The sequence below is a fragment of the Caballeronia glebae genome, assembly GCF_001545035.1.
Classification (GTDB): Bacteria; Pseudomonadota; Gammaproteobacteria; order Burkholderiales; family Burkholderiaceae; genus Caballeronia; species Caballeronia glebae.
Genome location: NZ_FCOJ02000033.1, coordinates 1 through 57,671, shown reverse-complemented (window position 1 = coordinate 57,671; position 57,671 = coordinate 1). Strand labels below are relative to the sequence as shown.

Sequence of the window (57,671 nt, the reverse complement as noted above, 5' to 3'; positions counted from 1 at the left end):
TAACACTCATCTATTCGAACATCACGACGATAGATTTAATCCACCGTCGATGCCGTGCTTTTCCATTATTTATGCAATCCATCGACGCTATTCACGCGCGGGTTGCAGTGTGAATCGATAAGACGATTCTCACCCGGATACATCGCGTGCTTGTCGCCCGACAGGAGATGAGATGTCCCAGCCGAAACATCCAGCCGATGGAGAAGCGCGCCGAGTCTTTCTCAAGAACGTTGCGATCGCCGGCATGGCGACCGGACTGTCGGGCGTAGTAGGCGATGCGCTTGCGCAGACCGAGGGCGCGTCGCCGTCGAATCCCACGGGCGCGGCGTCGAAACCGGCGACACGCGCGACGCTCGACATCAATCAGCAGTACGCAAGTTTCCTTTCCTTCGCCGATACGCAGGACTTCGAAGACGCGCGCCGGGGACTCATCGCCACGTTGCCCGAGCCGGTGGTCATCCAGGGGCAGGGCGGCATTCCGGCATGGAATCTTCAGCAGTTCGCGTTCGTGAACGGCGGCCCGGAGAACAATTCGCCGCCCACGGTCAACCCGAGCTTGTGGCGCAACGCCAAGCTCAACATGAATCACGGGCTTTTTCTCGTCGTCGATGGCATCTGGCAGGTGCGCGGCTACGATCTTTCGGTGATGAGCATCATTCGCGGGGATCGGGGCTACATCGTCGTGGACCCGTTCATCACGACGGAAGTCGCGTCGACCGTGTGGAAGCAACTCGTCATTCCGCATCTGGGCGACAAGCCGATCACGCACGTCATCTACACGCACAGTCACGTCGATCACTACGGCGGCGTGCGCGGGCTCGTCAGCGATCAGGACCTGCAATCCGGCAAAGTGAAGATCGTCGCGCCGGTCGGATTCACCGAGGCGGCCGTGGGGGAGAACGTCATCGCCGGAAACGCGATGGGCCGCCGCGCGAGTTACATGTACGGTTCGTTGCTGCCGCGCAGTCCGACCGGCATCGTCGATGGCGGACTGGGCAAAACCACCTCGGTCGGCACGATCACGCTCGCCTTTCCGTCGATATTCGCCGAGAAGACCGGCCAAAAGATGACGCTCGACGGCGTGGACATCGAAGTACTGATGGCGCCGGAGTCCGAAGCGCCGTCCGAATTCATGTTTTATCTGCCGAAGTTCAAGGCGTTCTGCGCGGCCGAGGACGCGACCCATACGCTGCACAATCTCTACACGTTGCGTGGCGCCAAAGTTCGCGACGGCCTGCTCTGGTCGAAGTATCTGCAATCTTCCATCGACATGTTTGGCGCCCACGCACAAGTGCTCTTCGCTTCGCATTACTGGCCGACTTGGGGAAATGAGCGCATCGTTCCGTTCCTGCGTGCGCAGCGGGACATGTACCGGTATCTGCACGATCAGACCTTACGGCTCGCGAACATGGGGCAGACGCCGCTCGAAATCGGCGAGGCGATTCGTCTGCCCGACAGTCTCGCCAAGCACTGGTATTGCCGCAGCTATTACGGGACGGTCTATCACGATGCGGTCGCGCAATACAACCTGCGTCTGGGATTTTTCGACGGCGTGCCCGCGAATCTGCACAGGCTTCCGCCAACCGAGAGCGGCAAGCGATACATCGAATCCATGGGGGGCGCGGCGGCCGTCATCAAGAAAGCGCACGCTTCGTACGACAAGGGCGAGTATCGATGGGTCGCCGAGGTCATGAATCACGTGGTCTTCGGAGAGCCGCAGAACGTCGCGGCGAAGCAGTTGCTCGCGGACGCCTATGAGCAACTCGGTTATCAGGCCGAGTCCGCGCCCTGGCGCAATTTCTATCTGACCGGCGCGATGGAATTGCGCAAAGGCATACAGAAAGTGCCCGCGCCGCAGCCGCAGAGCCCGGATACAATCCGCGCGATGCCGCTCGACATGTTCCTCGATTTTCTCGGCATTCGCCTCAATGGCGAGCGCGCGGCCGGCAAAACGGTCTCGTTCAATCTCTCGCTCACCGACACGAAGGAGCAGGTCGTGCTCGGCGTGGAGAACAGCGCGATCCATTACTCGAAGGGCGGGACGTCGAGCGCGGCGGATGCATCGATCACGATGACGCGCGAGAACCTCAACAACATCATGCTCGGCACGACGAACATGCAAAAGCTCGTGATGTCGGGCGACGCCAAGGTGGACGGGAACAGCCAGCAGCTTGGCGAGTTTCTCACCTGGCTCGACACGTTCGAGTTCTATTTCAACATCGTCACGCCTTGAGGGGCCGACATGTGCGCCATCTGCAACTTCAAGATCGAATTCGGCGTTGGCCATCCGGCGGCGCTGACGGTCGCGGTCGCCGCGCGCAAGGCTATCGAGGCGGGGCTGATCGATCCCGTCGATGCGCAGCAGGGGGCGCTCGCCACGGCGCGCGCACGCGCGTCGTCGATCGATGCGCTGAATCTGCTGCAGGCGCGCATCGAAGAGACGCATACGCCAGGGCAGCTTCTGGCGCTGCCGGACTTCTACGTTTTCCTCGTCGAAAGCGACACGTGGGGATTCTTTCGCGCGACCGTCGATGGCTTCGATTCCGATATCGTCCCCGAGATGCCCGACGTGACGGCCACGGACGCCGCGCGACGCAGCAACATCGTCGTCATGCCCGAAGCGGGCTTGCGCGCATGGCTCGCGGGGCGGATCGACGCGCACGCGGCACTGGGCGATTCGCTCTTCTACGTCGACGCACCGGCACGCGCCGGTTCGACGCTAACGCGCATGCTCGCGGAAGCCGAAACGCCCGTGCTCGACGCGCGCTGAGCCGCGAACCGGCACGCGGCTCGCATCCGCATTTCACTCCGGTCAGGACGGCATCGTGAACTCGCTGATAGCCAAGATCAAGCACGAATGCATCAAGGCGCTGCCGCCGACGATCTTCTTTTTCATCATCCTTCACATCGTCGCGATCGTGCGCTCGCTGATGATCAAAGGCACGGGCATCTCGCTGCCGACCTCGACTTCGGTGCTTATCGCGTCGCTCATCCTCGGCAAGTCCGTTCTGGTCGCGGACATGCTTCCCTTCATCAACCGCTTTCCGGACAAGCCGCTCGTGTGGAACGTCGCATGGAAGACGCTCATGTACGCGATCGTCGCGCTCATCGTCCACGGTTTGGAGCGGCTTTACGAATACCGGAAAGAGGCGCCGAATCTGCTCGCGGCCAGTCAGCAGATCTGGGCCGACGTCAACTGGCCGCGCTTTCTGGCCGTGCAGATTCTGCTCGTGACGTTGATCTTCATGTATTGCGTCATCGCGGAACTGTCGCGGGTAATCGGTCGCAAGAAACTTCGCGCGATGTTCTTCGGACCCATGCCCGGACGGCTCGACTGAAGGCTTCCGACAGACTATCTTTTGAGTGGTAGGAGATCTTCCGCTCAGGAGAGATCGTGGACGTCGCCGTCTGGCTGCGCAGCCTCGGAATGGAACGGTACGAACTGGTGTTTCGCGAGAACGCCATCGACGCGGATGTGCTGCGCAATCTCACCGCCGACGATCTGAAGGAACTCGGCGTAGTTTCAGTCGGCCATCGGCGCAAACTGCTCGATGCGCTGGGCGAACTCCGGGCGAAGGCGGGACCACGGCAAGCCGCCGCGATCCCGGGCGAGACGCAAGCGGAACGGCGGCAGGTCGCCGTGATTTTCGCCGACCTGTGCGGCTTCACGCAGATGAGCCGAGAGATCGATCCGGAGGAAGTGCTCGCGGTGCTCGACCGATACTTCGAGCAAGTCGATCGCATCGTGGAGCAGCACGGAGGCCACGTCGACAAGCATGTCGGCGATTCCGTGATGGCGGTTTTCGGCGCGCCCGTCGCGCATGGAAACGATGTCGAACGCGCGGTGCGCGCCGCGCTCGCGATCGTCGATGCAATGCCCGACCTGTCACGCGCGCTCGCGCGCCCGGTCTGCGTGCATATCGGGATTGCGGGCGGCGAGGTCGTCGCGAGCGGCACAGGCAGCGCGACGCACAGGGAATACACCGTCACGGGCGAGACCGTCAACCTCGCCGCGCGTCTCACCGACGCGGCCGGCCCGGGGCAAATCCTGATATCGGAAGCGGTGCGGCGTCATCTGGCCGACCGCCTCGACTGCGCCGAACGCGGCGCGCTTGCCGTCAAGGGTTTCGCCGATCCGGTGCCGGCGTGGTGCATGACGGGCCTTCGCCGCTCGCCGTCTGGCCGACCCATCGTCGGCCGTCGTGAAGAACTTCGGGCGTTCCGCGCCGTGCTCCAGTCGTGCCGCGCGACGGGGCGCGGACGCACGGTTCTGCTGCGGGGCGAGGCGGGGATCGGCAAGACGCGCCTTCTCGGGGAACTCGAACGCGAGGCGCGCGATTCGGGATTTGTCTGCCACGGCGGGCTCGTCCTCGATTTCGGCGCGACGACCGGACGAGGCGCGATTCAATCCATCGTGCGCGGGCTGCTCGACCTCGACGACGCGAGCAATGACGGCGCCATCGAGCGAGCGATCGCCGCCGGTTCGATCGACGCCAGCGACGCGCTCTTTCTCGAAGATCTGCTCGACACGCCGATGCCGCTCGCGGACCGCACGGTCTACGAGGCGATGGACAACGCGATGCGCATCCGCGGCCGGCGCGAGGCTGTGGCCCGGCTCGTCCGTCGCGCGAGCCGCCAGCAAGCGCGGCTGCTTTCCGTCGAAGATCTTCACTGGTCGGACGCCCCGACGCTATCGGATCTCGCGGCGCTATCCGCGACGGCGGCGAATTGCGCGGTCGTGCTGGTGCTGACCGCGCGTCCCCTGACCGAAACGTTCGACGAGTCGTGGCACGCCGCTCGGGGCGCGCCGTGTACGCTCGTCGATCTGGCTCCGCTGAGCGTCGGCGAGGCCCGCGTCATGGCCGAATCGTTTCCCGGCGCAACGGCGGATCTGGCGGAGCGCTGCATCACGCGGGCGGCGGGCAACCCGCTGTTTCTCGAACAGTTGCTCAACCATGCGGAGCACGGCGCGGGAACCGGAGTGCCGGGGTCGGTGCGAAGTCTCGTGCAGGCGCGGCTCGACCGGCTCGATTCCGCCGACAAGACCGCTTTGCAGGCGGCCTCCGTGCTCGGCCAGCTCTTCGAGAAAGATGCAGTCGATTTTCTCGTCGATGAAGCCGGCGCGGACGCCGCGCTGGAATCTCCGGCCATGGATCGCCTGTTGCGACGCCAGGGGAGCGGATTCATCTTCCACCACGCGCTCATTCGCGACGCCATCTATGACGGGCTGCTGAAAAGCCGTCGCCGCGAGTTGCATCGTCGCGCTGCGTGCTGGTACGGCGAGCGTGATCCGGTTCTGCGAGCCGAGCATCTGGATCGCGCGGCGGACCGCGAAGCGGCGCTCGCTTATTGCGACGCGGCGCGCGCGCAGGCGTCGGCATATCGATACGAAGCGGCGCTTCGACTCGTCGAACGAGGACTTGAGATCGCGGATGCGGATGACGACCGCGTCGCGCTCGAATGTCTGCGCGGCCATATCCTGCACGATGTCGGCGACATGACGTCGGCGCTCGCGGCATTCGAAACGGCTCTCGGCTTCGCCACGACCGACACGGCGCGTTGCCACGCGTGGATCGGGCGCGCCACCGTGAAGCGCGTCATCGACGATCTCGATGGCGCCTGGGCGGACCTGAACCGCGCCGCATCGGCCGCCACCGCGCAAGGCTTGTTGCACGAGCAAGCGCGCACACACTTCCTGCGCGGCAATCTGTGTTTTCCGCGCGGCGATATCGAAGGCTGCGTGCGCGAACACGAACGCAGCCTCGCACTCGCGCAGCAAGCGGGCGACGCGGAACTCGAAGCGGCCGCGCTCGGCGGAATCGGCGACGCGCAATACATGCGCGGGCGGATGATCAGCGCGCACGACGCCTTCAGCCGCTGCATCGAACTCTGCCGGCGTCACGGCTTCGGACGGATCGAAGTCGCCAACCTGCCGATGCACGCCATCACGGCATGGTTCACCGGCGAGGCGAACGCGGGACTCACCGCGGCGCTCGCGAGCGTCGCGGCGGCGCGCAAGGTCGGCCATCTCCGGGCGCAAGCTGTCGCGCACCACGCCGCGTGGCATTGCCTGCACGATCTCGCCGAGTGGGATCGTGCCTGGGAGCAAGTCGGCCCGGCGCTGCAGTGTGCGCGCGAACTGAAATCGAGGCGATTCGAAGGCGAGGCGCTCGCGTTGCGCGCGGAATTGCATCGTGTGGCGGGCCGTCGGTCCGACGCGCTCGACGATATCGAAGAGGCGCTTTCGATCAGCCGGGAGACCGGCATGACGTATCTGGGCGCGGCGTATCTCGGCGTTCTTGCACGCTCGACGGACGACATCGCGGTCTTCGAGCGCGCGCTGGCGGAAGGGGAAGCTTTGCTCGGCGCTGGCGCGGTGAGCCACAATCACTTTCTCTTTCGACGCGACGCGATAGACGCGTGCCTCGACCGGCGCCTCTGGGACGCGGCCGCGCATCACGCCGCGGCCCTCGAAGATTACGCGCGCCGCGAGCCGTCGCCGTTTTCGGCATTCGTCGTGGCGCGGGCGCGCGCGCTCGTTTCGTATGGGAAAGGCAATCGGGAGCCGGCGTTGTTGCAAGCGCTTCTGCGACTTGAGCAAGAGGGCAGGAAGGCCGGTTTCCTGTACGCGCTCGAAGCCATCGATGACGCGCTTTCGAACCAGGCGAATCTTCCCCGATGAGGAAGGCGATCATGTCGAACGAGTGGACGCGTCGAGTCAAAGTATTCATTCAACGCTTCTGGCAGCCGACGAGCGCGTGCATGACGTGCATGCCCGGAAGCTGGGGCAATATAGCGAGCGTTGCGCACTGGACGATAGCGTTCAAGACCGGTCTTCTGACTGGATTGCTCGCTGTGCTTCTGACCTTCACGCCCGCCGCGAAGCTCTACGGAAACCGACACGGCAATGCTGCGCTCGTCGGCGTGCTGACCGCGATTGGCGATGTCTATGCGCATCCGGGACACTATCGTCCGCCTTACGTCGAGCACGTACTGACGGGCGTTGTCTCGGGGCTTTTGGCGCTGCTTGCTTCGTATCTTTTCGAAGACCGCGCGCGTCGCATCCGGGCGGTATGGAGGCGGGTCTTCGGGTAGTTATTCGTCGCCGATCTTTCTCACGCGACCAGGCGTAGCGGCCCGATAACATTGGCTACGAACCACTTACTGCGATACGAAGAGCGCCTTGAGCCGGTCACGATGATTCTTTCCGAAGCGGATGGTAGGTCGCGTCGGTGACTTCGATAAGACCGTTCACGGGTACTTCGGACTCGCGTGGTAGAGCAAGCATATTGAAGGATGCGACGTTGCCGTAAATGTTCTCCTGGATGCCGAAAAAATTATCCGGATTGAACAACGGCGGAATGTGCCACCAGAGCCGATAGTCCTGGCTCCATAGCCACTCGATCAAGGCCTGCGACTTATCGAGCCGGTCATTCTCCAGATACAGCACAGGGCGTGATGCGGCCAGAAGATCGACGGCCCCTTGTAGCGTCTCTAGTTCGAAGCCTTCTACGTCGATTTTTATAAGGCCAACCGGATGGTCCGCCAGTACGTCGTCCAGGCGAACGCAAGGTATCGCGATGTCCTGGTTAGCCGGGGTTGCATGCATGGATACGCCACCGAAGTTGCCCGGCGCGTGGTAGTCAGGGGAAGCAAAGTACACGGTCTCTGTGTTAGCCCCGCACGCCCATGGCCATGCACGTACATTGGAAATGCCGTTGAGCGCAAGATTGGCGCACAGGTTCTGAAAAATGAATGGTTGCGGCTCGAAAGCGAACATCTCGCGTTGTTGTTCCGCTGCTTGTCTGGCAAGTGCAACGGTATGCGTGCCGACATTGGCGCCTACTTCGACAACGGCGCCCGGGCGAAAAAACAACTGCCGCAGAAACTGCCCTTCGATTTCGCCATACTCGCCATATTCGAGTATTGCTTTGCCGAGATAGAAATCGCTGGGGTTAGCGAGCATCCACCCGTGCCTGGCGCGAACCAATGTATAGGGTTCGGCGACCTGCATAACCTGCTTTTTAGGTGTGCTATCAGTTGAAGAGTTCATGGCTGCATTCCTGCCTGATCTTGAATTAGAAATGATCGCGCGCTATGGATTCGATGAAGCGTCCGGGCTCATTGTCGCAACTTCTGCAATGATCCCGATCTCGCCAAATGGGGACATCGCTTTGGTCTGTCGGCCGGTTCGAAAAAGAGCGCTCGTTTTAATGGACACCCATTTTCACAAACTCTGCCCCGCCAGATATGGCGAAACATGGGTCCGTTCGATTAATTCTGCTCGTTGACGGTAGTGTACTAAACCCGGCGGCGGGGAAGGATGATCCGACGCCGACGCAGACTGAGCGTCGCCGGCGCGCATTACGCGCTGATCGGTCTGAAGCGCCTGATGGAAATCGTGCGCGACGGATGACGAAATTACGCGCGTCTCACGGACCGTCGTGTCAACCTCGAACCAGTATCTGGAAGCGATGCCGATCTCGACGGCGCATCTTACGGCGGGTCCTCGCCCGCCGCGCCGCGCGTCATGACGCCAGCTTGCGGACCAAGCGGCGCATGCCGTCGAAGATCGCTTCGGCGAGGTCCATCGGGAAGTCGCCTGGCAGCAGCGCGGCCACTTCGTCGATGACCTGTGGCGTGCGCGCGCCGATTTCATCGATCGCCGTCTCGACTTCGGCTGCGGCGAGACCGACGCGCCGCCCCTGCGCGATCCAGTGCCGGCGCTGGATTTCACCGATCAGATAGTGCACGTTCTTGCCGCGCACGGCCATCGCGAGCCTCACGCGTTGCGCGGCGAACTGGTTGCGTCCCCTGCCGATGACCGGATGCGCCGAAAGCACGTCATAAAGCGGCGTCGATTCATACTGGTTGCCGGGCAAATGCGCGATGCTGAAGTTCTTCGCGTGGCCATCGGTGGCGGCGAGCACCCAGAAGATCATCTGCGTCTGGAAGAAGCGGCGGCGGTCCTGCGCGGCGTGCGTCGATCCGGCGAGCACTTCCATGATTCGTTCGATGCCCGGACCGCCGTCCGACTCGTACTTGAGCAGCGCTGGCGTGCCGGTGGCCTGGCACATGTCCTCTTGCGGCAAGCGCAGGATCCACGACTTGTCGCTCGACAGTCGGCGATCGAAGCGCTCGACGACGAGCACCTTCTGATCGTCGAAACGTTCCATCTCGCATCGCGCGACGGGCAGGCCATATGCCGCGACGATCCGCGAGCAGAGCCATTCGTTCTCGACCGACGTGCGCATGTCGGCGCGCATGTTGCCGACGAGCCCGAGCGGGAGCTTGAAGATGTGCGTGGTCGGCGTGCTGCCTTCGGGCAGAAGCCAGCGCCTGCCATGACGCAGAAGCGCGGTCTTTTCCTGCGCGCCGGCGATGGACAGGCGCAGGTCGTCGATGGGTTCGTGCTGGCCGAGCTGCGGCGCGGACGTCGTCTCGCGCAAGAGACGCGCGATCTGCGATCGGGTGAGCGCGCGGCCCTTGATGCTATCGAGATCGAAGGGCTCTTCGCCGGGCGGCAGCATCTGAAGGGCGCCGACGCAATCGCGGCCCAACTGGGCGAGTAACTGGAACGGCGTGGTGCCGCCGGTGCGAAAACGTGTGGCGATGCGGCGGCGGATCGGCTCGCTGTCGGGCAGGAGATTGTCGAAGAAATCCGTGACGACTTGCCCGCGCCACGGCTGATTGCCCGGCGTGAAGGGCAGCGACAGCGATAGCGGACGGCCTTGGCGGTCGGCGATCCAGTCGTCGCGATAGACGAGGCGTTCGCCGGCCGCGCCGGTTTCCCAGTGGCCGACGGGCAGACCGTTCATCCACAGATCGAGTCGTCCGGATTGCGTGCGGCGCGCCATGATTACCAGTTCTCCCGTTTCTTCGCGGGTTTTTTCGCGGCGGCGGTCGTGGCGCGCTTGCGTGCGGGACGCGGCGCGGCTGGCGTGCCGGACTGACGCGATGCGCGGCGGGACCGCGCGGGGGTGGCTTTCGCGGCGATGGGCGGCGGGTCGCTCGGCGCGGCTTTGCCTGTTTTTGCGGAAGGAGCGGTTGCGGTTCGGGTGAGCGCGAGTTCCACGTCGAGCACGCGCAGGACCTTGAACAGACGCTCGACGCTCACGGCCGCGGGATTGGCTTCGAGTTGCGCGTAAGTTTGCTGTGTGACGCCGAGACGCGCCGCGACCAGCGCTTGCGTGAGCCCAGCCGCCTTGCGAAAGCCGAGCAGGATCGGCCTGAGCTGGCTCAGTGTTTTCAGCGAATAGTCCATCGCGCGCTCCTACAGGCTTTGATCTGTAAGTCGATTTTACAGCTTATTGGCTGTTTTGCACAAAAACAGTCGATAGACTGTAAATGGATGTCGGCGATTCGATGTAGCACTGCGCCGCTTACGGGATGTGGCCCGCCAAGTCGTTCAGCGCACGCGAGCGTTTAGATTGATGAATTGTCAGGTTAGCGTTGGTGAATGACTGAGATAAGTCTGCATTCGCTTAAATGCTATGCGATGCTTTTAGAAAAAGTTATATAGGTTGATTACTTTCAGTACGGCATAGGAAAGCGAAGCCGATGAATATTATTCGATGCGATTGCCAGAAAACGCGCATGCAATCGAACGCAAACGCGTTTCGTTGAACTGCAGTTCAATCGAATCCACGCGCGTTGACGGGCTGCGCGTCGGTCCGATACTTGCTCCCGCTACGGAGTGCCATCTGAATGCTTTCTCGAATCGCATACATGAAACGAGGTGTTCCGTCGATCGTCCGCCGGGCGTAATTTGCCCGCCGGCATGAGTCGTTCGGCGCGGGCCCGTGTATTGTTAAGAATGCATGTTGGAGACGAGATTCGCGAAATTTGCCTGAAGAGCCGCGCTCGAACGATCGCGCTTTTCGCCCGGCATAGCGAGGCAATGCGTCTGCCGATTCGGCCTTTGCTTCAACAGATGTGCTTTCCGAGGAAGGACATCATGTACTCCATGAGCGGTTTTTTTGTCGAAATCATTCCAGAACACGTGCCTGACGATGGCTGGACTGCAATCGCGCAGTTCTCGCGTCAATGCGACTACCGAAAGCACGACGACGTGCCAAAAGCGAGCTTCCCGACGAACGTGGCGTATGGAACACGAAGCGCCGCCGAGCGCGCCGCTACGCAATGGGCGCGCGAATTCATTACATCTTCGAGTGAAGTTCTGGAATCGTCTCTGCAGTTGGAAGAGGCCGCGCGAAAGGCGCATTGAAGGGGCGTTGTACGTTATTGCGGTCGTTTCTGTTCAAGCGAGGCAGGCCGTTCGGTCAGGCTCGTGGCCGTGTCCTTCGCGAGCGCGCCCGCATCGATGAACTGACGTCGGTATTCGGCCGGCGTCGCCTGCTTTGCAGCCTTGAACTGCCGGTTGAAATTGGCGACGTTCGCAAAGCCCGAGCGAGCAGCGATAACTGAAATGGGCAGGGAAGTGTCGCCCAGCATCCGGCACGCATGCCCGATGCGAACGCGAGCGATATATCGTCCGACGCTCTCGCCAATGTGCTGCACGAAATAACGCGTGAGCGTGCGTTCCGACAGGTTCGCCGCTGCACAGAGTTCCGAAATCCGCAGCGGTTCGGCAAAGCGCGCATCGATCATCGAGAGCACGCGGTTGATGCGCTCGGGCTCGTGACCCGATGGCCCCGCGTTCGTCTGATTGAAAGCGCTCGGCGACGCGAGCGGATGGCCGGGCGCGTCGGCGAGCGTGCACAGAATGTCGAGCGCCGCGCTCAGGCGTTCGCGCGGTGCGTTCGAGAGCAAGTGTTCGAGACGGCCGCGCATCCATTCTCCGGAAGGCGGCTCGAACGCCAGCCCGCATGCCGCTCTGCGCAAGAGCTTGCGAAGCGGCTCATATTCGCGGCAGCAATCCGCCATTCGCCTCGCCCAGTCGCCGTCGAACCAGATGACGATCGCGACTTGCGGCAAAGACGGCTCGATCGACCGGTTCGACGACCACGTATGCGGCAAATCCGGCGGCACGAGGACGAGATCCTCCGCCTGATAGTCGTTGACCGAGTCGCCGATGTAGCGCTTGCCGTGGCTGTTCATCGTCAGCGTCAGCTCGTACTCCGGATGGTGATGCCACTCGAACGGAATACGCGCGAGCCGCCGATGGTAAACCCGCACCGAAGAGTCCGCGCCGAACTCGACATGCTCGTAGGTTGGTTTCATGGCCGAAAGCGCAAATGAATTGCCTGAATAGTATCACCGTCGCTTGCGAACGCGTCATATGCTGTGCGCACACAATTTGACGTGGAGACGATCATGGCGCTGAAAATCGATGACTTGCCCGGCGCGATCCAAGAGGCAAAAAAGGCGCTACGCGCCGCGCTGCCGAATTACCGGGAAGTGTTCGCGGAGGTCGAACGATCGATCGGCGAAGAAGCGAAACGAATCGCCGCGCAGCGCGATCGGGGGGAGGACGTGATCCCGGAGATTCAGTTTGCCGACATCGCCGAACAACGCGTGAGCGCCCAGCAGATCGCGCTCGTCAAATCGCGCGGCGCGTGTGTGATCCGCCAAGTCTTTCCCCGTGCGCTGGTGCAGGGATGGGATGAAGATATCGCGCATTACGTCGAGCGAAATCATCTCGACAAGCGCCTCGAAAACCGCGCCGAGGACAAATACTTCGGCCAGTTGGCATCGAGCAAGCCGCAGATCTACGGCGTGTACTGGTCGAAACCTCAAGTGCTGGCGCGTCAGTCGGAATCGCTGACGGCGGCGCGCGTCTTCCTTAACCGGCTTTGGCGGAACGAGAGCGAAGGGCGCGTTCACTTCGACCCGGACCACGTGCCTGTTTATGCCGACCGTCTGCGTCGGCGGCCGCCCGGCTCGGCGTCGCTCGGTTTGTCGGCGCATTGCGACGGCGGTTCGGTCGAGCGCTGGATCGAAAGCAATTTCCGCAAGGTGTATCGACACGTGTTCGCCGGGAACTGGCGTGATTACGATGCGTTCGACGCCGCCTTCCGCCCCGACGTGGAAGAGATCGCGTCGCCCGCCGTGTGCTCGATGTTCCGCACGTTCCAGGGCTGGACCGCGTTGACGCCGCAAGGCCCCGGTGACGGCACCTTGCAACTCGTGCCCATCGCCAACGCGATGGTGTACATCCTGCTGCGCGCCCTTCAGGACGATGTCGCCGACGACGACCTGTGCGGCGCGATGCCGGGCCGCGCCCTTTCGATCAGGCCGGAGTTTCACGCGCCGTTGTTCGAGGCGCTATCGTCCATTCCGAAGATGGAGGCGGGCGACACCGTGTTCTGGCACAGCGACGTCATCCACGCGGTCGAAGACGAACACAAAGGTGCGGGTTACAGCAACGTGATGTACATCGCCTCCGCGCCCGCGTGCGCGAAAAACGATGCTTATCTGAAGCGTCAATTGCCGAGTTTCCTGAAGGGCGAAAGCCCGCCCGATTTCCCAGGCGATCACTTCGAAGTCGATTTCGAAGGCCGTGCGACGCTCGACGATCTCACGCCAATGGGCCGCGCGCAACTCGGCCTCGATCTGTAGTAGATAGGGACGCGCGCGAACGCGCCGCCTCATCCATAAATAAAAATCGGAGACAGCAATGAAACTAACAACGACGTGGGCCGCGGCAGCCGTCGCGATGTTCATCGCCGGTACGCACGTGGTATCGGCCGCCGAACAGATTTCGGTCCTGCACTGGTGGACGTCCGGCGGCGAATCGAAAGCCATTCGGGTGCTCAAGGACGATATGAGCAAACAGGGCTATGAGTGGAAGGACTTCGCTGTTGCAGGCGGCTCGGGCACGGCGGCCATGACGGCGCTCAAGACGCAGGTGATCTCCGGCAACGCGCCTTCCGCCGCGCAAATCAAGGGGCCATTGATTCAGGACTGGGCCGATCAGGGCGTGCTGGTCACGGTCGATCAGGCCGCGACCGACTGGAAAAGCCACACGCCCGCCCAGATCGACAATGCCATGAAGTCGGGCGGACACTATGTCGCCGCGCCTTTCTCGGTGCATCGGATCAACTGGTTGTGGATCAACAAAGCGGACCTCGACAAAGTGGGCGGCACGCCGCCGACGACATGGCCGGAGTTCTTCGCGCTCGCCGACAAGTTTCGCGCGGCAGGCATCACGCCCGTCGCGCATGGCGGCCAGCCGTGGCAGGACATGACCGTCTGGGAGACGGTTGTGCTGTCGCAGGGCACGGACTTCTACCGCAAAGCGCTCGTCGATCTCGATCAGAAGACGCTGACTTCGCCGCAGATGGTGCAGGTCTTCGAGACCATGCAAAAGATTCGGAGCTACTTCGACAAGGCTTATCACGGCCGCGACTGGAATCTCGCCACCGCGATGGTGATCTCCGGCTCGGGCGGCATGCAGTTCATGGGCGACTGGGCAAAAGGCGAGTTCGCGAATGCGAACAAGAAGGCGGACGTCGACTTCATCTGCGCGCCCGCGCCCGGCACGTCGAACGCCTACACGTACACCGCGGATGCATTCGTGTTCTTCCAGCAGAACGGCAAAAAGGACGCGACGCCCGGGCAGATCGCGATGGCGAAGACGATCATGTCCCGCGAATTTCAGGAGCAGTTCAGTCTCAACAAGGGCTCGATTCCCGTGAGACTGGACGTGTCGATGGACAAGTTCGATAGTTGTGCGAAGAAATCACGTGCGGACGAACAGGCGACGATAAAATCGGGCGGGTTCTTTCCTTCATTGGCTTTCGGTGAGCTTCAATCTCCAGTCACGGCCGGCGCGATCAGCGACGTCGTGACGAATTTCATGAACTCGAACGAGGACGCGAAAGAGGGCGTGCGCAAGCTCGCTGCCGCCGCGAAGGTCAAGTAAGCGGTCTGCATAACTCATTCAAAACAGGAGACGAACATGGACCCAGTAGCCAAGCGGAAATGGCCGCGTTCCGGGCTCGAAACGACTGTGATGGGCTTCGGCGCCGCGCCGATCGGCAACATCTTCAGGCCGATTAGCGAAGAGGATTCGGCCGCCCTGATCAAGGCCGCGTGGGATGCGGGCGTGCGCTATTTCGATACCGCGCCGATGTATGGTCACGGGTTGAGCGAGGCGCGCTGCGGACAGGGACTGCGATGGTATCCGCGCGATCAGTACGTGCTGTCCACCAAGGTCGGGCGGCTTCTCAAGCCGCGTAAGCGCGCCGAAATCGAGTTTGCGCCGTGGGTCGACGGATTGCCGTTCGAGACTGTCTTCGACTACAGCTACGATGGCGCGATGCGCTCGATCGAAGACAGTTTGCAGCGGCTGGCGCTGGAGCATATCGATATCGCGTTGATCCACGACATCGATGTCTTTACCCACGGAGCGCGTCAGCCCGAGGTGTTCGAGGCGGCAATGGCGGGCGCGTCGAAAGCGCTGCTGAAACTCCGCGACGAAGGTGTCGTGAAAGCGGTAGGGCTCGGTGTGAACGAGTGGCAGGTCGCGCACGAAGCCATTCGCAGGCAGGACTTCGATTGCCTGCTTCTGGCTGGTCGCTACACACTGCTCGAACAGGACGCACTCGACGGCTTTTTGCCGCTGTGCGAGGCGCAGCGGGTGTCGGTCATTCTCGGAGGCGGCTACAACAGCGGCATTCTCGCCACGGGTGCCGTGCCCGGTGCGAAATATAACTACGCGCCCGCGCCGGAGGCCGTTCTGGAACGTGTTCGCAAGATGGAGCAGGTATGTCGGGAATACTCGGTCCCGCTCAAGGCGGCAGCGCTGCAATTCGTGCTCGGGCATCCGGCCATCCCGACGAACATTCCGGGCGTGCGCACGGTTGCACAACTTGAAGATAACCTTCAAACCTTCCGGACCGTGATACCCACGGAATTCTGGGCTGAACTGAAGCGCCGGGAACTGATTCGAGAGGACGCGCCGACGCCTCGATAGGCAAGCACGGCGTCGACATCACCCGACGATGCGCTCGAACGCGGACGTATCGATGGGCGGGGTGACTACCGAGAGCCCGGGCACTGAGACATTACCTTGCTCGCGTATTTCGGTCCCAGCCGCAAGGCCGTCGTCGCCGCGCTCGATGTGTTCGAGCGCGAACCCGACGTGCCCGAGGCGCTCATGCGCGATCGCCGGTTCGTGCTCGCGCCGCATATCGGTTCGGGAACGGAAGAGACGCGTCGCGCGACGGCGGAAAACGTCGTCGATGCGTTGGCGAAGCATTTCGGCATCGAGGGGCCGCGCAATCCGACGGCCATTCGCGCGGAGCTTGAACGCGCCGGTTCGAACAGTCGACCTTTATCTATTGCCGATCACTGAAGCCGTCCCGAGCACTCTATCGTCCAGACGCTCATCGACGATGCCCGCCGGTTCCACATGCGCGGTGACGTCCGAAGCCTGAAACAGCCGCTGCACCGCTTTTTCCGCATCGTCGGCGATGGCGTGCCCTTCTGCGACGGTGAGATCGCCGTCCACTTCGAGATGGAACTCGACGAACACGCGATCGCCGCCATTTCGCGTGCGGATGTCGTGCAAGGCTTGCACGCCTTCGACTGCCGTCACGGCCGCCACGATGCGCTCGCGCTCGGGTTCGTCGAGTTCGCGGTCGAGCAGTTGAACGAGCGCGTCCGCCGCCATGCCGCGCGCGTTCCAGAGCATGTATAGCGAGATGCACAGCGCGCCGATTGCGTCGGCGCGCGACCAGTCGAGATAGTGATCGAGCAGAAGCGCGATGAGCACGGCAATATTCACGGCGATGTCTGTCGCATAGTGCGCGCGATCGGCGGCGATGGCGGTCGATCCCGTGCGCTTCACGACCCACGTCTGCATCGACACGAGGCCGATGGCGGCCAGCGTACTCACGATGATGACCCCGATCCCGAAGCCCGTTTGATTCAGCGGTTCGGGAATCACGATGCGCTGCGTCGCTTCGATGCCGAGTCCTATCGCCGCGCCCGCGAGCAAGAGGGCCTGCACGAACGCCGCGACCGCCTCGGCCTTGCCGTGGCCGTAGCGATGTCCCGCATCGACCGGGCGCGCGGCGTAGCGCACACCCATGAAGGTCACGGAGGACGCGACCACATCGACGAGGCCATCGGCGGCGGCGGTGAGCAGCGAAATCGATCCGGTCGCGAAGTAGGCCCAGACCTTCAACACGACCAGGACCAACGCAAACACCAGCGCGACAATCGACGCCATGTGACGAAGCGTCTCGTCAGTGTTCCCTCGTGACATCCTTAGCTCCTTTCAGCTTTTGTGCGCCATCATTTTGACGCATTCGCCGCAATCCTACGGACGAATCGAGAAGGCGCAATGTTAGCGGGAAGCGTTTCTGTCGATGAACGTGGAAATATCGTCGAGCGCGTGTATTCCGGGATTGGGCGATGCGTGCGTTTTTACACGAAAGCGCTTTTTCACCGCAGCGGTACATTGAGCCCGCGACACCTCCTTACGCATATCCGACTAATGGGGGATGGTGGAGCGCGCGCGGCGCGACCACAATGCACTGCATCGGTGGCGTCGCGTCGGACGCCCTGCACTCCATTGCTCCATTCGAATCTGGCCTGGCGACATCTCACAAGCGTTTCATCCGATGCCCGCTCGCCGCCCGCGAGGCATCGAAACCGCAGTGCACGATGGCGGCGTTCTACAGGAGTGTTCAGACATGGCAACCCATCCACTCAATGGAAGCGAACGCGCGCCTTTTCCGGGCGCGAAGTCCATCGGCAAGGCAGATCCGAACGAACGTCTGGAAGTCACCATGCTGGTGCGACGCCGCTCGGCCGACGCGTTCGAAAAACACATCGCCACGCTCGCGGCGCAAGGCGCATCGGCGAAGCACGTCGGCCACGACGAGTTCGCGAAGCAGTTCGGCGCCGACAGCGCGGATATGGCGGCCGTGCAGTCGTTCGCGCAGAAACACGGATTGTCGGTGGTCGAGAGTCACGAGGCGCGGCGCACGGTAGTGCTTTCGGGCGCCGTCGCGCAGTTCGATGCGGCCTTCGGCGTGACGCTGGAACAGTACGAGCATGCTGGCGGCACGTATCGTGGCCGCACCGGGCCGATCCATCTTCCCGATGAACTGAACGGCGTGGTCGATGCCGTGATGGGCCTCGACAACCGTCCGCAGGCGCGGCCCAACTTCCGGACCCGAACGCAGCACGGCAACGTGCGCTGGACGGCCGAGGCGAAGGGCGCGTCGACGTTCACGCCCGTGCAGATCGCCTCGCTTTACGACTTCCCGCAGGGCGATGGCCACGGTCAATGCATCGCGCTCATCGAACTGGGCGGGGGCTTCCGGCCCGCCGATCTCAAGACGTATTTCGCGTCCCTGAACGTGAAGCAGCCGTCAGTGATCGCGGTCTCGGTCGATCACGGAAAGAACCATCCGACCGGCGATCCGAACGGTCCCGATGGCGAAGTGATGCTCGACATCGAGATCGCGGGCGCCGTGGCGCCGGGCGCGAAAATCGCCGTGTATTTCGCGCCCAACACGGACGCGGGATTTCTCGACGCCATCAGCACCGCGATCCATGACACGAAAAATAAACCGTCGATCATATCGATCAGCTGGGGTGGTCCGGAGTCAGCCTGGACCAAGCAGGCGTTGAACGCGTTCGATCAGGCGTTCCAGTCCGCGGCGGCGCTCGGCGTGACGGTATGCGCCGCATCGGGCGACAACGGTTCGGGCGACGGCGTGAACGACGGCGCCGATCACGTCGATTTTCCGGCGTCCAGCACCTATGCGCTGGGCTGCGGCGGCACATCGCTGCAGGCGAGCGGCGACAAGGTCACGAGCGAGACCGTATGGAACGACGGCGCCAGCGGTGGCGCGAGCGGCGGGGGCGTGAGCACGGTCTTCGCGTTGCCCGCCTGGCAGGAAGGCCTGCACGTCGCGCGCGGGGGCGGCGCGCAAAGTGCGCTCACGATGCGTGGCGTGCCCGATGTCGCCGGCAACGCCGACCCAGCGACCGGCTATGAAGTGCGTGTCGATGGTCACGACATGGTGATCGGCGGAACGAGCGCGGTCGCGCCGCTATGGGCCGGATTGATCGCGCGCATCAACGCGATCAAGGGCGCACCGGCGGGGTATATCAATCCGCATCTGTATAAGGACCCGTCGGCGCTCGTCGATGTCACGCAGGGCAATAACGACGATTTCCACGCGTCAGCCGGATGGGACGCCTGCACCGGGCTGGGACGGCCGGACGGCGAGAAGGTGAAGGATGCGGTGAGTTGAAGCTGGACTGCGTGCTCGTGCGAGGCATGCGCGAGCACGCATTCATCAGTCGCCCGCGAAGTCCCCATATTCGCTGACGCTGAAATCGCCTACCAGCGCAGTCCGAAGACCCTGACCTTCTTTCCCTCGAAGCTTTCTTGCACGCCTTGCTCGCAATACGGCGGACACGTTACCGCGCCGTCCGCGCTCTGGCCCGACACCGTAACGGCCTTGTACACGACGGATTCGACGAGCGTCCCGTCAGCCGCAACGACGATGTTCAGATCGGTCTCGACGCCGGCCGGCACGGCTCCGCCGGCGGTATAGGTGATCTTCATGGTGCCGGTGCAATCGGAGTTCACCATGTAGGCGCCGATCTGGCTTGGATTGAATGTGACCTGCCCGCCTTTCGGAAGTCCGCCGATGACGCCGAAGTCGGTGCGCGTGAAACTGTCGACGCCGTCGAACGTCACGAGAGCGACATCATCGAGGATCGACGGGGCGGCGTATGGATGCACCTTGCCGTCGGCACCTATCAAGCCAAGAATCTCTCCGTGACCGATAAACGCAAACGCTCCTTTCAGTGTTTCGTTCGAGCAATGGCCGCCGGCCTGCGCGGCGCCACTGAGCGAGAGAAGTGCAATTGTTGTCGCCGATGCAATGCTCAAATGCCTGATCTTCACGGTCGTCTCCTTGTCAGCGAATCGGGCGCGTAACAGCACGGCGCGCAGGGACTATTTCATGAGTGGATTGGGCTACCGACTCAAGATGGCCATCGCCGTTTGCGCGGGAAGCGGTGAAAGAACAAGCGGCCGCCTGTGTGGCCCGAGTTTGAATGTCCGGAGCAACAGCCCACTCGACGTTGAAGCACTCGTATGTTGCAACCGCAGCAAGGGGCGAACAATGGAGACGGCATGAAGAAATCATGAAGGTCTCTGTTAGCGGCGCGTTGAAATCTGCCCTAGTCTTTATCCGTACGACCGTTGTCTCGCCCCCGCGTCAGGTCAACGCGGCAAGATAACCGACATCGCGCGGAGGCCGCACGTGGTGAACGATCGAATATCTTTCGTCCTCGCGCGACACATTCGCCGGTTCTTTATCGGAACAGTCACATACATTTCGTCGCCGATACTTCGCCTCTACATCGACTGCATCGTTCGGGAGAAGAGATCATGACGGCACGCCAGCGATGGACGATTCTCGTCGCCAGCACAGGCGGCGCGCTCGAAGTCTTCGATTTCGTTATCTACGGTTTTTTCGCCCGAAGCATAGGCGCGGCGTTCTTTCCGCCGGGCATCGGCGTGTCCGGCGCGATGCTGTCGTTCGCGGTGCTTGCAATCGGTTATTTGTCGAGGCCCATCGGCGGAATCGTGTTCGGTCGCTTCGGCGATATTCATGGCCGTCGAATTGCTTTCCTCTCCTCCGCGATGATCGCGGCGGTCGCAACGTTCCTCATCGGCCTGCTTCCGTCTTACCGCGAATGGGGTATCGCAGCCTCCGTTCTTCTCGTGCTGCTGCGGCTGATTCAGGGACTATGTTTGGGCGGCGAACTTCCCGGCGCTGTTGTCTATGCAGTCGAAACGGCGCGCGCAAGACCGGGCCTTCTTTGCGGCATCGTATTCGTCGCGGTCAATCTTGCGCTGATTGGCGCGACGTGCGTGAATTTGGCGTTGCAAAGCGCACTCCCCGCGATACAGATGGACGCATACGGCTGGCGGATAGGCTTTCTGATCGGCGGAGCAGTAGGTCTTCTAAGTTTCGTCATACGCAGAAAGCTTGCCGAGTCCGACGAATACGCGCGCACGATCGGCGCGCGCCAGCGCGACTCTTTCAGCGCGCTCTTCCGCCGTCATCGCGTGCGGCTTTTGTCGGGAGTTGGCATGTGCCTGCCCGTGGGCGCATCGAGTGGAATTTTCATTGCATACCTGCCGAGTTATCTGCAAGCGATCCATTACGACCACGCGCAAATCACGCATGCGCAAATTCAGTATTTCATTGCCGTCGCGCTATGCATTCTCGTTGCGTCGCACATCGGCGATCTGGTGCCGCGTCGCTATGTCTTCAGATCGGGGGCGGTTCTTTCAGCGGTGTTCACGCCCTGGTTTTTCTTCGCGATCACGCGGCATTCGTTCAGTCTCTCCGCGCTTTATGTTATGGCGGGCGTGGTTGCTTCGTTCGCCAACGGCACGTTCGCCTGCGCAATCGCCGAGTCGTTTCCGATGGATGTCCGCTTCAGTTGCGTCGCCACCGCGATGAATCTCGGACTTGTCACCGCGCTCGGACTCACGCCTCTCGCCGCGCACGTCCTTGAACACAGCTTCCACGCTTCGCCTGCGCTCGTCACCGTGGCGTGCGCGGTACTCGCCTTCGTGGCGTCGTTTGGTATGACGCGTGAACAGCGATCCGCCAGCGCGATCGACCCACACATACCTTCGCAACTGAGCGAGCGCCCGTGAATAGCCCAAATCCCGCGCCAGCCGCCGACATCGAACTCGACACACGACGCTACGAACTTCGTCGCGGCGGCAAACGGATCAAGCTCGAACGTCTGCCAATGGAACTGCTGATTTTCATGGCGTCGAGCAACGGGCAACTCGTGACGCGCGCGGACATCGTGCGAGCGCTGTGGGGCGCAAGCGCGTATCGCGAAACCGATAACAGTATCAATACGGCCGTGCGAAAAATCCGCATCGCGCTCGGCGAAGACCCTGAGTATCCGCGCTATCTCGTCACGGTCAAAGGCAAGGGATATCGGCTCGAAGGCATTCATACCGTGACCGGCGAGACGTCCGTCGAAGCGCGGGCCGGCGCGCCGATTCGCGTACTGGTGCTGCCCTTCGAGAACAACAGCGACGACCTCACGCTCGACAGCTTTTGCGCCGCGCTTGCAGATGAAACGTCCGCCAACATCGGCATGCTCGATCCGCAGCGAATCCTCGTCATCGCGAGAACGACTGCCGCCCGTTATCAGCGCGCGGACAAGAGCATCTCCCAGATCGCGCATGAACTCGATGTCGACTATGTGATGGAAGGATCGCTGATGCGCGAGGGTGAACGAGTGCGCATTCTCGCGCAGTTGATTCGCTCCTTCGATCAGGTGCAATTGTTCAGCTGTGCACACGAGCCGGTCGCCAACGGCGCGCTGGATATTCAGAAGGAAGTCGGCGCCGCGCTTGCGCTGGAGGTGTCGCCGGCCCTGGCCGAACAGCGGCAACACCGGTTGTCGCGCAGGCTGCCAGTCGATCCTGCCGCACATGACGCCTATTTGCGAGGCCGCTATTACTGGACGCGCCGCGTGCACTTCGACGCAGGCTTTGCCGCTCACCATTCGCTCAGCGACGAAGACTTCGTGCGCGCATACAGTTACTTCGAAACCGCGCTGGAACTCGATCCGACTTACGCGCTGGGCTACGTCGGCATGTCGAACATCTTCGGAGCCACGGCGACACATGGCTTCTACGCACCTTCGCAGGGCTTTCCGAAAGCGCGCGTCGCCGCGCTGCGGGCGCTGGAACTCGATCCGGGGCTTCCGGAGGCGCATCAGGCGCTGGCGGGCGTGCATTACTTCTACGATTGGGACTGGCGTCGCGCCGAAGATGAATTCCTCGCGGCCTTGCGGCTGAACCCGAGCCACGCGGAAACGAGCCGCCTTTATGCAAGGCTATTGCTCGTACAAGGAAGAGAAGCCGAAGGGCGTGCACAGTTCGAACTGGCGGAGCGAGTCGATCCCCTGGGATTCGAAGGTTCGCGCGTCTTCGGGCTCGTGCAGTCGGGTCGCTACGACGAAGTCATTCGCGAGTATCTGACGTCCGGACATGGGCCGCGTTCGCCGCTGATCTATCAGTTGCTCGCGACTGCTTTCGAGGTTCGGGGACATTACGAAGAAGCCATCGACGCAACCATCGACGCGCTCACGCGATGCAATGAATTCGCGCGTGCCGAGATGATCCGCACGGTGTGGGATTCGGGTGGCTATGAAAAGGTCCTCGAATGGTACTTGCAGGACCTGTTGGCGAGACGGCGAAACCGCTACACCTCGCCGTTCCTCTTTGCCGAGATTTACGCGCGGCTCGACCGACCCGACGAGATGTACCACTGGCTCGAAGTCGCGCTCGCGGAGCGCTCGCCGCGCATGTGCGAGCTTCGCACGAATGCATGGTTTCATCGCTTCCGTTCGACGGGACGGTTCCGCAACATCGAACGGCATGTCGGTCACTGAACGTTCGTCATTCCTCTCATCAAGCAGAAGCGCCGGCCAAGCCTCCGGAGAAATGTAAGGAAATGCCGTCTATAGCAGGTTGATCGGGCAATTGCGTCTTCTGATAATGACGCTCGTTCATAAGCAATCCCGTTCTTCATATATAGACTCCGGAGCTTTCCATGACCGCAACAGTCGGCGGCGCGTCCGCGCTCGGCGATACAGCTGCACGGCAACTAGCCAACGCCACCAAGACCGTTCCTCAACTCTCGACGATCACACCTCGCTGGCTCACGCACCTATTGCAATGGGTGCCGGTCGAGGCGGGCATCTATCGTCTGAATCAGGTGAAGAATCCCGAGGCGGTGCGCGCGCTGTGCACGCAGCGCGAAGACGACAGCATGCTGCCGCGAACGTTCGTGCCGTACGAAGAAGCGCCGCGCGAATACTTCCTGAATGCCGTGAGCACCGTGCTCGACGTGCAGACGCGCGTGGCCGATCTCTACAGCAGCCCGCACGATCAGACGAAGGAGCAGTTGCGCCTCACCATCGAGACGATCAAGGAGCTTCAGGAAAGCCAGCTCATCAACAATCCGGATTACGGACTGCTCGCGAATGTCGCCGAAGAACAGCGCGTGTTTCCGCTGACCGGCGCGCCGACGCCCGACGATCTCGACGAACTGCTCACGCGGGTGTGGAAAGAGCCGGCGTTCTTCCTGACGCATCCGCTCGCCATCGCCGCGTTCGGCCGCGAATGCACGCGCCGTGGCGTGCCGCCGCCGACCGTCAGCCTGTTCGGATCGCAGTTCATCACATGGCGCGGCATTCCGCTGATTCCGTCGGACAAGGTGCCGGTGGCGGACAACAAGACCAAGATTCTCCTGCTGCGCGTGGGCGACAAGCGTCAGGGCGTAGTGGGCCTGTATCAGCCGGGCGTCGCGGGCGAGCAGGGGCCGGGGCTCTCGGTGCGGTTCATGGGCATCAACAATCACGCGATCGCGTCGTACCTGATCTCGCTGTATTGCTCGCTTGCCGTGCATTCGCCGGATGCGCTGGCCGTTCTGGATGACGTGGAGATCGCCAAATACCATGAGTATCCCGACACCTATCGCTAAATCCGTGACGCTGCCGCAAGCGGATGCGCCCGCGGGCTTGCCCGCCGGGTTGCCCGATGCGGCCACGCTCGCGCGCCTTGCCAACGAGTTCTTTTCGAGCGTGCCGGGCAGCGCGACGCCCGCGGCCGCGAGTATGGGCAGCGGCGGCGGCGAATCGATTTCGGCGGCGCTGCCGTTCACCGCGCCCGCGACGAGCGTGGCAAGCAACCCCGCGCCTCCGGGCTCGCCGCTCGCGGGCCCGGGCGGCACGGGCACGGGCGTGCCGGGACTATCGCTTCCGCAAGGTTACGTGCCGGGCGCAAATCTCGCGCCGTCCTCGCCGCTGCACGTGCTGTCGATCGGCAATCGCGCGCCCGCGCTCGTGCCGCACGCCATCGCGCATGATGGCGTGCCCGACCTCGTGCAAACGGTCGCGCCCGCGATGGAGCCGCGCATCGGCGGCGCGGCGCTCGGCGCGGAGCCGGTGGAAATCGAGCGTCCTTCGGCGTCGGGCGCGGCGACTTCGGGCTATTACTTTCTGAACGAAGACGTCGATGCACCGTACACGCACCGCGACGCGCCGAAACCGGGATACGCGGCGACGCCCGAATCGTTCGGCCTTCCCGGCGACGACTTCCTGCGCTCGCTGGCATCGGAGCCGCGCAGCACGCCGACATCGGGCGCCTACTACTTCGCCGACGACGAGCGCAAGCAGGCGTCCTATGCGAAGTCCGCGCATCCGCCGTTCGATGTCAACGCGATCCGCCGCGACTTCCCGATTCTTCAGGAGCGCGTGAACGGCCGGCAGCTCGTGTGGTTCGACAATGCCGCGACGACGCAAAAGCCGCAGGCGGTCATCGACCGGCTCGCGTATTTCTACGCGCACGAGAACTCGAACATTCACCGCGCGGCGCATGCCATCGCGGGTCGCGCGACCGACGCCTACGAAGGCGCGCGCGAAACTGTGCGGCGCTTTCTCAACGCGTCGTCCACCGAAGAGATCATCTTCGTGCGCGGCACGACCGAGGGCATCAACCTCGTGGCGAAGTCGTGGGGCGTGAAGAACGTGGGCGAGGGCGACGAGATCATCGTGTCGCATCTTGAGCATCACGCCAACATCGTGCCGTGGCAGCAGCTCGCGGCGGAAAAGGGCGCGAAGCTGCGCGTGATTCCCGTCGATGACTCCGGACAGGTGCGGCTCGACGAATATCAACGCATGCTCAACGGGCGCACGAAGATCGTTTCGTTGACGCAGGTGTCGAACGCGCTCGGGACCATCGTGCCGGTGCAGGAGATCGTCGCGATGGCGCATCGTGCGGGCGCGCGGGCGCTCGTCGATGGCGCGCAGTCGGTGTCGCACATGCGGGTCGACGTGCAAAGCATCGATGCCGATTTCTTCGTGTTCTCGGGACACAAGATTTTCGGGCCGACGGGTATCGGCGCGGTGTACGGCAAGCGCGAAGTGCTGGAGGACATGCCGCCGTGGGAAGGCGGCGGCAACATGATCCAGGACGTGACCTTCGAGCGCACCGTGTTCCAGGGGCCGCCGAGCCGCTTCGAGGCGGGCACGGGCAACATCGCGGATGCGGTCGGCTTAGGCGCGGCGCTCGATTACGTGACGCGCATCGGCATCGAGAATATCGGGCGCTACGAACACGATCTGCTCGCGTATGCCACGCATCTGCTGCGGCCGGTGCCTGGCGTGCGGTTGATCGGCACGGCGGACGACAAGGCGAGCGTGCTGTCGTTCGTGCTCAAGGGCTACGCGCCGGAAGAAGTCGGGCGTGCGTTGAACGAGGAAGGCATCGCGGTGCGCTCGGGGCATCATTGCGCGCAGCCGATCCTGCGGCGCTTCGGCGTCGAGGCGACGGTGCGGCCGTCGCTCGCGTTCTACAACACGTGCGATGAAGTGGACCGCATGATCTCGGTCGTGCGGCGTCTCGCCGTACGGCGGTGAGACGAGGGCGCACGCGTGCGGTAGGACGCACCGTGCATCCGTCCGATGCGCCGTCGAGCACCTTCGCGTGATCCTCGAACGTTCGCGCGATTCTCGCGAGCGGCTCCTTTTTTCAGGGCGCATGAACGCTCACGCGCCGCATCCGCGTCAGGCGGATGAAACGCGCCGGCGCGCACGATACGTGCGCTAACTGGGAGACTCGAAGACGTCCACCATCGCTTCTTCGGGCCCCGACGATCCGCTCATCACTCTTCCCGCACGACCGCGCCGCCGCTCAGACGCGCCGCGACCGCGCGCGCGGCCAGATCGAGCGCGAATCCGAGCGCGCCGATCACCAGAATGACCGCGGTCAGCTCGGAATACGCGAGCCGGTCGCGCGTATCCAGAATCAGATAGCCGAGACCCGCGCTCACACCGAGCATCTCGGCGGGCACCAGCACGATCCACAATATGCCGATGGCAAGCCGCACGCCCGTGAGCACGTGCGCGGCGATGCCCGGCACATAGATGTGCCAGAGCATTTCCGCGCGCGTCGCCGCGAGACTTTCACCGAGCCGGATCCAGCGCCGGTCCAGATGCGCCACGCCCGCCGCCGTGCTCATCACGAGCGGCCACACCGCGGCGAAGGCGAGCAGGAAGTACACGGCACGGTCGCCGACGCCGAGCGACATCACGGCAATCGGCATCCACGAGAGCGGCGAGATCATCCGCAGAAATTGCAGCGTGGGCGAGAGCGCCTGTTCCAGCCAGCGAATCCGGCCGATGGCGAAGCCGAGCGGCACGCCCGCCGCGAGCGCCCACGCGAGTCCCACCGCGATACGTTTAAGGCTCGTCGCGACGTGCTCGACGAGGCGATCTTCGGTGATGAGCGCAGGCAGCGCGTGCCATGCGCGCAGCGGCGCGAACTGCGCGACGAGGGTGTTATGGCCCGCGAGCAGCGCCACGGCAAGCCACCAGACGCCTATCGTCACGACGAGTCCCGCGATGCCCAGCACCACGCCGCGCCAGTGCAAACGCGCGCGCGCCCCGCGCCTCGCGGCAACGGCCGCCGGTTGAACGAGCACGCTAGACAAGGATCGTCTCCTTGCGCGCGTACCCCGCGCTCTGCCCGAACGCGGACATGCCACCCACGGCTTCGATGCTCTTCTTCACGAAGCGATCGTCGACGAGATCGGCCGCGACTTTCGCCGGATCGAGCGATGCGAGAAACGCGTTGGCGCCATCCACCTGTGTCGCCTTGAGACGCCGTACCAGTTCCTCGGTGTAGCTCGGATACGGATAAGGCTGAAAGTCGATGCGCTTCGAATGCCAGTCCGCATGCTGGATCGCGCGGTCGCCGAGATAGCGGCCCTGATCGCCCGCCTGCGGAGCGAGCACGCGCGCGAGCAGTTGCGCGGCGTGCGGCGTGTAGTGATTCGCGCCTTCTTTCGATAGCAGCTTCGCCGCGTCTTCAGGATGGGCGCGCGTCCACAGTTGCGCCTTGACGATCGCGTCCACGACCTTCTGCGACCACGCCGCGCGTTGCGTCAGATCATGCTCGTGCATGAAGATCACGCAGCACGCGTGATTACGCCAAACGTCGCCCGTGAAGCGCAGCACTTTGCCCACGTTCAGTTGCTCGGCAGCGGCGTTGAACGGCTCCGCGACGATATAGCCCGCGATCTGCTTCGCGGCCAGCGCGGGCGGCATGTCGGAGGGCGGCATCACGATCAGGTTGACTTCCTTCGGCCCCGGCGCGCTCGTGCGCTTGAGCACGGGCGTGAGGCCTTGTGCGCGCAGCATGTCCTGCAGCACGACGTTGTGGACCGAATACCAGAACGGCACGGCCACGGTCTTGCCGCCGAGGTCCGCGAGCGCGTTCACGTCCGGCGCGACCGTCAGGGCCGAACCGTTCACGTGATTCCACGCGACGACTTTCGCGGGCGCCTTGCCGCCGTAGCGCGCCCAGACGGTCATCGGCGAGAGGAGATGCACGACGTTGACCTGTCCGGACAGGAACGCCTCGACGAGTTGCGCCCAACTGCGCAAGAGCGTCGGCTTCTCGGCCCGGATGCCGGCGGCGTCGAAATAGCCGTTGTTGTGCGCGACGAGCAGCGGCGTTGCATCGGTGATCGGCAGATAGCCGATGCGCACGGGCGCGTCCGGTTCCGCGGCGGCGCGCGCATCGAATGACTTGAGGAGCGGCGCGGCGCCCGCCACGGTGAACAGCGAAGCGAGCTTCAGCCATTCGCGGCGTGACATCGGTAATTGACACATCGAATTCTTCCCCGCTGATTCAGGCCGCTTTGGACATCGAGTTTTGCAGCGCCTGAAGGATTGAAATGCGCAGCTCGCCGAGCGAACGAACCTGCGTTTGTCTGGGATGCGGCAGCGCCACGGACCATCGGCCGACGAGCGTGCCGCGATTGCCGAGCAGCACGATGTGATCGGCGACGAGCAGCGCTTCGTCGATATCGTGCGTGACCAGCAGCGCGCACGCGCCGGTGCGCCCGATCGCCTCGATCAGCAACTGTTGCATGTCCGCGCGCGTGACTTCGTCGAGCGCGCCGAACGGCTCGTCGAGCAACAGGGCGCGCGGCTCGCGTGCGAGCGTACGCGCCAGCGCCACGCGTTGCGCCATGCCGCCGCTCAACTGCGCGGGCAGCCAGCCGCGCGCGTGTTCGAGTCCCACGGCCTGCAGCGCCTGCGTCACGCGCTCCTTGCGGCTCGGGCGCGACAAATGCGGCTGCCGCTTGAAAGTCAGGCCGAAAGCGACATTGCGCTCGACCGTGAGCCACGGCAGCAGACACGGGTCCTGAAACGCGAGCGCGACGTCCGAGCGCGGGCCTGCGACTGCCTCGCCATCTACGCGCAGCGTGCCCGAACTCGGCCGAACCAATCCGGCGATGATGCGCAGCAACGACGACTTGCCGCAGCCGCTCGGCCCGAGCAGCGCGACGATTTCTCCCGGCGCGACGCTCAGATCGACGCCGTCGAGCACGCGTCGCGTGGCATAGCGCAGTGTGATGCTGCTCGCGTCGATGTGCGCGCCCCGCGTGACGGAGCGCATCACGCGACGCTCGCAGCGCGTTGCTGCGCCAACTGCGCTTTGAGCTGCACGAGGCTTGGCGTGACGATCGGAATGAACGACGCCTCGCGCACGCGCCGGGCAACGCCGCTCTGATTGCGCAAAAAACCGCGCCCGCCGGTCGCTTGCACTTCGAGCGAGAGCGCGCGCGTGACGATATCGACGAGTGCGATGCGCAACTCGAACAATGCGGCAGGGCGTTCGAAGAAGGTTCCGTCGAGTACGCCTTGCTTCAGTCGAACGTGCTGCTCCGCTAGCGCTGCTTCGAGCGCGGCGCTTTCCTCGTGGATCGGCTCACGCGATGACGCGCCGGCTTGCGCTGTCGCAAGCAGCGCGCGCCGCGCGAGCCCGACGGACATGCCGCATTGCAGACCGAGGAACGCGGGCCGCACGCGCAGGAGCCAGCTACGTGCATCGGCGGTGATCCGGTGACGCTCGTCGAGCACCGTGCCGGTCACGGTAAGCGCCGCCGTGTTGCTCGCGCGCAGGCCGATCAGATCGAGATCGTCGCTGCGTTCGACGCCTGGTGCATCGTGAGGAATCGCGAAGATGGAAGGCGGCGAGCCGTCGTCGTGATCGAACGCCGCCGCCGCGATGAAACCCTCGCGCCGCAAGTTGGTGATCCACGGCAGGCCGCCGCTCAGCGCGAAACCATCGGCGCGGCGCGTGGCATGCATCTGCAGCGGCTCGATGTTCGACAGATACTTCATCGCATTCGAGAGGCCCGTCGCGCCGGCGATCCGGCCGTCGAGCAGACGCGGCAACGTGTCTGCGCGCAACGTCTCGTTATCGCTCTGCAGAACGTACTCGATGAACGTGCGATGTCCCCAGAGCACGAACGCCGCCGTCAGCGAACGTTGCGCGACGGCCGCCACCGTGTCGATGGCGTCGGCGATCGTGCCGCCCGCGCCGCCCAGCGCCTCGGGCACGCCTACGCCGGCCGCGTGCCCGCGAATCAGTTGCGGCAGCACGTCCGATGCGCGCGACTGGTCCGCGTCGAGCGCATCGGCATGCGTGTCGAGCCAGGCGGCGAGCGACTCGAAAGAAGCGGGCGCGTTCATGCGGCTTGCGCCTTCGGTTCCCAGCGAAACGCTTCGAGCTGCGGGTTCAGTTCGTTGCGCGCCAGGTTGTTGGCGAAGTTGCAGAGCGTGGCGAGACTCACGCCGAGAATCACTTCGAGCGCGTTCGCATCGCTGAAACCTGCGTCCTTGAAGCCGGCGAGGACAACGTCTGAGACAGCGCCGCGCGTCGCGATGACCGCGCGCGTGAAGGTCGCCACGGCGTCGAGGCGCGCATCGGAGAGCGTGCCTTGCGCGCGGATTTCATCGACGAGCGCTTCGGGCAACTGAGCCTTTTTCAGCGCGACAGCGGTATGGCCCGCCACGCAGAATCCGCAGCCGTGAATCGCGGCGGCGGTAATTTGCACGACTTCGCGTTCCGCCAGCGTGAGGCCGCTTCTGCCGTTGATCTCGCCAACGGTCAGATACGTTTCGAGCGCGACGGGGGCATTCGCGAGCGTGGCCACGAGATTGGGCAGAAAGCCATTGGCGGCCAGGGATTTTTGCAGGAAAGGACGGCTTGCTTCAGGCGCGCTTTCGATGGTTTGCAGGGGCAGGCGGCTCATGAAATCCTCGAACTGGAAAAGCTTCATTGTCCATGGCCGAAGATGCCCCGGCAATGCGTCAGCGTCTCTCGTTCCTGCGGATTCGTCTCATGTCAGTGCACGCGCGTTTCTTCTGGCACGCTCGCGCCTTCGCGGCGGCACGCGCCGGGCTGCAGGCCGGTGATGCGCTTGAACGCGTGCGCGAAGGCCGATTCGGACTGATAGCCCACGTATTGCGCGGCGTTCACGGTCGATGCACCGTGCCTCAGCATTTCGGCCGCGACCTTCATGCGCAGTAGCGCGAGAAATTGCGCAGGCGGCTGTCCGCAGACCTCGGCGAATTGCTTGCAGAAGCGCGCCCGCGACATGTGACAAAACGCCGCCATCGAATGCGTGCTCCAGTCGTCGCCGGGTCGCTCGATAACAGCGCTGACGAGCGGCGCGAATTCTGCCCGCCGCATGACGGTCCACAGGCCCGGCGCGAAATCGTCCGCGCTCGCGACGGCGCGCAGCGCGTAGAAGAACAGCACGTCGGTCAGACGATTGATGAGCGGCGAGAGGCCGTCGTTCGTGCGCGCGGCTTCGGCGCGGATCAGTTCGAAAGTGGCGCGCGCGCCGGCGAGCCGTGCATCGTCGTGACGTGCGGCGATGTAATCGGGCAGCAAACTGTTGAGCGCATCGCCGAGATCCGAGCGGAACTCGAAGAAGCCACACGCGAGCGCCACGCCGTCAGCCGGCGCGTGCGGGGCATCGAGCGGCGTCATCGCGCCGGTGCGCACCGCGAAGTCGTCCGCGTCGGGCGCGCCTGCGTCGGGAGACAGACAGTGCGCCATGTCGCGCATCAGAAACACGGCGTCGCCCGCGACGAGGCGTGTGCTGCTCGCGGCACGCCCGGCTTTTGCGGGGAGATGCAGCCAGCACGCGCCTTCCAGAACGAGATGAAAGCTCGCGCGCTGATGGCCCGCCGTCGATGCGCGATACGCGCCACAGTACCGCCCCACGTGAAAGAGCGTGCTGCGCAGTTCGAGTCCGGAGAGCAGCCAGTCGGCGGCTTGTTCGGCGGATGTCGTCATGATGAGTTCGCGTCGAGGCGGAGGGTTCGGCGGGCAAGCCGTCAGCTTATCGTCGCGCCGCTCGCCCGCAAAACAACGCTTCGTGTGATGCATATGCGTTTCAGTGATATGGCGTGCCCTACGCGTTCGCGTTCGCGTTTGCAACGTGCTAGGTTGCCGACGCGTCGCCCGCTTCGAAGAGCGAGTCCTTCAGTACGCACAATATGATTCGGTATGCAAAGCAAGTGGGTGTTGCGCCCGTATGCACTTCGCGTGTTTTCCGACGCGCTCGCCCGAAGCACCGCGATGAAATTGAAAAGCACGAAACATTCGTTTGCGATGCGCGTATCGACGCCGATACTGGATCGCCCGACACGCTTCACCGAATGCCCGGTGCACGAATCAATCGTTCCCTTCGCACGACCAGCACGCGCGCGAAACCCTGCGTCTCATCGGCGCCGATCCCGAGGGCAGGGTCGTCGGACGGCCACGCCTCGATCACAACGTGCCCATCGTCGGCGATGGACGGACGAGCGCAGCGTTCGCATTGCGGCGCGCGGGCATCGGTCGCGTCAGCGTGATCGATGCCGCTCCCGAGTCGAAGATCCCGATGCGCACGAGTCACGCATGAGCCGCGCGTGTAGCGTGAACAGGTGCATGGACGACCCGGCTCAGCGCCCCGTGAGCACCGCCTCGCGCTTCACCGCATGCCACGCATCGGGCCGATGCGAGCCGAACGCCAGCGCGAAGTTCGACGCCTGCTGCCCCACGGTGACGAGTTGCTCGACGACCTTCGGGTCCGAACAATGCTCGGCGGTCTCGAAGCGCGTTTCAAGCGTGTTGACGGCGGCGCCGAAGGGCGTCGGCCATCCGCGCAGCGCGTGCACGATCGAGCGCAGGGACGTGAGCACCGTGCCCGCCGCTTGCCAGCCATAAGCGGTGACGATGCTGCCGACCGCGCGTCCATCGAGATAGGGACGCTCGTCGTCGCGCAACTCTTCCAGTGTGTCGAGCGCGTTTTTGACGAGGCCGGAGATGCCGCCGTGATACCCCGGCGTCGCGATGATGAGGGCATCGGCGTCGCGCACGGCTTCGATCAATTCGCGCTGCGCATCGGTGAGCTCGCGCGAATCGGGCGAGTAGTGCGGCAGGCTGCATAGAAACGCACCGCCGAACAGACGCACGCGCGCGCCGGATTCCTCGGCGCCTCGCAGCGCGAAACCCAGCGCGCGCTCGGTCGACGATACGGGACGGGTCGTACCGCCAATTCCGACCACGAGCGGCCGGCGAAAGGTTTCGATTCGGGACAAGTTGAAGACTCCGGACAAGACGGGACGCCGCGCGACGCGGTTATTCAGCGGACGGCTAAGACGAATAATCATAGCCAGCCGGTTCAGGAAGCGGAACGCATGAATTGAGCTAAGGTTATGCGCGAACGCGCCTTCGCCGATTGACGGGCTCGCATCGGCGCTGATATGCATTGCACGATTGCTCGTTAGTCAAAGCGCGGCGCGGATGATCCAATGACGCACATCGAAGGTGACGCATCGCGCGTTTCTTCCGTCATCGCTGCGAACTTGCCATGGACGATCCGTACATCATCGCGGACATCGGCCGGTTGCAAATCGATCTGCATGCCGCGCACGAAGTGTTGCGCGAGGCGGGCGGGACGCTCGACGCTCTCGCGCGCGGTCCGATCGATGCAGACGCGAGCGCGCGGGCTTCGATCGCCGTCGCGGAGGCGAAGGTTCTCACCACGCGCATCGCGCTCGAAGCGAGCGAGAAGCTCTTCGAACTGGCGGGCTCGGCGTCCCCGCGCGCCGCGCACAACCTCGACCGTTTCTGGCGCAACGCGCGCACGCACACGCTGCACGATCCGGTGCGCTGGAAGTATCACGCGGTGGGGAATTACTTCCTGAACGGCCAGGCGCCGCCGCGACATGGCGCGCTGTAGCCTTCGCGCGGCAGATTTCGTTATCGGAAGAGATTCGTTCCAATCGCCGCGCGGCTTGGGCTACGCTGATCGGCGTTTCAACCACGCATGCACACACCATGACCCAACGCGATTTGCTGATTCTGCTGGAGCCGGGCTTCACCGATCCAAAGCGGCCGGGCGAAACCTTCATCTGTCCGGATGGCGCGCCGATCGAAGGACTGCTTGCGAGCGATTCAGCGCGCAGCGCGCGGCTCGACATTCGCCGTGTGCCGTTCGAGCGTCCGCGCCGGGCGGCGGTCGAAGCGCTGAGCGAGCAACATCAGAGTCTGCCCGTGCTCGTGCTCGGCGACGAATACCCCGCGCCGCCCGATGCGCAGTCGCTCGGCGAAAAGCGCTTTGTCACCGATACGCGCCGCATTCTCGCGTTGCTGGCGCAGCGGCACGGCTTCCCGAAGGTGCATGACGCTCAGGAATAGAACGAAGGCTTCGGAACGCGCGAGTTGAGCGCCCATTCGCCCAACTCGCGCACCTTGTAGTCGATCGGATCGTGCAGCGTATGCACGCGCACGTTGCGCCAGAAGCGGTCGAGGCGCAACGCCGCCGTGGTCGAGCGCGCGCCCGTCACTTCGAACATGCGATGCGCGACCTCCAGACCCGCGCGCGCCGCCGCCACCTTCGACGCCGCCACCGCGACGGCCACTTCGCCTCGTTCATCTTCGGTCAATGCAAGGCCGCGCGACCACGCCCGATCGAACGCCTGCATCGCGCGTTCGACCAAGAGACGCGCGCCTTCGAGCGCGATCCAGAAGTCGCCGAAATGCGCGAGCACGTAGGGATCGTCGGCGGGACGCGCCGCGCTCGATGCGATCCACGGCCGCGTCTGCGCGAGCGTTGCGTCGCGCGCGGCCTGAAGCGCGCCTTCGCCGATGCCCAGATAGATATGGCTCAGGATCGACTGCGCGAGCAGCGGCCGCAACGTGGCGAACGGGCTGGAAAGCGGTCCGGGTTGCAGCAGCAATTCGTCCGTGGCGATGGGCACGCGCTCGAACACCACCGTGCCGCTGTCGGTCTGACGCTGCCCCATGTTGTCCCAGTCGTCGAGCACGGTGATGCCCGCGCGATTCGTCGGCGTCACGCCGATGAGCAAGCGCCCGTCGTCATCGAAAGCGGAGGCCAGCAACTGGTCGGAATCGCGTGCGCCGGAGCAGAAGCTCTTGCGGCCATCGAAGAGATAGCCGTTGGCATCGGGCAGGGCGCGCGTGCTCTTGTCGAGCGGATTGAGCGCGTTGCCCCAGAACCATCCTTGCGCGACGGTTTCGCCGAGCCAGCGATGATTCTGTGCGTCGCTTCCGAACAGGCGAATAGTCGCCAGTTGCAGATGATGAAACGCGAACAGATGCGCGAGCGAGCTGTCGACCTGAGCCATGCGCCGCACGACATCGAGCGTGGTCGACCACGCCGCGCCTTGCCCGCCGAACTCGACGGGAAGCGAAAGCCCGAGCAGGCCGCTTTCGCGCAGCAGACGCCGCTCGTGAAAAGCCGTTCCGCCGGCCTTGTCGCGCGCGGCGGCCGTCTTCGCCCATTCATGCAACACCGCATTCAGCGGCTCGAACCATGCGGTGTCTTCGGTGCGACTCATTGCGTTATCTCCTGATCGTTGCGGCTTCGCTGATGCAGAAAACCATAGATTGATTCGTTGGTTTGCGTTTTCATGGCCGGTTCGTAAGCTTGTGGCGCATTGATCCACGACCACTGCTTCGCTTCCATCGCAGACGCGAGGCGCAAGAGGAGAACCTTATGAAAAAGTCCCGTTCTTGGCGAGCCGGCATGCTGGCGATCGCGCTGAGCGCCGTGCTTGCATCGCCTTCCTACGGCGCCGATCCGAACAAGCCGGAGATTCGCTTCGGCGCGACCGCCGGTCCCTACTCGGACCAGATTCGCTACGGTATCAAGCCGCAACTGGAGAGGGAAGGTTACAAGGTGACGATCGTCGAGTTCAGCGACTATGTTCAGCCGAATCTCGCGCTCGCCGACGGCGCGCTCGACGCCAATGCGTTCCAGCACGAGGTGTATCTGAAGAAGTTCTCGGAGGATCGCAAGCTCGCGCTGTCGGGACTCGTGAAGGTGCCGACCGCGCCCATCGGTCTTTACAGCCACAAGCACAAGCGGCTCGACGAACTGAAGGATGGCGCGACCGTTTCCCTGCCCAACGACGTCACCAACCAGGCGCGCGCGATCATCCTTCTGCAGCAACTCGGCTGGGTGACGCTCAAGCCGGGAGTCGATCCGGTGAGGTCGTCGGAGCGCGATATCGCGTCGAATCCGCACAAGATCAAGCTCGTGCCGCTGGAGGCCGCGCAACTGCCGCGCTCGCTGGATGACGTCGATTATGCGTTCGTCAACGGCAACTTCGCGCTCGCGGCGGGCCTCAAACTCACGGACGCGCAGTTGCTCGAAAAGATTCCGCCGTACTACCTGAATCTCGTCGCGGTGCGTTCCGCCGATCTGAACAAGCCGTATGTGGCGGATATCGCGAAGGCGTACAAATCGGCGGAATTCGAACGGGTGATCGACCAGCGCTTCGCGGGATTCTCGAAGCCGTCGAACTGATGCGCTGCGGCCGGACATCGCGCATGCGATCAAGGCCGCAGCCCTTCGAGCCCTTCGAGCGCTTCCGGGTGCGACGCCGCATCCGCGCGGCGATGCTTCGCGAGCCGCGGATCGAACGCCAGCACCGTCAGCGCGATTGCCGAGCCCGGCACGGCGATCATGTACCACGCGGTGCGCAGCGCTTCGCGTCCCATGCCGACCGTCGAGCCCCAGCTCACCACGTTCGGATCGCCGAGCCCGGGAAACGAAAACGCCGCTTCGGAGAGAATCTGAAGCAAGGGCGCTGAATGACTCATCGCGCTTGCGTGGCCGTTGCGTCCGACAGATCGCGAAAGCCCGCACCCGTGTGACGCGGACCGAGCCGCGCGCCGTCGCCGAAGAGCTTTTCGCGCAGCGTGCCCTCTGCATACACCGTCTTGTAGATGCCGCGCGTCTGCAACTCGGGAATGACGAGATCGATGAAATCCTCGTAGCTCTCCGGCGTCACCGTGCGTGCGAGATTGAAGCCATCGACGCCGGCTTCGTCGACCCAGGATTGCAGCGCATCCGCCACGTGCACGGGGTCTCCGACGATGGTCGTATAACGTCCGCCCAGTTGCATTTGATCGAGCAGATGCCGCACGGTGACGCCGCGCTTGCCATCGGTTGCGCGCTGCACCGACGATTCGATGCCGCGTCCCTTGTGACCGCACGGCGGCGCGAGTTCGTCATCGGGCGCGTAGGTCGAATAGTCGATGCCGCTGCCCGCCGCGAAGTGCGCCAAGCCCGCCTCGGGACTTGCGTAGCGCGCGTATTCGGCAAACTTCTCCTCAGCCTCGCGCTGCGTGCGTCCGACCACGACGGTAATGCCCATGATGATCTTCAGATCGTCCGCGGCGCGTCCGGCGGCGACCGCTTGCGCGCGCAACGCGTCGACCAGCTTGCGCGTGCCTTCCTTGCTCTGGCTCGACACGAACACGCATTCGGCGTGTCGCACGGCGAACGCCTGGCCGCGTCCCGACGATCCCGCCTGGAACAGCACCGGCGTGCGCTGCGGCGAAGGCTTGCACAGGTGATAACCCGCGACGTCGTAATAGCGGCCGCGATGCCGGACTTCACGCACCTTCGCGGGATCGGCGAACACGCGCGCTTCGCGGTCGCGCCGCACGGCGTCGTCCTGCCAGCTTCCTTCCCACAGCTTGTAGAGCACGTCGAGATATTCGTCGGCGCGGTCGTAGCGTTCGTCGTGCGGGATCATTTGGGCGCCGCCCATCGCGCGCGCGGCGCTGTCGAGGTAGCCCGTCACGATGTTCCAGCCGATGCGGCCTTCGGTCAGATGATCGAGCGTCGAGAAGCGCCGCGCGAGCAGATAGGGCGCTTCATACGTGAGATTCACCGTGACGCCGAAGCCGAGATTCTGCGTGGCGGCGGCCATCGCGGAGATGAGCATCATCGGATCGTTGACGGGCAGTTGCACCGATTCCTTCAGCGTGACATCGACCGACTGCTGATAGATGTCGTACACGCCGACGATATCCGCAATGAACAGGCCGTCGAAGAGGCCGCGTTCGAGCAGTTTCGCGAGGCCGGTCCAGTACGAAAGCTTTCGGTAGTCCGTCGAACGATCGCGCGGATGGGTCCAGAGGCCATGATTGATATGGCCGACGCAGTTCATGTTGAACGCGTTCAGAATGATGTGCTTCTTGCTCATGAAAGGACGTGCGGCGAACGCAAGAGTAGGGTGCATGATGAGTGAAACGACGATTATCTGCAGCGACCGCGCCAGCGCTAAACGACGATTTTTCAGAAGCTAAGCCGAAATCGTCGTGCCAAGGCCTTCTGATAAAGATATGAAGCCTGATTGGTTAGGGCGCGCCGCGCGCACGCATTATCGCCAGCTATATCGAAAGACAAAAAAGTCATTTCCGCCGGGGATGAGACTTTCATACTCAAGCGTTACCCGCGGCGCACACAAGGGGAAGACGATGAGCGACAGATCGATTGCCGGTGACGCCGTCGCCGCGAACGCGGTACCGACGCGCGGCGCGCGCAAGCCATTCGGCACGGAGGATTGGTGGGCGGTCGGCATCGGCTTGCTCGCAATCGTCGTTGCGTATGGGTTGTTCGCCTCGGGCAGCAGCATCAAATGGCTGGCGGTCGCGCCGGCGAAATGGGCCAGCATCGGACAACTCGCGGGCGATCTCGGCAAGCATGCGGGCGGCTTCGTCGCGCTATTCATCGCGTTCGCGGCGGTGTTCTCGATTGCGATCGCCGCGCTGGGCCTGCCCGTCGGACAGTTCCTCGCGGGCTTTCTCGTCGTCTTCATCGTCTCGACGCTCGTCTTCGCGGCGGGCGCGTGGGCGCAGGCGAGCGCCTACAACCTCGAACCGCCGCTGATCGCGCTGGCGCTCGGGCTGATCGTGTCGAATCTGTTCACCTTGCCCGCATGGCTCGCGCCGGCCTTGCGCGTCGAGTTTTATATCAAGGTCGGCATCGTGCTGCTCGGCGCAACGCTGCCCCTCACGCTGATCGTCTGGGCGGGCCCGGTCGCGATCGGGCAGGCGACCATCGTGTCGCTCGTGACCTTCTTCGTGATTTACGGCGTGGCGCGCGCGTTCGACATCGACAAGCGTTTTGCCGCCGTGCTGGGCGTCGGCGGCGCGGTATGCGGCGTGTCGGCGGCTATCGCGATCGCGGGAGCCGTGCGCGCGCGGCGCGAGCAGGCGTCGGTGGCGATTACGCTGGTCGTCGTGTGGGCCATCGTGATGGTGTTCGCGCTGCCCGCCGTCTCGCGCGCACTCGGTCTGCCGACGGGCGTCGCGGGCGCGTGGATCGGCACCTCCGAATTCGCCGATGCAGCCGGTATCGCCGCCGCGCAGGCATACGGCGATTTCGCGCGGCATGCGCCCGGCGTCGTGGCCGGCGCACCCGACGCGTCGCTGCAGGCCTTCGTGCTGATGAAAGTCGTCGGGCGCGATATCTGGATCGGCATCTGGGCGTTCGTGCTGGCGATCGTCGCGACCACACGCTGGGAGCGCGACAGCGCCGACGGCGCCGACGGCGTGCAGGCGAAACCGAGCGCGCGGGAGATCTGGACGCGCTTTCCGAAGTTCGTGATCGGCTTCGTCATCGCGTCGGCCATCGTCACGTGGATCGCGTCGCACTATACGCTGGCGGATTATCGCAGCGTCGTCACGCCCGCGTTCGTCGCGCCGATCGTCGCGCTGCGCACCTGGGCGTTCACGTTCTGCTTCCTGAGCATCGGGCTGACGACGCGTTTCGCGACGCTCGCCGGAACCGGCGCGAAGCCGCTCGCGGCGTTCACGGCGGGCGTCGTGGTCAATGTCGTGATCGGTTACTGGCTGTCGGTGCATCTGTTCGCGCCGTACTGGTCGGCGCTCGGGCAATGAGCGCGCGGTCATCGGCGGATCAGCCCGAATGCAGCCGATGCCGCCATTGGGCCGACGACCGCGCGTTGCTCGAAAAGCGCATCGCAGGGCTTGCATCGTTCGGCTCGGCATACGGCGCGAGCGTGGGCAAAAGCCGCCTGTGCCTGCGCCACGACCGTCTGACGATGCCGCGCGATTGCTGCGTCGCATTCGTCGAGTTCATCGCGCGAGCCGCGCCGGATGCGCCGCATCGCGCATGACGAGTTGCAATGCAATGCAGAAAAGCTTCGTTGTGGAACCGTTCCCTGCGGCCTAGATTGGATCAATCGGTCAGCGTCCAGACGGACACCGGCCCGAATCCTGCGCAGGAGCGAAACCATGAGCGATGTCGTAGTCGAACAAGCGGTCGAGGTCGAGGCCGAACTCAACTATCTCGTGCCGACAGGCGTGAAGCCGACCGCCTATGCCTACGATCCGCCGCCGGGCGTGCCGCGTCGCACGGGTGAATATCGCACGCACGCGGTGAATATTTCGAACGCGCGGCTGCGCCCGCCGCCGGGCGGTCTGTCGCTCGACAGGAACGGCTTCGAGCTGAATCGCGAGGCGAGCGCGCTGTCCGATTTTTCGAACGATGCCGATATTCGTTCGGTGTACTACGCGCAGGCCGCGCGTCTTCTGAAGCAGTGGACCGGCGCGAAACGCGTCGTCATCTTCGATCACACGCTGCGCGACGGCGGCGCGGCGCGCGCGAACGGCACGAAGGAGCCGGTGCATCTGATCCACAACGATCAGACTTTCGTTTCGGGACCGCGCCGCGTGCGCGATCATCTTCCGGCGGAGGAGGCCGCGCAACTGCTACAAGGGCGCTTCGCGATCGTGAACTTGTGGCGGCCGGTGGGCGATGTGGTCGAGTCGTCGCCGCTCGCGCTGTGCGACTCGCGCAGCATCGACGAGCGCGATATCGTCGCGCAGGACTTCATCTATCCGACGATGACCGGCGAGACTTACGCGTTCGTTCATAACCCGCGGCATCGCTGGTACTACTTTCCGCTGATGTCGCCGGACGAGGCGCTGCTCATCAAGATTTATGACTCGGCGGGCGATGGCATCGCGCGTCTCACCGCGCATACCGCCTTCGACGATCCGACTTCGCCGCCCGATGCGCGGCCGCGCCGAAGCATCGAGTTGCGCAGCTTGCTGTTCTTCTGAAGCGACACGAGGCGACTTCGCCTCGGCGCTGCAAATGCCGATTCCGTAATTCCTTATCGATAGAAATTGGATCGCCAGGCGCGACTCTGGCGTTAGCATGAGCATCCTTTCCATGCTGACCTCAGGTTCATTCAAGCGATGTCCAAACTTCCCCGCTTCGGCGTCTGGGCGCTCGTGCATGGCAGCCGCGCGGCGCTGCAAGATCCCGCGGAACCCTACGATGCCTCGTGGACGCGCAACAAGGCGCTCGTGCTGGAGGCCGAGCGCCTCGGTTACGACTCCGTGCTCGTCGCCCAGCACACGATCAATCCGCACGATCCGTCGCTCGATCAGCTCGAAGCGTGGACGGCATCGGCGGCGCTGGCGGCGCTCACCTCGCGCATCGAGATCATCGCGGCCATCAAGCCGTATCTCTATCATCCGGTCGTGCTCGCGAAGATGGCGCAGCAGATCGAGCACATCAGCGGCGGGCGCTTCGCGATCAACCTCGTGAACGCGTGGAATCGTCCGGAACTCGAACGCGCGGGCATCGGCTTTGCCGAGCATGACGAGCGCTATGCATATGGCCGCGAGTGGATCTCGGTCGTCGAGGCATTGCTGCGCGGAGAAGCCGTGAAGCATCGCGGCGATAACTTCCGGATCGACGATTATCAGTTGCGTCCCGGCGATCCGTTTCGCGCGCGTCCGCGCATCTATGTCGGCGGCGAGTCGGAACCGGCGCGCTCGCTCGTCGCGGCGCATGGCGATGTGTGGTTCATCAACGGCCAGCCGCACGACGACGTGGCGGGCCTGATCGCCGACGTCTCCGCGCGCGCGCGTCCGGCGGGGCGCGAGGCTTTGCGCTTCGGGCTGTCCGCCTTCGTGATCGCACGCGACACGCACGACGAGGCTCAGGCGCATCTCGAACATCTTTTCGAGCTGGCGGAACTCGACAAGCCATTGCGCGAACGGCAAAAGGCCAATACCGATCCGCACGCGGTGATGCACCAGACCTTCGCGCGATCGGCGCGGGTCGGGTCGAACGGCGGCACGGCGGCGGGTCTCGTCGGCGATTACGATGCGGTCGCGCGGCGCATCGTGGATTTTCATCGGGCAGGCATCGAACTGTTCATGCTGCAGTTCCAGCCGTTCGAGGCCGACATGGCCAGCTTCGCGCACGAAGTTATGCCGCGCGTGCGCCGCCTGTTGGACGTCTGAGCGCACGCGATCAGAAGAACGCGCCCGTGGGCGGCAATTGCCCGGTCAGCAGGTTCTGACCGAGCAGCCGTTCCTTGTAGAGCCGCGGATTGTGCGACGCGATGACCTTGATGTTGCGCCAGTGCCGGTCGAGTGCCCCGATACGCGAGACGACCGATCCCGAGCCGAGATCGATCAGCCAGCTCGCGATTTGCGGGGCGAGGTCGTCGATTACGACCTTGGCTTCCGCGGCCGCGAGCGTGGCGGCAAGCGTCGCTTCGTATTCGTCGCGCGTGCCGTGCGTTTCCCATGCGCGTTGCAACGCCCCGACCGAACGATCCGCGATCGCTTCGACGCTCGCCGCGTATGCGCGAATCCGACCGAGCAGCGATTGCAGCGCGGGCTCGTCGGCGGGATGCGCGGCTTGGCCGTGATAGAAGTTGCGTCCGCGCGCACGCAGCGCGTCGACGGCGTCCAGCGCGACGCGCCGCACGATACCGGCGATGCAGTTGGTCAGATAGACCTGATGGAAGGTGAAGCCCCAGGGCGCGGCTTCGTCGGACTTCGGCGGATCGGTCGGATAAAGCTGCGCGGCGGGCACCGTCACGTCGCGAAAGCGCGCCGTCCCCGAACCTGTCAGGCGCTGGCCGAAACCTTGCCAGTCATCGTCGTCGCTGACGCCGGGGCCACGCTCCAGCACGTACTGCACGGTGCGTCCCGCGCGGCTCTCCACCGCGAGGCCGATGAACGCGTCGTTATACAAATTGCCCGTTGCATACACCTTGTCGCCCGAGCCGACATAGACATCGCGCGACGCATCCCATTCGAGCCGGCTCAGCACCGTGGTCGGGCGCGCGCCTGCCGCCGTCACGTCGCTGTCGACGAAGCTCAAGCCGATGGTCTTCTTCTGTCCGGCGAGTTCCAGCACGCGCGCATGAAACGGATGCTCGCGCCTTCGGAGCGCGGCCTCCACTTGCCACAGATGATTGCGAAACGCGTGGGCGATGTTCGAGTCCGCCGCGGCCAGATCGCGCGCGACGACGAAAAGCCCGCTCAGCGTCGCGCCGCTCCCGCCGGCATCGACCGGCAGACGCAGCGCGCCGAAGCCGAGCGCCTTGAGCCTCGAAATCTCCTCGTGAGGGAGACGATTCGCGCGTTCACGCTCCGCCGCCGTCGCAGCGATATCGTCGATGATCTGCGAGAAGCCGAGCGTCGCCGACAGTGGCGAGACGAGCCTCGGCCCGGCGCTCGTTGGGTGGTTGACGTCAGACATATTCGTGCGGCTCCTCGAATCAGACCTTGATGCTGTAATCCGCGACCTTGATGCGCGAATTGATGATCTTGCGTTCCGCGAGCCAGTCGGCGGCGCGCTGAAACTGCGCGATGAAGGCGGCGTCGTCGGCCTCGTGGAACTGATTCACGCGCTTGAGGCTCGCCAGATAGTCGCGCACCTGATCCGGATACTTGCCTTCGCGTTGCACGAGCAACTCGGCTTCGGCGGAATGCGCCGATTGCCATGCGCCTTCGACGTAGTACGCATCGATCACCGCGCGGATCAGTTCCGAGTTCTCTTCAGTGAACTTGCGACGCGTCACGAGCGAGCTGTAGTCGATCAGAAAATCCAGATCGCGGCCTTCGTTGAAGATGTCCTTCGCGTCGTTCGAGAAGCGCGAGATGTCGACGCCGGGCGACCACATCGACCATGCATCGACCTTGCCTTGCGCGAAAGCGGGGGCGGCATCGGGCGGATTCAGATAGACGAACTCGACCTTGCTCCGATCGACGCGATGCTTCTCCAGCGCCGCGATGAGCAGGAATTCGCCGAGCCCCGAGCGGTTGACGGCGACCTTGCGGCCCGCAAGATCCGCGACCGAACCAATGCCGCTCGACTTCTTGGCGATGATGGCCGTCGAGCGGGGCGAATAGATATCGAACGCGTTGAAAACGATTGGCGAGCCGGCGAGCATGGCCGCCAGCGCGGGTGTCGTCGATCCCCAGAATCCGAAGTCGGCGCTGCCGCCGACCACGGCCTGAATCGAGGGCGCATGGTTCGGAAAAGGGCCGACCCATTCGACCTTGATGCCTTTGGCGGCGAGCGTCTTTTCGAACACGCCGCGTTGCTTGGCGATGTCGGGCAGGCTGCCGTAGCCCCAACCGATGCGCACCGTATCGGTGTTGCGCGTGAGCTTGCGCGGTTCGGCCGCTTGCGCCGGAAAGAGCCCGCTGGTCGCGGCGCCGGCCAACAGGCCGCCCGCCGCGCGCAACAATCGGCGGCGGCTCAGCGATGAGTCGTTCATGCTTGGTCCTTCTGGTGATAGGGAAAAGTGGTCAGTGAGATCGGACGCCGAGTTCCGCGAGCAGGATCGGCCGCAATGCGCGCGGCGCGTGATCTCCGGTCTCGAACGACGCCGCGATGCGTCCCGCGCGCATGACGAGAATCCTGTCGGCGAGCGTGAGCGCTTCGTCGACGTCGTGCGTCACGATCAGCACGCCGGGCTGATGAAGCGCGACGAGTTCCTTGACGAGCCCGTGCATTCTGATGCGCGTGAGCGCATCGAGCGCGGCGAACGGCTCGTCGAGCAGCAGCAGCGCGGGATCGTGAACGAGCGCGCGCGCCAGCGCCACGCGCTGTGCCTGTCCGCCCGACAGATTGCGAGGCCAGTCGTCTTCGCGGCCGGCGAGTCCGACTTCGGCGAGCGCACGCGCCGCGCCGGTCCGGCCGAGCGTGTTCTCGTAACCGAGCGCCACGTTCTGCCACAAGGTCGCCCACGGCAGCAGGCGATGCTCCTGGAACACGACGGACGGGCGCTCAGGCGCGCGAATCTTCCCGGCGTCGGGCCGGTCGAGCCCCGCCAGCGCGCGCAGCAGCGTGGTCTTGCCGCATCCGCTTTCACCCAGCAGCGCGACGAATTCGCCCTTGTGGATGTCGAGGTCCAGTGCATCGATGACGACGCGGCTGCCATAGCGCCGTTGCAGCCCGCGCACCGACACGGCCAGTGCCGACGCGGCGGTTTCATCGCGGGGAAGGGTGAGGGTTTGCGTCACGTGCGCGCTCCTCTGGCGTAATTCGCGTGCCACGAGAGATAACGGCCTTCGAGCAGGCGCACGAGCGTGTCCGCGACGACGCCGATAATCGCGTAGATGATCATGGTGAGCAGGATCACGTTGGTGTTGAGGAATTCGCGGGCGTCCATCGCCAGAAAGCCGATGCCCTTGGTCGTCGCGAGCGTCTCGGCGATGACCAATGCGAGCCACGCGTGCGCGAGCGCATAACGCACGCCTGTGAGGATCGAGGGCATCGCGCCGGGAAGGATGATTCGCCGCACGATTGCCGTCCGGTTCAGGCCGATCACGCGGGCGAGCTCCATCAGCTTCGGATCGATCTGCCGTATGCCGAGCATGGTGTTGATGTAGATCGGGAAGAGCACCGCGAGCGCGACCAGAAAGATCTTCGCGACCTCGCCCACGCCAAACCAGACGATGACGAGCGGCAGCATCGCCAGGAAAGGAATCGCGCGGACCATCTGGATCGAGCGGTCGAGCAGAGCCTGCGCGAGCGGCGAGAAACCGACGACGACGCCGAGCGCGAGTCCGATCGTTCCGCCGATGACGAAGCCTCCCGCCGCACGCAGCAGCGACACGCCGAGGTGAACGAAGAGCTCGCCGTTTTGCGCCATGTTCACGGCGGTTTCGAACACACGGCTTGGAGCCGGAAGTACCTGCGGCGCGATCAGTCCGAAACGCGCGGCGGCTTCCCAAAGCAGAACCACGATTGCGGGAATGGTCCATGAGAGCCAACGGTAAAGCGCCTCTTTTGAAACGACCGCACGAGGCGCGCGCGCCGGGGCATAGCTGTCGCGCGTGGAAGTCAGGTCAGCCATTTAATTCCCGTAATAGCGATGAAGAACAGGCCGCTCCGAAAGGAAGCAGAAGTGCACCACGATTGCACGCGGCGGGAGCGTGGCCTGCGCCGAAGCACTTCATTGCCAGGATGGTTCCGAAGCGTCGCCGCGTCGTGTGGACAGCGGCTCGGTGTGAATGCGAGCCTCTTATTAGAAGCCGTCGGGATGCGTGAAACAAACGTTTTATTGTTCTTTGCTTTCCAGTCTTCACGCTTCGGGGAATGGGTCGATGCGTCGTACAGCGTCGCCACGGTCGGCTGGTTTCAGTGGCCCGCGTCAACCGAAAAGCGCTCGCGCCGACCGCGAGGAAGCGATCGTGAGATCATGGAGGAATGTGCGGCCTCTCGTCGCTCGATCAGCCCGTTTGTCGCAAAAGCGGGCGTGCACATTAGAGCAGATCCAACCTTGCCACCAAAGACTATGAATAAGGGAAAGACGAAACTAACCCGTCAGGACGCCGAGCGCCTTTTCGAGGGACTGCCCGCGTCGAATGTGAAAACATCGAAGCGGCCCGAGAATCCTTTTGGACCGGAGGCGTCCAACGTCGTCAAGCGCGTCGAAGGCGAAGCCGCGCTATGGAAAGACAACCTGATCACGCTTCCGGTGGCTATCGAGCTGCCTGCGGGCTATGCGTCGGAGGCTCGCATGCGCGAGGCGATGGCGCGGGCCTGGCGTGTGAAGTGGGTAAGGGAAGGCAAAGACGAGGTTGTCGCCGATTTTCCCGAGGGATGGAAAGCGGTTCGCCCGCAAAGCGGCCCCATCGAGTTGCGTGATCCCGCCGGCGTGGTTCGCGCCGTTTACGGCTGGGCCAAGCATGCCGAGCTCAGAATCCTGCCACGCTTTCTTATCGAGTCGCAGGCGAATAATTCGAACGGACTCGGCAGCGTGCTGGTGCGCGATCGCGGGAACGGCAGCATTCTGGAGCGGTCGTCGACGTGGTCGGCACGAACGGGCGTGAATCATCCAGACTGGGCCAAACTGGAAGCGTGGCTTAACCTCCGCTATCCCGACCATCACGATCCGCTTCGATACTGGGAAGATTGCGAGGAAAACGTTCGAACCTGAGCACGTGGCATCGATAACGATTCGTTGCGAATCCTTAATGATTGCGTCGATGACTTCCGTCACGGAACTCATGGAAAGTGGCCGGAATTCAGGCGTCGACGACTATTTCCCGTCTCGCGTTCCTGCGCAGAACATCGGCGGGCACACCGTACGTTCGAACGAACGCGCGACGCATACGCTCTCTGTCAGCAAAGCCGGTCTCCTGAGCGACCACGTTAATCGTATGCCGGCCTTGCTCGATCATGAATCTGGCCGCTTCCAGCCGAAGCTGTTCGACCGCCTTCGCGGGCGATTGACCCGTTTCGGCCTGAAATGCCCGACTGAACTGCCGGGGACTGAGGTTGGCCACATCCGCGAGTTCGTCGATGGTGAGCGGATTGCGCAAGTTGCGCCGTATGTGGGCAAGCACCAGTTCGATTCGATCAGACTTCGGTGTCATGTCAAGTAAGGCTGAGTGTTGCATCTGCCCGCCCAGCCGACGCTGATTCATGACGAGGAGCCTGGCGACCAGCTTCGCGGCATCGGCACCAAGGTCGTTATCGAGCAAGGCCAGGGCAAGGTCGATACCGGCCGTCATGCCGGCGGATGTCCAGATCGGGCCGTCGTTGATGAAGATGCGGTCTTCTTCCGTCGTGACGTCGGGGAAACGCGCCCTGAACTCGGACGCATGCGCCCAGTGCATCGTCGCGCGTCGGCCATTCAGAAGTCCCGCCTCGGCAAGAACGAATGCGCCGCTACAGATGGAGGCTATCCGCCTTGAAGCTTTCGCGGTTTCCTTCACGAAGGCGATCATCGTCGGGTCGAATGGCGGGATCTTCATTTCAGTGACGGAGCCGACGATAACCGTGTCGAAGGCGGTCTCCCCGAATGCCGTGGTTTGCAGCGTCATTCCTCCGGGCGATTCGACCGGTCCGCCGCGTTCGGACAACAAGTGAATGTCGTAGCAGGGGCCTCGCGGAGGCATGTTCGCCAGCTCGAATGTGGTGAGCGCGGCAAGACTCATCAACTGGAATTTCGGCGGCACGATGAAGCCGATCCTGTGCATATCGACACCTGCCTTTCGTGATCTGGACGTGTTCGACTAGTTCGATAAAGCGAGCGATGAGCTGTCCGCGCCCAAGCGACGGATGGCACGAATGGTGGCAACAACGACATACATGCTAGTGGCTCGCGGGGCTAAGGTACAGGCAACTCTTCCACTACCAGGAACGACGCCATGTCGAAAATCATCCGCGCCGCCGCCGTCCAGATCGCGCCCGTCCTCTATAGCCGCGAAGGCACTGTCGAAAAGGTCGTCCGCAAAATTCTGGAGCTTGGTCAGCAGGGCGTCCAGTTCGCAACTTTCCCCGAAACCGTCGTTCCCTATTACCCGTACTTCTCTTTTATCGAATCACCGTTTGCCATGGGCGCCGAGCATTACAAACTGCTCGATCAGGCCGTGACGATCCCGTCCGATACGACGCGCGCGATTGGCGAGGCGGCGCGACAGGCCTCGATGGTCGTGTCGATCGGCGTAAACGAACGCGACGGACGCACGCTCTACAACACCCAGTTGCTATTCGATGCCGATGGCACGCTGGTTCAGCGGCGTCGAAAACTCTCGCCGACTTATCACGAGCGAATGGTCTGGGGAATGGGCGATGGCTCCGGCTTGCGCGCGGTCGATACCGCTGTCGGCCGCGTCGGTCAGCTTGCGTGCTGGGAACACTACAACCCGCTCGCGCGCTATGCGCTGATGGCGGATGGCGAGGAAATTCATTCAGCCATGTATCCGGGCTCATTCGCCGGCGACCTGTTCTCGGAGCAGATCTCGGTCAACATTCGCCAACACGCGCTCGAAGCGGGAGCGTTCGTGGTCAACGCGACGGCCTGGCTGACTCCGGATCAGCAACAGCAGATTCTGCTGGATACCAATACCTCGCAGATCGGCCCGATTTCGAGCGGGTGTTTCACCGCTATCGTTTCGCCGGACGGCGAGTTCATGGGCGGCGAGCCGCTGCGGGAGGGCGAGGGCGAGATCATCGCGGATCTGGACTTCTGGCAGATCGACAAGCGCAAACGCATGATGGACTCGCGCGGTCATTACAGCCGCCCCGACGTGCTCGGACTTGTGATCGACCGGACGCCAAAGACGCATGTCATCGAACGTTCGCTACACGCGCCGGGAGAAGCGCCGCTCGTGGAAGCGGAATTCTCCGCTTGATGTGGCGGTGCGCTCATGCGAGCGCGCAACGACATGCGAATCGAAATCAACCGGGCGACTTCGCCCGATCAACTTGGAGTGGGCAGAATGGACTTCAACGATGTCATGCTCGGGCGCAACGCCGAGTTCGCCAGCACGGCTTTTTCGGCCGAACTCAAGATGATGCCGTCGACGGGAACCGTGATTGTCGGCTGCGTCGATCCTCGCGTCGACCCGGTGAACGTGCTGGGTCTGAAGCAGGGCGAAGCCGCGGTGATTCGCAATGTCGGCGGCCGGGTCAACAAGCCGTTGCTCGAAACGCTGGCGGTGCTCGCCGTTGTCGCGAAAGCGGCTGGACGTCCAGACGGCGCTCGCAATCTGGTTCTGCTCCAGCACACGGACTGCGGGATCATCGGTTGTCACAAGCATGCCCCGGCGTTGCTGGCCAGGCATCTCGGTGTCGAGACGGATGCGCTCGATGACCTGGCCATTACAGACCCATACAAAGCCGTGGCGCTCGACGTTGCAGCGCTCAGGGCGAACAAGGAATTGCCCGACGCACTGATCGTGTCCGGGTTGGTCTACGACGTCAAAACCGGGCGCATCGAGACGGTGGTTCCTGCCGCGTCTTTGCGGGCGAGTGCAACGTGATCGGCTACGCTGCATCGACAACATTCAGGATGACGATTCAATCCGTAAGTCTATCCAGCGCAAGCAAGTCAGTCTGGATCACAACGACGCCTGCTTCCGCTGTCCTTGATCGATGATTTTTCCAAGTACGGCTTCGAGCTCGTCCAGTGTGTAGGGTTTAAGCAGTTCGAACCACGCGAAGGTCTTCCCTTCATTCATCTCGACTGGGCCGCCCGAAGAGAAAATGACGCTCAAGCCGGGGCAGAAGGAACGCGCCTGCTCAGCTAAATCGATGCCGGACATATCGGGCAGATTGATGTCGGTGAGCAATACATCGAACGGTCGGCGTGCGATCTCCGCGAACGCCCGCGTCGCTGTCTCGGCAGGAACGGGCCGATGGCCGAGCAATTCAAGAAGTTCGACCACGGCTTCGCGCGCCAGGTCGTCGTCTTCAACGACCAGAATGTCCAGTTCGGGAGGCTCGTTGCGGCGTTCCTGGCTGCCTTCGGCGTTGGCGGAGGAGAGCGCTTCGCCGGGAGATCCCAACACGTGGCGAACCTTGAAGGCGAGTTCAGCGCGGCTGTACGGCTTGCTGAGCAGCTCGACGCCATCGTCGAGTCGTCCCGCGTGAACGATCGCGTTCTGCGTGTAGCCGGAAGTGAAAAGCACTTTCATGTGAGGCTGAAGTTGCACGGCCTGCCTGGCCATATCCGGGCTTTTGAGCGAGCCCGGCATAACCACATCGGTGAAGAGCAGGTCGACATGCACGCCGCTACTAAGAACCGCCAGCGCCTGCTCAGCGTTGTCTGCTTTCAGCACGCCATAGCCGAGTCCCGCCATCATGGCGATGACGGTCGCCTGGACTTTCGCATCGTCCTCGACAACCAGCACGGTCTCGCTGCCGCCCATCAACGCAGTACTTCCGTGGGTGACGGGCACGTAGGCATCGGCGGAGGACTTCGGAAGGTAAATTCGTACCGTGGTCCCGTGCCCGACCTCGCTGTAAATCCGGATGTGTCCGCCAGTTTGCTTGACGAAGCCATACGCCATGCTCAGACCCAGGCCGCTTCCCGCGCCTTCCTCCTTGGTCGTGAAGAAGGGGTCGAAAGCATGCTCCAGTACTTCGTCGGTCATGCCGGTTCCCGTATCGGTCACACCCAGCATCACGTACTGTCCAGCAGGCACGTCGGACAACGCGCGCACATACCGGTCGTCGAGCATTGCGTTCGAGAGTTCGAGGGTGAGCTTTCCGCCATCGGGCATGGCGTCGCGCGCGTTGATCGCCAGGTTCAACAACACGTTTTCGAGTTGGTGCGTGTCCACCATCGCGTTCCACAAACCGCCCGCAACGACTGTCTCGACCATCACTGTTTCGCCCAGCGCCCGGCGCAGAAGGTCGTCCATGCCGCGAATCATGGAAGCGAGGTTGACCGATACGGGCCGCAACGCCTGCCGACGCCCAAACGCCAGCAGTTGCGATGAGAGCTTGGCGCCGCGTTCGACCGCGTCCAATGCGTTGACGAGGCGCGTCGTGAGCCACTCGTCGCGCGAATAGCGGCTGGTGACAAGTTCGAGATTGCCGCGCAGGATTTGCAGGACGTTGTTGAAATCGTGCGCGACGCCGCCCGTGAGCTTGCCGATGGCTTCCATTTTCTGAGCCTGGAAGAGGGCGGCCCGCGTTTGTTCGAGGATCTGGTCGGCCTCGCGCTTCTCGGTCACGTCGCGCGTGATCTTTGCAAAGCCGATCAACGTGCCGGCTTCGTCGTGGATCGCGTCGATGACCACGTGCGCCCGGAAGCGAGATCCGTCGCGACGCAGCCGCCAGCCCTCTGCCTCGAAACGCCCCTCGGCGGCGGCGGTGCTCAGCGCACGCGCGGGTATGCCCGCTGCGACGTCTTCGGGCAGATAGAAGCGGGAAAAGTGAGACCCGACGATTTCCTCAGCGGTATAACCCTTGATACGTTGCGCACCCAGGTTCCAGTTGGTGACGGTCCCGTTGGGCGAAAGCATGAAGATCGCGTAGTCGGAGACGCCTTGTACGAGCAGTCTGAAGCTTCGTTCGCTTTCGATCACCGCGTCGTGAGAATGTCGTTTCTCGCTTTCGTCGCGAACGACTTTAACGAATCCTCGCAACGAACTGTCCTCCGCAAAGAGGACCGTGGTCATGACGCTCGCCCAGAACACCGAGCCGTCCTTGCGTTTGCGCCATCCCTCGATCGTGCAACTGCCGCGCTTAACGGCTTCCCGAAGCTCCGCGTCGGACGTATTTACAGGATCGACATCGTCCGGGAATAGCGCCGCGTATTTCTGGCCGATGATTTCACCGGGCTCGTACCCATAAATTGACGTGCCGCCGGGGTTCCACGACGCGACGATGCCCTCCGGTGTCAAGGCGAACACGGCGAGGTCGAACGTGGCTTGCGCCCAAAGCGCCGCCCATTCGGTAAGTCCGGCATCGTTTTTACTGTCCCTGAGGGCCATGGGCATCCAACTCGGTCATTTTGTGCATCGATCGTGAAGTTAAAGCAGCATTCGCCGCGCCCCGCGATTCTAGCTGTTCGGCGGCAGCTTTCGTCGGGCATTTAGCTTGCGCAAGGATTGGTTAAGACTCGACGGTGGACTTCTAAAGCAGGCGGTGAGGCGATGGTGCGCGTGTTGGTGGTAGACGATGAACCAGCGATAGCCGACTCTCTCAGTATCATCCTGAAAGACGCCGGCTACGAGGTGGCGAGCGCCGCGGATGGCCGTTCGGCATTGGCCATGGCAACCGAATGGCGGCCGGACATCATCCTCTCGGACCTCACGATGCCTCGCATGGGAGGCGAAGAGTTGCTGCGCCGGCTCAAGCGGACGCACGCATTGGCGCACGTTCCGATGATCGCGATGAGCGCGTTGGCGCCGAGGGCGGGACTGGGTTTCGCCGGGTTTCTTCAGAAGCCTTTTTCGATTCTCGCAATGCTGAAGCTCATCAAAAAAACCGCGTCTTGATGGCCTCGCGCGAAAGCGGCGTCGATCGACGGCACACAAAGCGGCAAACACCTGCGCGCTAGCTGTCGAGGACCGGCACATTCACGCAAGAGGGCCTCTTCCATAATGAATGAGATTGACGAGATGAATTTCCCCTCCGACTTCGAGCGCAGCCGTCTCGCCGCCCTTGCGCGGTACGACGTGCTCGACACACCGCGCGAAGAGGCGTTCGATGAGATCGCCAGCCTGGCGGCCGCCATCTGCCGCACGCCGATCGCGGTCGTGAACTTCATCGGAGAAAGTCGTCAGTTCTTCAAGGCGGAAGTTGGACTCGGCGTGCGCGAAACGCCGCTCGACAGCTCGTTTTGCGCTAAAGCGCTGCTGGAAGAAGCGTTCCTCGTCGTTCCGGACGCAACGATCGATCCGCGCTTCAGTTGCAACCCGCTCGTGACGGGCGAGCCTAATCTGCGCTTCTACGCAGGCGCCCTTCTGAAGACCGAGGATGGCCTTCCGATCGGTACGCTTTGCGTGCTCGACTTCGAGCCGAGAAGTCTCGATCCGGTACAAGAGCAGGCGCTGAAGGTTCTCGCCCGTCAAACCATGGCCGCGCTCAAACTGCGCCGCGCCGCTGCCTTGGCGGAAGCTGGACAAGTCCGGCATAGGGCGATCGTCGATAGTGCCCGCGACTACGCCATCATCGTCGCAGGGCTCGACGGATTCGTCACCGAGTGGAGCGCCGGAGCGGAGATCATCTTCGATCTGACAGAGGACGACATGATCGGCGAGCCCATCGCGGACATTTTCACGGGGGAGGATCGCGCGGCGGGCGTGCCTCAACGGGAGATGTCGAACGCCGTGAGTAAAGGCCGCGCGATCGACGAGCGTTGGCACGAAAGACGCGGCGGTGAACGCTTTTGGGCCAGCGGCGAGATGTCGCCCTTGCTCGACGGTTCGGGTCGACACATCGGCTACGTGAAGGTTCTTCGGGACCGCACCGAGGAGCACATGGCGACGGAAGCGCTGAAGACCGCGGAGAATCGCTTGCGCCAGGCGCAGGAAGCCGGCGGTGTCGGCCTGTTCACCCTGGAGATCGAGGACGATATTCTGACGGTCACGCCGGAGATGTGCCGTCTCTATGGCTTGCCGACAAAGAAGCACTATCCCGCTGCCGAACTGGCGGCGCGCATCGTCCCGCAGGATCGTCACCTCATCACGACTGTCGCGCTGCGCCACCGCGGGGAAGTGCGACGCGAGGTCGAGTATCGAGTGCGAATTGACGGAACGGAAGAAGTGCGCTGGATCGCGCGCACCGGCGAGTTCGAACTCGATGACGAAGGCCGGCCGCGCCGGTTTGTCGGGGTGGCGCGCGACGTGACGGAGCAAAGGAAAACGCGCGATGCGCTCGCGCACAGCGAGGCGCGCTATCGAACGCTGTTCAACGCCATCGACGACGGATTCTGCATTGTCGAATTCTTCGATGGCCCGCACGGTCCTCTAAGCGACTACGTCCACGTCGAAGCCAATCCCGGATATGAGCGACATACCGGCATTGCCGAGATCGTCGGAAAGACGATCAGGGAACTCGATCCAGAAGGCGCCGATCAATGGGTCGAAATCTACAGCGAGGTACTACGTACCGGCGTTCCGGCGCGCTTCGAGCGCTATTTCCAGACCGCTGGCCGCCACATCGAGGTCTCGGCGGCCCGCGTCGAACCGCAAAGCCTGAGGCAAGTGTCGATCTTGTTCCGCGATATCGCGAAGCGAAAGAGCGCTGAACAGGCGCTGCAAGCGAGCGAGGCGCTGGCCCGGGAAAACAGCGAGCGCGTGCAGCTTGCCCTTGCTGCGGGGGCGATTACAGGAACGTGGTTGTGGGATCTCGTCAATGACCGCTTTGTCGTCGATGAAGGCTTCGCGAATGTTTTCGGACTGGATCCCGCGCAGGGGCGCCTGGGCATGCCTCTTTCGGAAGTCACCGCTAACGTTCATCCCGATGATCGGGACGAGCTCGTAAAAGCAATCGAAGAAGTTATCAAGCGCGGAGGCTCCTACGCGCATCAATACAGGGTGCGTCGCAGCGATGGCCGCTACTACTGGGTCGAAGCGAATGGTCGAGTCGATTTCGGACCCGATGGCACGCCACGTCGCTTTCCAGGCGTTCTGCTCGACGCCGAGAAGCGCCGCGCCGTGGAAGAAGAGCGTGACCGTGCTACCGCTTTGCTCAGAGCGATGAACGAGACGCTGGAGCAGCGCGTGGCGGAACGAACAGCGGAACTCATGCGCGCCGAGGAACAACTGCGGCAGGCCCAGAAGATGGAAGCGGTGGGGCAACTCACCGGCGGACTCGCGCATGATTTCAACAACCTGCTCGCGGGCGTGTCGGGTTCGCTCCAGCTATTGAGTATCCGGTTGAGTCAGGGGCGCGTGGCCGAAGTCGACAAATATGTCGTCGCCGCACAAGGGGCGGTGCGTCGGGCGGCGGCACTGACGCATCGCCTCCTGGCATTCTCGCGACGTCAGACGCTCGATCCGAAACCGACCGACGTCAACGCTCTGGTGAGCGGCATGACCGATTTGATTCAACGCACCGTCGGTCCGGGAATCAGGGTAGAGGCAGTCGGCGCGGCGAACCTGTGGTCCGCGCTGGTCGACGCCGGTCAGCTTGAGAACGCATTGCTGAACCTGTGTATCAACGCCCGCGACGCGATGCCCGACGGCGGCAACATTACGATTGAAACGGCCAACAAATGGATCGATCGGAGCGCTGCCTGGAGCCACGATATGCCCGAGGGACAATATCTTTCCCTGTGCGTCACGGACACCGGCACGGGAATGACACCCGACATCATCGGCAAGGCGTTCGACCCGTTCTTTACGACCAAGCCCCTTGGCATGGGAACGGGACTGGGTCTCTCGATGATCTACGGCTTCGCCAAGCAGTCTGGCGGTCAGGTCCGAATCTATTCTGAAGTCGATCAGGGAACGACGGTTTGCATCTACCTGCCGCGCTTTCATGGCGACGTGGACAGCGAGGCGATCGATCTCGCGAGTTCGAGCATTCCGGGTTCGCAAGCCGGCGAGACCGTGCTCGTGGTCGATGATGAACCGAGCGTCCGCATGCTGATCACCGACGTGCTGGAAGAGTTGGGTTATACGGTGATCGAGGCCGCTGACAGTGGCGCGGGCCTTAAAGTGCTTCAGTCGAACGTCAGGGTAGATCTATTGGTCAGCGACGTCGGCTTGCCCGGCGGCATGAATGGGCGTCAGATGGCAGACGCAGGCATGCAGACTCGACCGGGTCTGAAGGTGCTTTTTATAACGGGCTACGCGGAGAATTCGGTGATCGGCAATGGGCGACTCGAACACGGCATGCAAGTGTTGACCAAGCCGTTTGCCGTGGAAATGCTGGCGACGAAGGTCCGGCAGTTGATCGGGTGAGGGTCGGGGTGGATCGGCCGCTTTGTTGTCGCCGTGGCCGATCTCGCGTAGGGCTTGCAGCAAAAAAACCCCACCCCAGCGCCTAAGGTTTCAAAACTACCTTGATGCAACCGTCCTCTTTATCGCGGAAAGTTTCGTACATCTGCGGCCCGTCTTCGAGCTTCATTCGATGGGTGATGACGAACGACGGATCGATCTGTCCTTCTTCGATGCGTTTGAGCAGATCGTCGCTCCAGCGATTAACGTGGGTTTCCCCCATGCGCCACGTGAGACCTTTGTTCATTGCCGCGCCGAACGGAATCTTGTCGATTAGTCCGCCATAGACGCCGGGCACCGACAGCACGCCAGCCGGACGGCACACGTAGATCATCTCGCGCAGCACATGCGGGCGGTCGGTTTCGAGCATGACGGCCCGTTTGATTCGATCGTAGATACCGTCGAACGAGCGCGTCGCGTGCGATTCCATGCCCACGGCATCGATAGGTGGTGTCCTTCGACGCGACGGCACACGCTAAGTGCTCGGCCGGTAGATCGAGCAAACCGAGGGTGCGAAGTTCTGGCTGCGGCTAGTCAGTGACCTGAAGCTGCGCGGGTGCAGGGCATCCTGATCGCCGTGGCACCGCGCCGCACCGCAACGATCTGAACACGGCCGCAAACAGGGCCTAGCAAGCCTTTTTCGGTCACATTTGATTTGCATCAAATGTGAACATTAGGATAGCTCATCATTGCGCGGAGTGTGTAGACGAATGCACTATATTGGAGCGCGAACGCGCTGACAGGGCATTTGTCTCCGCGTCACATACCCATTACACGGGTTTCCCGCATGCGTGGGTTGACGAGGTCGCTCCTTTGATTGATCGAGTGTGTGTGAGTCAAGCTTTGTTGCGATACGCCATCCTGTGCCTGCCTAGCTTCGAAAGGAGAATTCAGGAAGGCATTGCACCAGACCGTTGAAACTTATGATGAAGCGATCGAAGACATTTAGAGCCCTTAACAAAATGAACGAAAGGGCTGTTAACCCTCGATGAATGCTGTTAACCTTTTCATTGTTTCGACGGTG

49 protein-coding genes and 3 pseudogenes are annotated in these 57,671 nt (G+C 63.2%); 28 read left to right on the top strand and 24 right to left on the bottom strand.

Annotated features, from left to right (window positions below):
- Positions 1-172 precede the first annotated feature (172 nt).
- The 5 genes from AWB82_RS21795 to AWB82_RS21775 are packed head-to-tail and all read left to right on the top strand — an operon-like array spanning position 173 to position 7,095.
- A complete protein-coding gene (locus AWB82_RS21795) occupies positions 173-2,233 on the top strand; it encodes an alkyl/aryl-sulfatase (RefSeq protein ID WP_086970911.1) in 2,061 nt (686 codons plus the stop codon).
- Positions 2,234-2,242: 9 nt separating this feature from the next.
- The gene (locus AWB82_RS21790) at positions 2,243-2,770 is read left to right on the top strand and encodes a hypothetical protein (RefSeq protein WP_086970910.1); all 528 of its coding nucleotides are present in this window, start codon (positions 2,243-2,245) and stop codon (positions 2,768-2,770) included.
- A gap of 55 nt (positions 2,771-2,825) precedes the next feature.
- Positions 2,826-3,338 carry a hypothetical protein gene (locus AWB82_RS21785; protein ID WP_086970909.1) on the top strand — a complete coding sequence of 171 codons (513 nt, stop codon included), beginning with the start codon at positions 2,826-2,828 and terminating at the stop codon, positions 3,336-3,338.
- Between the two features lie 56 nt (positions 3,339-3,394).
- Positions 3,395-6,682 carry an adenylate/guanylate cyclase domain-containing protein gene (locus AWB82_RS21780; protein WP_086970908.1) on the top strand — a complete coding sequence of 1,096 codons (3,288 nt, stop codon included), beginning with the start codon at positions 3,395-3,397 and terminating at the stop codon, positions 6,680-6,682.
- 11 nt (positions 6,683-6,693) lie between these two features.
- Positions 6,694-7,095 (top strand): hypothetical protein, encoded by a 402-nt coding sequence (locus AWB82_RS21775; protein ID WP_086970958.1) that lies wholly within the window; start codon positions 6,694-6,696, stop codon positions 7,093-7,095.
- A 97-nt stretch (positions 7,096-7,192) separates the two neighbouring features.
- On the opposite strand, the gene AWB82_RS21770 is transcribed toward AWB82_RS21775, so the two are convergent.
- Positions 7,193-8,053 (bottom strand): FkbM family methyltransferase, encoded by an 861-nt coding sequence (locus AWB82_RS21770; protein WP_200818169.1) that lies wholly within the window; start codon positions 8,051-8,053, stop codon positions 7,193-7,195.
- Here AWB82_RS21770 and AWB82_RS37230 point away from each other — a divergent pair.
- Complete coding sequence (locus AWB82_RS37230; protein ID WP_143756804.1) at positions 8,052-8,291, top strand: hypothetical protein; 240 nt, start codon at positions 8,052-8,054, stop codon at positions 8,289-8,291. The genes AWB82_RS21770 and AWB82_RS37230 overlap by 2 nt on opposite strands.
- Before the next feature lie 237 nt (positions 8,292-8,528).
- On the opposite strand, the gene AWB82_RS21765 is transcribed toward AWB82_RS37230, so the two are convergent.
- Together AWB82_RS21765 and AWB82_RS21760 are read right to left on the bottom strand one after the other, a co-directional pair.
- A complete protein-coding gene (locus tag AWB82_RS21765; protein ID WP_086970907.1) occupies positions 8,529-9,857 on the bottom strand; it encodes a type II toxin-antitoxin system HipA family toxin in 1,329 nt (442 codons plus the stop codon).
- 2 nt (positions 9,858-9,859) lie between these two features.
- Positions 9,860-10,264 (bottom strand): helix-turn-helix transcriptional regulator, encoded by a 405-nt coding sequence (locus AWB82_RS21760; protein ID WP_086970906.1) that lies wholly within the window; start codon positions 10,262-10,264, stop codon positions 9,860-9,862.
- Positions 10,265-10,738: 474 nt separating this feature from the next.
- Here AWB82_RS21760 and AWB82_RS38430 point away from each other — a divergent pair, with 474 nt between their 5' ends.
- Positions 10,739-11,227: a hypothetical protein gene (locus tag AWB82_RS38430; protein ID WP_235023392.1), complete on the top strand. Its 489-nt coding sequence runs from the start codon at positions 10,739-10,741 to the stop codon at positions 11,225-11,227.
- Between the two features lie 14 nt (positions 11,228-11,241).
- On the opposite strand, the gene AWB82_RS21750 is transcribed toward AWB82_RS38430, so the two are convergent.
- On the bottom strand, positions 11,242-12,183 hold the full coding sequence (locus AWB82_RS21750) for a helix-turn-helix domain-containing protein (protein WP_086970904.1): 942 nt from the start codon (positions 12,181-12,183) through the stop codon (positions 11,242-11,244).
- Positions 12,184-12,276: 93 nt separating this feature from the next.
- Between AWB82_RS21750 and AWB82_RS21745 the strand changes: the two genes are divergently transcribed.
- From AWB82_RS21745 to AWB82_RS38425, 4 genes are all read left to right on the top strand, one after another.
- Positions 12,277-13,521, top strand: coding sequence for a DUF1479 domain-containing protein (locus tag AWB82_RS21745; RefSeq protein WP_086970903.1), 1,245 nt, complete (start codon positions 12,277-12,279; stop codon positions 13,519-13,521).
- A 97-nt stretch (positions 13,522-13,618) separates the two neighbouring features.
- Positions 13,619-14,827 carry an ABC transporter substrate-binding protein gene (locus AWB82_RS21740; RefSeq protein WP_235023396.1) on the top strand — a complete coding sequence of 403 codons (1,209 nt, stop codon included), beginning with the start codon at positions 13,619-13,621 and terminating at the stop codon, positions 14,825-14,827.
- 36 nt (positions 14,828-14,863) lie between these two features.
- Positions 14,864-15,880, top strand: coding sequence for an aldo/keto reductase (locus AWB82_RS21735; RefSeq protein ID WP_086970899.1), 1,017 nt, complete (start codon positions 14,864-14,866; stop codon positions 15,878-15,880).
- Positions 15,881-15,976: 96 nt separating this feature from the next.
- A complete protein-coding gene (locus AWB82_RS38425) occupies positions 15,977-16,261 on the top strand; it encodes a hypothetical protein (RefSeq protein ID WP_086970897.1) in 285 nt (94 codons plus the stop codon).
- Here the strand turns inward: AWB82_RS38425 and AWB82_RS21725 are convergent.
- Positions 16,241-17,176: a cation diffusion facilitator family transporter gene (locus AWB82_RS21725; RefSeq protein WP_235023391.1), complete on the bottom strand. Its 936-nt coding sequence runs from the start codon at positions 17,174-17,176 to the stop codon at positions 16,241-16,243. The two genes, AWB82_RS38425 and AWB82_RS21725, sit on opposite strands and share 21 nt — an antisense overlap.
- Positions 17,177-17,606: 430 nt before the next feature.
- On the opposite strand from AWB82_RS21725, the gene AWB82_RS21720 reads away from it, so the two are divergent.
- On the top strand, positions 17,607-19,181 hold the full coding sequence (locus AWB82_RS21720) for a S53 family peptidase (RefSeq protein WP_086970893.1): 1,575 nt from the start codon (positions 17,607-17,609) through the stop codon (positions 19,179-19,181).
- Between the two features lie 89 nt (positions 19,182-19,270).
- Here the strand turns inward: AWB82_RS21720 and AWB82_RS21715 are convergent, their stop codons facing one another.
- Positions 19,271-19,843 carry a hypothetical protein gene (locus AWB82_RS21715; protein WP_086970892.1) on the bottom strand — a complete coding sequence of 191 codons (573 nt, stop codon included), beginning with the start codon at positions 19,841-19,843 and terminating at the stop codon, positions 19,271-19,273.
- A 489-nt stretch (positions 19,844-20,332) separates the two neighbouring features.
- Here AWB82_RS21715 and AWB82_RS21710 point away from each other — a divergent pair, with 489 nt between their 5' ends.
- The 4 genes from AWB82_RS21710 (at position 20,333) to AWB82_RS21695 (ending at position 26,409) form a co-directional block, all read left to right on the top strand.
- Positions 20,333-21,616, top strand: a complete 1,284-nt coding sequence (locus AWB82_RS21710) for an MFS transporter (RefSeq protein ID WP_086970891.1) — start codon at positions 20,333-20,335, stop codon at positions 21,614-21,616.
- Positions 21,613-23,379: a winged helix-turn-helix domain-containing protein gene (locus tag AWB82_RS21705; RefSeq protein ID WP_235023390.1), complete on the top strand. Its 1,767-nt coding sequence runs from the start codon at positions 21,613-21,615 to the stop codon at positions 23,377-23,379. The genes AWB82_RS21710 and AWB82_RS21705 overlap by 4 nt, the downstream gene beginning before the upstream one ends.
- A gap of 161 nt (positions 23,380-23,540) precedes the next feature.
- Entirely contained in the window at positions 23,541-24,473 is a 933-nt protein-coding gene (locus AWB82_RS21700; RefSeq protein WP_086970889.1) for a family 2A encapsulin nanocompartment shell protein, read from the top strand.
- Positions 24,448-26,409, top strand: a complete 1,962-nt coding sequence (locus AWB82_RS21695) for a family 2A encapsulin nanocompartment cargo protein cysteine desulfurase (protein WP_086970887.1) — start codon at positions 24,448-24,450, stop codon at positions 26,407-26,409. The genes AWB82_RS21700 and AWB82_RS21695 overlap by 26 nt, the downstream gene beginning before the upstream one ends.
- 245 nt (positions 26,410-26,654) lie before the next feature.
- On the opposite strand, the gene AWB82_RS21690 is transcribed toward AWB82_RS21695, so the two are convergent.
- From AWB82_RS21690 to AWB82_RS21655, 7 genes are all read right to left on the bottom strand, one after another.
- A complete protein-coding gene (locus AWB82_RS21690) occupies positions 26,655-27,482 on the bottom strand; it encodes an ABC transporter permease (protein WP_407643030.1) in 828 nt (275 codons plus the stop codon).
- Positions 27,475-28,665 (bottom strand): ABC transporter substrate-binding protein, encoded by a 1,191-nt coding sequence (locus AWB82_RS21685; RefSeq protein WP_086970883.1) that lies wholly within the window; start codon positions 28,663-28,665, stop codon positions 27,475-27,477. Before AWB82_RS21685 ends, AWB82_RS21690 begins: the two co-directional genes overlap by 8 nt.
- Before the next feature lie 19 nt (positions 28,666-28,684).
- Positions 28,685-29,458 carry an ABC transporter ATP-binding protein gene (locus AWB82_RS21680; RefSeq protein WP_086970881.1) on the bottom strand — a complete coding sequence of 258 codons (774 nt, stop codon included), beginning with the start codon at positions 29,456-29,458 and terminating at the stop codon, positions 28,685-28,687.
- Positions 29,458-30,537: an acyl-CoA dehydrogenase family protein gene (locus AWB82_RS21675; RefSeq protein WP_086970879.1), complete on the bottom strand. Its 1,080-nt coding sequence runs from the start codon at positions 30,535-30,537 to the stop codon at positions 29,458-29,460. Before AWB82_RS21675 ends, AWB82_RS21680 begins: the two co-directional genes overlap by 1 nt.
- The gene (locus AWB82_RS21670; RefSeq protein WP_086970950.1) at positions 30,534-31,100 is read right to left on the bottom strand and encodes a carboxymuconolactone decarboxylase family protein; all 567 of its coding nucleotides are present in this window, start codon (positions 31,098-31,100) and stop codon (positions 30,534-30,536) included. Before AWB82_RS21670 ends, AWB82_RS21675 begins: the two co-directional genes overlap by 4 nt.
- A 92-nt stretch (positions 31,101-31,192) precedes the next feature.
- On the bottom strand, positions 31,193-32,152 hold the full coding sequence (locus tag AWB82_RS21665) for an AraC family transcriptional regulator (protein WP_086970948.1): 960 nt from the start codon (positions 32,150-32,152) through the stop codon (positions 31,193-31,195).
- Positions 32,153-32,802: 650 nt separating this feature from the next.
- Positions 32,803-33,408, bottom strand: coding sequence for an NADPH-dependent FMN reductase (locus AWB82_RS21655; RefSeq protein WP_407643031.1), 606 nt, complete (start codon positions 33,406-33,408; stop codon positions 32,803-32,805).
- A gap of 296 nt (positions 33,409-33,704) precedes the next feature.
- Between AWB82_RS21655 and AWB82_RS21650 the strand changes: the two are divergent.
- Together AWB82_RS21650 and AWB82_RS21645 are read left to right on the top strand one after the other, a co-directional pair.
- Positions 33,705-34,085: pseudogene (locus AWB82_RS21650) on the top strand (acyl-CoA dehydrogenase family protein); the annotation flags it as partial.
- A gap of 98 nt (positions 34,086-34,183) precedes the next feature.
- The gene (locus AWB82_RS21645) at positions 34,184-34,543 is read left to right on the top strand and encodes a DUF3088 domain-containing protein (RefSeq protein WP_086970875.1); all 360 of its coding nucleotides are present in this window, start codon (positions 34,184-34,186) and stop codon (positions 34,541-34,543) included.
- Here the strand turns inward: AWB82_RS21645 and AWB82_RS21640 are convergent.
- Complete coding sequence (locus AWB82_RS21640) at positions 34,534-35,706, bottom strand: acyl-CoA dehydrogenase family protein (protein WP_086970874.1); 1,173 nt, start codon at positions 35,704-35,706, stop codon at positions 34,534-34,536. The genes AWB82_RS21645 and AWB82_RS21640 overlap by 10 nt on opposite strands.
- Complete coding sequence (locus AWB82_RS38865) at positions 35,703-35,834, bottom strand: hypothetical protein (RefSeq protein WP_268811038.1); 132 nt, start codon at positions 35,832-35,834, stop codon at positions 35,703-35,705. Before AWB82_RS38865 ends, AWB82_RS21640 begins: the two co-directional genes overlap by 4 nt.
- A gap of 30 nt (positions 35,835-35,864) precedes the next feature.
- Here AWB82_RS38865 and AWB82_RS21635 point away from each other — a divergent pair, with 30 nt between their 5' ends.
- On the top strand, positions 35,865-36,677 hold the full coding sequence (locus tag AWB82_RS21635; protein ID WP_096031450.1) for a MetQ/NlpA family ABC transporter substrate-binding protein: 813 nt from the start codon (positions 35,865-35,867) through the stop codon (positions 36,675-36,677).
- 29 nt (positions 36,678-36,706) lie between these two features.
- Here the strand turns inward: AWB82_RS21635 and AWB82_RS21630 are convergent.
- Together AWB82_RS21630 and AWB82_RS21625 are read right to left on the bottom strand one after the other, a co-directional pair.
- Positions 36,707-36,946, bottom strand: a pseudogene (locus AWB82_RS21630) (ABC transporter permease); the annotation flags it as partial.
- Between the two features lie 23 nt (positions 36,947-36,969).
- A complete protein-coding gene (locus AWB82_RS21625) occupies positions 36,970-38,367 on the bottom strand; it encodes an LLM class flavin-dependent oxidoreductase (protein WP_086970869.1) in 1,398 nt (465 codons plus the stop codon).
- 274 nt (positions 38,368-38,641) lie between these two features.
- Between AWB82_RS21625 and AWB82_RS21620 the strand changes: the two genes are divergently transcribed.
- The 4 genes from AWB82_RS21620 (at position 38,642) to AWB82_RS21605 (ending at position 42,451) form a co-directional block, all read left to right on the top strand.
- On the top strand, positions 38,642-40,066 hold the full coding sequence (locus AWB82_RS21620) for a YeiH family protein (protein WP_086970867.1): 1,425 nt from the start codon (positions 38,642-38,644) through the stop codon (positions 40,064-40,066).
- Positions 40,063-40,305 carry a hypothetical protein gene (locus tag AWB82_RS21615; protein WP_086970865.1) on the top strand — a complete coding sequence of 81 codons (243 nt, stop codon included), beginning with the start codon at positions 40,063-40,065 and terminating at the stop codon, positions 40,303-40,305. The genes AWB82_RS21620 and AWB82_RS21615 overlap by 4 nt, the downstream gene beginning before the upstream one ends.
- 118 nt (positions 40,306-40,423) lie before the next feature.
- The gene (locus AWB82_RS21610; protein WP_086970863.1) at positions 40,424-41,254 is read left to right on the top strand and encodes a CmcJ/NvfI family oxidoreductase; all 831 of its coding nucleotides are present in this window, start codon (positions 40,424-40,426) and stop codon (positions 41,252-41,254) included.
- 138 nt (positions 41,255-41,392) lie between these two features.
- Positions 41,393-42,451: an LLM class flavin-dependent oxidoreductase gene (locus AWB82_RS21605; protein WP_086970861.1), complete on the top strand. Its 1,059-nt coding sequence runs from the start codon at positions 41,393-41,395 to the stop codon at positions 42,449-42,451.
- A 10-nt stretch (positions 42,452-42,461) separates the two neighbouring features.
- On the opposite strand, the gene AWB82_RS21600 is transcribed toward AWB82_RS21605, so the two are convergent.
- The 4 genes from AWB82_RS21600 to AWB82_RS21585 are packed head-to-tail and all read right to left on the bottom strand — an operon-like array spanning position 42,462 to position 46,311.
- A complete protein-coding gene (locus AWB82_RS21600) occupies positions 42,462-43,703 on the bottom strand; it encodes an acyl-CoA dehydrogenase family protein (protein ID WP_086970859.1) in 1,242 nt (413 codons plus the stop codon).
- A 19-nt stretch (positions 43,704-43,722) separates the two neighbouring features.
- Complete coding sequence (locus tag AWB82_RS21595; protein WP_086970857.1) at positions 43,723-44,727, bottom strand: NrtA/SsuA/CpmA family ABC transporter substrate-binding protein; 1,005 nt, start codon at positions 44,725-44,727, stop codon at positions 43,723-43,725.
- A gap of 31 nt (positions 44,728-44,758) precedes the next feature.
- A complete protein-coding gene (locus tag AWB82_RS21590) occupies positions 44,759-45,475 on the bottom strand; it encodes an ABC transporter ATP-binding protein (protein ID WP_086970856.1) in 717 nt (238 codons plus the stop codon).
- Positions 45,472-46,311 (bottom strand): ABC transporter permease subunit, encoded by an 840-nt coding sequence (locus AWB82_RS21585; RefSeq protein ID WP_086970853.1) that lies wholly within the window; start codon positions 46,309-46,311, stop codon positions 45,472-45,474. Before AWB82_RS21585 ends, AWB82_RS21590 begins: the two co-directional genes overlap by 4 nt.
- A 441-nt stretch (positions 46,312-46,752) precedes the next feature.
- Between AWB82_RS21585 and AWB82_RS21580 the strand changes: the two genes are divergently transcribed.
- The gene (locus AWB82_RS21580) at positions 46,753-47,397 is read left to right on the top strand and encodes a hypothetical protein (protein WP_086970851.1); all 645 of its coding nucleotides are present in this window, start codon (positions 46,753-46,755) and stop codon (positions 47,395-47,397) included.
- Between the two features lie 88 nt (positions 47,398-47,485).
- On the opposite strand, the gene AWB82_RS21575 is transcribed toward AWB82_RS21580, so the two are convergent.
- Positions 47,486-48,442 carry a GlxA family transcriptional regulator gene (locus AWB82_RS21575; protein ID WP_086970849.1) on the bottom strand — a complete coding sequence of 319 codons (957 nt, stop codon included), beginning with the start codon at positions 48,440-48,442 and terminating at the stop codon, positions 47,486-47,488.
- A 171-nt stretch (positions 48,443-48,613) separates the two neighbouring features.
- On the opposite strand from AWB82_RS21575, the gene AWB82_RS21570 reads away from it, so the two are divergent.
- Both AWB82_RS21570 and AWB82_RS21565 read left to right on the top strand, forming a co-directional pair.
- Positions 48,614-49,600 carry a nitrilase-related carbon-nitrogen hydrolase gene (locus AWB82_RS21570; protein ID WP_086970847.1) on the top strand — a complete coding sequence of 329 codons (987 nt, stop codon included), beginning with the start codon at positions 48,614-48,616 and terminating at the stop codon, positions 49,598-49,600.
- 87 nt (positions 49,601-49,687) lie between these two features.
- The gene (locus AWB82_RS21565; RefSeq protein ID WP_086970844.1) at positions 49,688-50,230 is read left to right on the top strand and encodes a carbonic anhydrase; all 543 of its coding nucleotides are present in this window, start codon (positions 49,688-49,690) and stop codon (positions 50,228-50,230) included.
- Positions 50,231-50,308: 78 nt separating this feature from the next.
- Here AWB82_RS21565 and AWB82_RS21560 read toward each other — a convergent pair whose 3' ends face one another.
- Entirely contained in the window at positions 50,309-52,690 is a 2,382-nt protein-coding gene (locus AWB82_RS21560; protein ID WP_086970842.1) for a PAS domain S-box protein, read from the bottom strand.
- Between the two features lie 162 nt (positions 52,691-52,852).
- On the opposite strand from AWB82_RS21560, the gene AWB82_RS21555 reads away from it, so the two are divergent.
- Together AWB82_RS21555 and AWB82_RS39005 are read left to right on the top strand one after the other, a co-directional pair.
- On the top strand, positions 52,853-53,197 hold the full coding sequence (locus tag AWB82_RS21555; protein WP_086970840.1) for a response regulator: 345 nt from the start codon (positions 52,853-52,855) through the stop codon (positions 53,195-53,197).
- 105 nt (positions 53,198-53,302) lie between these two features.
- The gene (locus AWB82_RS39005; protein ID WP_200818168.1) at positions 53,303-56,611 is read left to right on the top strand and encodes a PAS domain S-box protein; all 3,309 of its coding nucleotides are present in this window, start codon (positions 53,303-53,305) and stop codon (positions 56,609-56,611) included.
- Between the two features lie 82 nt (positions 56,612-56,693).
- Here the strand turns inward: AWB82_RS39005 and AWB82_RS21545 are convergent.
- A pseudogene (locus tag AWB82_RS21545) lies at positions 56,694-57,092 on the bottom strand (glutathione-dependent formaldehyde dehydrogenase); the annotation flags it as partial.
- Between the last annotated feature and the right edge of the window lie 579 nt (positions 57,093-57,671).

Coding starts and splice junctions, on each gene's coding strand:
- AWB82_RS21625 (WP_086970869.1), bottom strand. CDS start 38,367: ATGAGCAAGAAGCACATCATTCTGAACGCGTTCAACATGAACTGCGTC.
- AWB82_RS21560 (WP_086970842.1), bottom strand. CDS start 52,690: ATGGCCCTCAGGGACAGTAAAAACGATGCCGGACTTACCGAATGGGCG.
- AWB82_RS21765 (WP_086970907.1), bottom strand. CDS start 9,857: ATGGCGCGCCGCACGCAATCCGGACGACTCGATCTGTGGATGAACGGT.
- AWB82_RS21570 (WP_086970847.1), top strand. CDS start 48,614: ATGTCGAAAATCATCCGCGCCGCCGCCGTCCAGATCGCGCCCGTCCTC.
- AWB82_RS38865 (WP_268811038.1), bottom strand. CDS start 35,834: ATGGAAGCGAAGCAGTGGTCGTGGATCAATGCGCCACAAGCTTACGAA.
- AWB82_RS21775 (WP_086970958.1), top strand. CDS start 6,694: ATGTCGAACGAGTGGACGCGTCGAGTCAAAGTATTCATTCAACGCTTC.
- AWB82_RS21605 (WP_086970861.1), top strand. CDS start 41,393: ATGTCCAAACTTCCCCGCTTCGGCGTCTGGGCGCTCGTGCATGGCAGC.
- AWB82_RS21790 (WP_086970910.1), top strand. CDS start 2,243: ATGTGCGCCATCTGCAACTTCAAGATCGAATTCGGCGTTGGCCATCCG.
- AWB82_RS21760 (WP_086970906.1), bottom strand. CDS start 10,264: ATGGACTATTCGCTGAAAACACTGAGCCAGCTCAGGCCGATCCTGCTC.
- AWB82_RS21680 (WP_086970881.1), bottom strand. CDS start 29,458: ATGCGCTCCGTCACGCGGGGCGCGCACATCGACGCGAGCAGCATCACA.
- AWB82_RS21740 (WP_235023396.1), top strand. CDS start 13,619: ATGTTCATCGCCGGTACGCACGTGGTATCGGCCGCCGAACAGATTTCG.
- AWB82_RS21610 (WP_086970863.1), top strand. CDS start 40,424: ATGAGCGATGTCGTAGTCGAACAAGCGGTCGAGGTCGAGGCCGAACTC.
- AWB82_RS37230 (WP_143756804.1), top strand. CDS start 8,052: ATGGCTGCATTCCTGCCTGATCTTGAATTAGAAATGATCGCGCGCTAT.
- AWB82_RS21615 (WP_086970865.1), top strand. CDS start 40,063: ATGAGCGCGCGGTCATCGGCGGATCAGCCCGAATGCAGCCGATGCCGC.
- AWB82_RS21685 (WP_086970883.1), bottom strand. CDS start 28,665: ATGTGTCAATTACCGATGTCACGCCGCGAATGGCTGAAGCTCGCTTCG.
- AWB82_RS21555 (WP_086970840.1), top strand. CDS start 52,853: ATGGTGCGCGTGTTGGTGGTAGACGATGAACCAGCGATAGCCGACTCT.
- AWB82_RS21580 (WP_086970851.1), top strand. CDS start 46,753: ATGAATAAGGGAAAGACGAAACTAACCCGTCAGGACGCCGAGCGCCTT.
- AWB82_RS21670 (WP_086970950.1), bottom strand. CDS start 31,100: ATGAGCCGCCTGCCCCTGCAAACCATCGAAAGCGCGCCTGAAGCAAGC.
- AWB82_RS21745 (WP_086970903.1), top strand. CDS start 12,277: ATGGCGCTGAAAATCGATGACTTGCCCGGCGCGATCCAAGAGGCAAAA.
- AWB82_RS21700 (WP_086970889.1), top strand. CDS start 23,541: ATGACCGCAACAGTCGGCGGCGCGTCCGCGCTCGGCGATACAGCTGCA.
- AWB82_RS21565 (WP_086970844.1), top strand. CDS start 49,688: ATGGACTTCAACGATGTCATGCTCGGGCGCAACGCCGAGTTCGCCAGC.
- AWB82_RS21600 (WP_086970859.1), bottom strand. CDS start 43,703: ATGTCTGACGTCAACCACCCAACGAGCGCCGGGCCGAGGCTCGTCTCG.
- AWB82_RS21695 (WP_086970887.1), top strand. CDS start 24,448: ATGAGTATCCCGACACCTATCGCTAAATCCGTGACGCTGCCGCAAGCG.
- AWB82_RS21720 (WP_086970893.1), top strand. CDS start 17,607: ATGGCAACCCATCCACTCAATGGAAGCGAACGCGCGCCTTTTCCGGGC.
- AWB82_RS21585 (WP_086970853.1), bottom strand. CDS start 46,311: ATGGCTGACCTGACTTCCACGCGCGACAGCTATGCCCCGGCGCGCGCG.
- AWB82_RS21635 (WP_096031450.1), top strand. CDS start 35,865: ATGAAAAAGTCCCGTTCTTGGCGAGCCGGCATGCTGGCGATCGCGCTG.
- AWB82_RS21665 (WP_086970948.1), bottom strand. CDS start 32,152: ATGACGACATCCGCCGAACAAGCCGCCGACTGGCTGCTCTCCGGACTC.
- AWB82_RS21620 (WP_086970867.1), top strand. CDS start 38,642: ATGAGCGACAGATCGATTGCCGGTGACGCCGTCGCCGCGAACGCGGTA.
- AWB82_RS21645 (WP_086970875.1), top strand. CDS start 34,184: ATGACCCAACGCGATTTGCTGATTCTGCTGGAGCCGGGCTTCACCGAT.
- AWB82_RS21710 (WP_086970891.1), top strand. CDS start 20,333: ATGACGGCACGCCAGCGATGGACGATTCTCGTCGCCAGCACAGGCGGC.
- AWB82_RS21770 (WP_200818169.1), bottom strand. CDS start 8,053: ATGAACTCTTCAACTGATAGCACACCTAAAAAGCAGGTTATGCAGGTC.
- AWB82_RS39005 (WP_200818168.1), top strand. CDS start 53,303: ATGAATGAGATTGACGAGATGAATTTCCCCTCCGACTTCGAGCGCAGC.
- AWB82_RS21640 (WP_086970874.1), bottom strand. CDS start 35,706: ATGAGTCGCACCGAAGACACCGCATGGTTCGAGCCGCTGAATGCGGTG.
- AWB82_RS21795 (WP_086970911.1), top strand. CDS start 173: ATGTCCCAGCCGAAACATCCAGCCGATGGAGAAGCGCGCCGAGTCTTT.
- AWB82_RS21675 (WP_086970879.1), bottom strand. CDS start 30,537: ATGAACGCGCCCGCTTCTTTCGAGTCGCTCGCCGCCTGGCTCGACACG.
- AWB82_RS21725 (WP_235023391.1), bottom strand. CDS start 17,176: ATGTCACGAGGGAACACTGACGAGACGCTTCGTCACATGGCGTCGATT.
- AWB82_RS21595 (WP_086970857.1), bottom strand. CDS start 44,727: ATGAACGACTCATCGCTGAGCCGCCGCCGATTGTTGCGCGCGGCGGGC.
- AWB82_RS21735 (WP_086970899.1), top strand. CDS start 14,864: ATGGACCCAGTAGCCAAGCGGAAATGGCCGCGTTCCGGGCTCGAAACG.
- AWB82_RS21575 (WP_086970849.1), bottom strand. CDS start 48,442: ATGCACAGGATCGGCTTCATCGTGCCGCCGAAATTCCAGTTGATGAGT.
- AWB82_RS21750 (WP_086970904.1), bottom strand. CDS start 12,183: ATGAAACCAACCTACGAGCATGTCGAGTTCGGCGCGGACTCTTCGGTG.